At 51.6% G+C, this 57,671-nt stretch carries 49 protein-coding genes, 1 other RNA gene and 1 other annotated feature; of the genes, 24 read left to right on the plus strand and 26 right to left on the minus strand.

The genetic code is table 11. From position 1 onward, the window contains the following. Positions 1-932: 932 nt before the first annotated feature. The gene (locus AAEY27_RS05705; RefSeq protein ID WP_342323941.1) at positions 933-2,558 is read left to right on the plus strand and encodes a GMC family oxidoreductase; all 1,626 of its coding nucleotides are present in this window, start codon (positions 933-935) and stop codon (positions 2,556-2,558) included. A gap of 723 nt (positions 2,559-3,281) precedes the next feature. Here AAEY27_RS05705 and AAEY27_RS05710 read toward each other — a convergent pair. Genes AAEY27_RS05710 through AAEY27_RS05730 form a run of 5 tightly spaced genes read right to left on the minus strand, consistent with a single transcriptional unit; the run spans position 3,282 to position 5,116 of the window. Beyond that, positions 3,282-3,611, minus strand: a complete 330-nt coding sequence (locus AAEY27_RS05710; protein ID WP_342323942.1) for a TA system toxin CbtA family protein — start codon at positions 3,609-3,611, stop codon at positions 3,282-3,284. Between the two features lie 20 nt (positions 3,612-3,631). Next, entirely contained in the window at positions 3,632-3,949 is a 318-nt protein-coding gene (locus AAEY27_RS05715) for a type IV toxin-antitoxin system YeeU family antitoxin (protein ID WP_342323943.1), read from the minus strand. Positions 3,950-3,966: 17 nt separating this feature from the next. Further along, complete coding sequence (locus tag AAEY27_RS05720; protein WP_318243279.1) at positions 3,967-4,188, minus strand: DUF987 domain-containing protein; 222 nt, start codon at positions 4,186-4,188, stop codon at positions 3,967-3,969. Positions 4,189-4,196: 8 nt separating this feature from the next. Beyond that, complete coding sequence (gene radC, locus AAEY27_RS05725) at positions 4,197-4,679, minus strand: RadC family protein (protein WP_318243278.1); 483 nt, start codon at positions 4,677-4,679, stop codon at positions 4,197-4,199. A gap of 8 nt (positions 4,680-4,687) precedes the next feature. Continuing rightward, entirely contained in the window at positions 4,688-5,116 is a 429-nt protein-coding gene (locus AAEY27_RS05730; RefSeq protein WP_342325475.1) for an antirestriction protein, read from the minus strand. A gap of 408 nt (positions 5,117-5,524) precedes the next feature. On the opposite strand from AAEY27_RS05730, the gene AAEY27_RS05735 reads away from it, so the two are divergent. Then, entirely contained in the window at positions 5,525-6,508 is a 984-nt protein-coding gene (locus tag AAEY27_RS05735) for a DUF6896 domain-containing protein (protein ID WP_342323944.1), read from the plus strand. Positions 6,509-6,714: 206 nt separating this feature from the next. Here the strand turns inward: AAEY27_RS05735 and yfjT are convergent, their stop codons facing one another. From yfjT to AAEY27_RS05755, 4 genes are read right to left on the minus strand one after another with little or no spacing between them, the layout of a single operon-like run. Then, positions 6,715-7,182: a protein YfjT gene (gene yfjT, locus AAEY27_RS05740; protein WP_342323945.1), complete on the minus strand. Its 468-nt coding sequence runs from the start codon at positions 7,180-7,182 to the stop codon at positions 6,715-6,717. Between the two features lie 23 nt (positions 7,183-7,205). Further along, positions 7,206-7,649: a YfjS/YafY family lipoprotein gene (locus AAEY27_RS05745; RefSeq protein ID WP_342323946.1), complete on the minus strand. Its 444-nt coding sequence runs from the start codon at positions 7,647-7,649 to the stop codon at positions 7,206-7,208. Further along, the gene (ypjK, locus tag AAEY27_RS05750; protein ID WP_016243781.1) at positions 7,639-7,884 is read right to left on the minus strand and encodes a protein YpjK; all 246 of its coding nucleotides are present in this window, start codon (positions 7,882-7,884) and stop codon (positions 7,639-7,641) included. The genes AAEY27_RS05745 and ypjK overlap by 11 nt, the downstream gene beginning before the upstream one ends. 40 nt (positions 7,885-7,924) lie before the next feature. Then, the gene (locus AAEY27_RS05755; protein ID WP_318243273.1) at positions 7,925-8,626 is read right to left on the minus strand and encodes a WYL domain-containing protein; all 702 of its coding nucleotides are present in this window, start codon (positions 8,624-8,626) and stop codon (positions 7,925-7,927) included. A gap of 144 nt (positions 8,627-8,770) precedes the next feature. Between AAEY27_RS05755 and AAEY27_RS05760 the strand changes: the two genes are divergently transcribed. Next, positions 8,771-9,984, plus strand: a protein-coding gene (locus AAEY27_RS05760) for an IS3 family transposase (protein ID WP_342322006.1) whose coding sequence is annotated in 2 segments (ribosomal slippage) — positions 8,771-9,065 and positions 9,065-9,984 — 1,215 coding nt in all. Because the reading frame shifts where the segments join, the coding sequence is not laid out codon by codon here. Positions 9,985-10,104: 120 nt separating this feature from the next. Here the strand turns inward: AAEY27_RS05760 and AAEY27_RS05765 are convergent. Continuing rightward, entirely contained in the window at positions 10,105-10,926 is an 822-nt protein-coding gene (locus tag AAEY27_RS05765) for a DUF932 domain-containing protein (protein WP_342323947.1), read from the minus strand. Between the two features lie 91 nt (positions 10,927-11,017). Further along, a complete protein-coding gene (locus AAEY27_RS05770) occupies positions 11,018-11,881 on the minus strand; it encodes a GTPase family protein (RefSeq protein WP_342323948.1) in 864 nt (287 codons plus the stop codon). A gap of 388 nt (positions 11,882-12,269) precedes the next feature. Between AAEY27_RS05770 and AAEY27_RS05775 the strand changes: the two genes are divergently transcribed. From AAEY27_RS05775 to AAEY27_RS05785, 3 genes are read left to right on the plus strand one after another with little or no spacing between them, the layout of a single operon-like run. Next, positions 12,270-13,304, plus strand: coding sequence for a DNA-methyltransferase (locus tag AAEY27_RS05775; RefSeq protein ID WP_342323949.1), 1,035 nt, complete (start codon positions 12,270-12,272; stop codon positions 13,302-13,304). 9 nt (positions 13,305-13,313) lie between these two features. Further along, positions 13,314-14,291 (plus strand): DGQHR domain-containing protein, encoded by a 978-nt coding sequence (locus AAEY27_RS05780; protein ID WP_342323950.1) that lies wholly within the window; start codon positions 13,314-13,316, stop codon positions 14,289-14,291. A 13-nt stretch (positions 14,292-14,304) separates the two neighbouring features. Next, positions 14,305-15,276: a hypothetical protein gene (locus tag AAEY27_RS05785; protein ID WP_318243268.1), complete on the plus strand. Its 972-nt coding sequence runs from the start codon at positions 14,305-14,307 to the stop codon at positions 15,274-15,276. Between the two features lie 99 nt (positions 15,277-15,375). Here AAEY27_RS05785 and AAEY27_RS05790 read toward each other — a convergent pair whose 3' ends face one another. From AAEY27_RS05790 to AAEY27_RS05800, 3 genes are all read right to left on the minus strand, one after another. Further along, on the minus strand, positions 15,376-15,996 hold the full coding sequence (locus AAEY27_RS05790) for an inovirus Gp2 family protein (protein ID WP_318243267.1): 621 nt from the start codon (positions 15,994-15,996) through the stop codon (positions 15,376-15,378). A 242-nt stretch (positions 15,997-16,238) separates the two neighbouring features. Next, positions 16,239-17,636 (minus strand): YfjI family protein, encoded by a 1,398-nt coding sequence (locus tag AAEY27_RS05795; protein ID WP_342323951.1) that lies wholly within the window; start codon positions 17,634-17,636, stop codon positions 16,239-16,241. A 122-nt stretch (positions 17,637-17,758) separates the two neighbouring features. Next, positions 17,759-17,971 carry an AlpA family transcriptional regulator gene (locus AAEY27_RS05800; protein WP_342323952.1) on the minus strand — a complete coding sequence of 71 codons (213 nt, stop codon included), beginning with the start codon at positions 17,969-17,971 and terminating at the stop codon, positions 17,759-17,761. Positions 17,972-18,096: 125 nt separating this feature from the next. On the opposite strand from AAEY27_RS05800, the gene AAEY27_RS05805 reads away from it, so the two are divergent. Further along, positions 18,097-18,975 (plus strand): hypothetical protein, encoded by an 879-nt coding sequence (locus AAEY27_RS05805; RefSeq protein WP_342323953.1) that lies wholly within the window; start codon positions 18,097-18,099, stop codon positions 18,973-18,975. 58 nt (positions 18,976-19,033) lie between these two features. Here the strand turns inward: AAEY27_RS05805 and AAEY27_RS05810 are convergent, their stop codons facing one another. Together AAEY27_RS05810 and ssrA are read right to left on the minus strand one after the other, a co-directional pair. After that, on the minus strand, positions 19,034-20,275 hold the full coding sequence (locus AAEY27_RS05810; RefSeq protein WP_342323954.1) for an integrase: 1,242 nt from the start codon (positions 20,273-20,275) through the stop codon (positions 19,034-19,036). Between the two features lie 203 nt (positions 20,276-20,478). Then, positions 20,479-20,842, minus strand: a transfer-messenger RNA (tmRNA) gene (gene ssrA, locus AAEY27_RS05815). Positions 20,843-21,415: 573 nt separating this feature from the next. Here ssrA and AAEY27_RS05820 point away from each other — a divergent pair. The 4 genes from AAEY27_RS05820 (at position 21,416) to AAEY27_RS05835 (ending at position 38,387) form a co-directional block, all read left to right on the plus strand. Continuing rightward, positions 21,416-33,619 carry an Ig-like domain-containing protein gene (locus AAEY27_RS05820; protein WP_342323955.1) on the plus strand — a complete coding sequence of 4,068 codons (12,204 nt, stop codon included), beginning with the start codon at positions 21,416-21,418 and terminating at the stop codon, positions 33,617-33,619. 100 nt (positions 33,620-33,719) lie between these two features. Further along, positions 33,720-35,027 (plus strand): TolC family outer membrane protein, encoded by a 1,308-nt coding sequence (locus AAEY27_RS05825; protein WP_342325476.1) that lies wholly within the window; start codon positions 33,720-33,722, stop codon positions 35,025-35,027. A gap of 47 nt (positions 35,028-35,074) precedes the next feature. Next, positions 35,075-37,207: a type I secretion system permease/ATPase gene (locus AAEY27_RS05830; RefSeq protein WP_342323956.1), complete on the plus strand. Its 2,133-nt coding sequence runs from the start codon at positions 35,075-35,077 to the stop codon at positions 37,205-37,207. 10 nt (positions 37,208-37,217) lie between these two features. Then, positions 37,218-38,387: an HlyD family efflux transporter periplasmic adaptor subunit gene (locus tag AAEY27_RS05835; RefSeq protein WP_342323957.1), complete on the plus strand. Its 1,170-nt coding sequence runs from the start codon at positions 37,218-37,220 to the stop codon at positions 38,385-38,387. 49 nt (positions 38,388-38,436) lie between these two features. Here AAEY27_RS05835 and smpB read toward each other — a convergent pair whose 3' ends face one another. Continuing rightward, the gene (gene smpB, locus AAEY27_RS05840) at positions 38,437-38,919 is read right to left on the minus strand and encodes an SsrA-binding protein SmpB (RefSeq protein WP_342323958.1); all 483 of its coding nucleotides are present in this window, start codon (positions 38,917-38,919) and stop codon (positions 38,437-38,439) included. Positions 38,920-39,077: 158 nt separating this feature from the next. Between smpB and AAEY27_RS05845 the strand changes: the two genes are divergently transcribed. Both AAEY27_RS05845 and AAEY27_RS05850 read left to right on the plus strand, forming a co-directional pair. Next, entirely contained in the window at positions 39,078-39,515 is a 438-nt protein-coding gene (locus AAEY27_RS05845) for a type II toxin-antitoxin system RatA family toxin (protein ID WP_342323959.1), read from the plus strand. Continuing rightward, complete coding sequence (locus AAEY27_RS05850) at positions 39,505-39,798, plus strand: RnfH family protein (RefSeq protein WP_342323960.1); 294 nt, start codon at positions 39,505-39,507, stop codon at positions 39,796-39,798. The genes AAEY27_RS05845 and AAEY27_RS05850 overlap by 11 nt, the downstream gene beginning before the upstream one ends. Before the next feature lie 82 nt (positions 39,799-39,880). On the opposite strand, the gene bamE is transcribed toward AAEY27_RS05850, so the two are convergent. From bamE to nadK, 3 genes are all read right to left on the minus strand, one after another. Beyond that, the gene (gene bamE / locus AAEY27_RS05855; RefSeq protein WP_342323961.1) at positions 39,881-40,222 is read right to left on the minus strand and encodes an outer membrane protein assembly factor BamE; all 342 of its coding nucleotides are present in this window, start codon (positions 40,220-40,222) and stop codon (positions 39,881-39,883) included. 148 nt (positions 40,223-40,370) lie between these two features. Beyond that, positions 40,371-42,032 carry a DNA repair protein RecN gene (recN, locus tag AAEY27_RS05860; protein WP_342323962.1) on the minus strand — a complete coding sequence of 554 codons (1,662 nt, stop codon included), beginning with the start codon at positions 42,030-42,032 and terminating at the stop codon, positions 40,371-40,373. 86 nt (positions 42,033-42,118) lie between these two features. Continuing rightward, positions 42,119-42,997: an NAD(+) kinase gene (nadK, locus tag AAEY27_RS05865; RefSeq protein WP_342323963.1), complete on the minus strand. Its 879-nt coding sequence runs from the start codon at positions 42,995-42,997 to the stop codon at positions 42,119-42,121. 122 nt (positions 42,998-43,119) lie between these two features. Between nadK and grpE the strand changes: the two genes are divergently transcribed. Continuing rightward, complete coding sequence (grpE, locus tag AAEY27_RS05870; RefSeq protein ID WP_342323964.1) at positions 43,120-43,716, plus strand: nucleotide exchange factor GrpE; 597 nt, start codon at positions 43,120-43,122, stop codon at positions 43,714-43,716. A gap of 35 nt (positions 43,717-43,751) precedes the next feature. On the opposite strand, the gene AAEY27_RS05875 is transcribed toward grpE, so the two are convergent. Both AAEY27_RS05875 and AAEY27_RS05880 read right to left on the minus strand, forming a co-directional pair. Further along, entirely contained in the window at positions 43,752-45,038 is a 1,287-nt protein-coding gene (locus AAEY27_RS05875) for an HlyC/CorC family transporter (protein ID WP_342325477.1), read from the minus strand. A gap of 16 nt (positions 45,039-45,054) precedes the next feature. Then, on the minus strand, positions 45,055-45,843 hold the full coding sequence (locus AAEY27_RS05880; protein ID WP_342323965.1) for a cytochrome C assembly family protein: 789 nt from the start codon (positions 45,841-45,843) through the stop codon (positions 45,055-45,057). Between the two features lie 167 nt (positions 45,844-46,010). Between AAEY27_RS05880 and ffh the strand changes: the two genes are divergently transcribed. The 10 genes from ffh to AAEY27_RS05930 all read left to right on the plus strand — a co-directional run bounded on the left by ffh (position 46,011) and on the right by AAEY27_RS05930 (position 54,917). Next, a complete protein-coding gene (gene ffh, locus AAEY27_RS05885) occupies positions 46,011-47,372 on the plus strand; it encodes a signal recognition particle protein (protein WP_342323966.1) in 1,362 nt (453 codons plus the stop codon). Between the two features lie 249 nt (positions 47,373-47,621). Then, positions 47,622-47,870 carry a 30S ribosomal protein S16 gene (gene rpsP / locus AAEY27_RS05890; RefSeq protein ID WP_342323967.1) on the plus strand — a complete coding sequence of 83 codons (249 nt, stop codon included), beginning with the start codon at positions 47,622-47,624 and terminating at the stop codon, positions 47,868-47,870. A gap of 18 nt (positions 47,871-47,888) precedes the next feature. Then, positions 47,889-48,437, plus strand: coding sequence for a ribosome maturation factor RimM (rimM, locus tag AAEY27_RS05895; RefSeq protein ID WP_342323968.1), 549 nt, complete (start codon positions 47,889-47,891; stop codon positions 48,435-48,437). A 30-nt stretch (positions 48,438-48,467) separates the two neighbouring features. Next, positions 48,468-49,235 (plus strand): tRNA (guanosine(37)-N1)-methyltransferase TrmD, encoded by a 768-nt coding sequence (trmD, locus tag AAEY27_RS05900; protein ID WP_342323969.1) that lies wholly within the window; start codon positions 48,468-48,470, stop codon positions 49,233-49,235. A gap of 41 nt (positions 49,236-49,276) precedes the next feature. Further along, positions 49,277-49,624 carry a 50S ribosomal protein L19 gene (rplS, locus tag AAEY27_RS05905; protein ID WP_002914145.1) on the plus strand — a complete coding sequence of 116 codons (348 nt, stop codon included), beginning with the start codon at positions 49,277-49,279 and terminating at the stop codon, positions 49,622-49,624. A gap of 146 nt (positions 49,625-49,770) precedes the next feature. Further along, positions 49,771-50,181, plus strand: coding sequence for a DUF2946 domain-containing protein (locus tag AAEY27_RS05910; RefSeq protein WP_425294671.1), 411 nt, complete (start codon positions 49,771-49,773; stop codon positions 50,179-50,181). A 62-nt stretch (positions 50,182-50,243) separates the two neighbouring features. Continuing rightward, positions 50,244-51,596 carry a PepSY-associated TM helix domain-containing protein gene (locus tag AAEY27_RS05915; protein ID WP_342323971.1) on the plus strand — a complete coding sequence of 451 codons (1,353 nt, stop codon included), beginning with the start codon at positions 50,244-50,246 and terminating at the stop codon, positions 51,594-51,596. Between the two features lie 178 nt (positions 51,597-51,774). Beyond that, entirely contained in the window at positions 51,775-52,845 is a 1,071-nt protein-coding gene (aroF, locus tag AAEY27_RS05920; RefSeq protein ID WP_342323972.1) for a 3-deoxy-7-phosphoheptulonate synthase AroF, read from the plus strand. Between the two features lie 9 nt (positions 52,846-52,854). Then, positions 52,855-53,976: a bifunctional chorismate mutase/prephenate dehydrogenase gene (gene tyrA / locus AAEY27_RS05925; protein ID WP_342323973.1), complete on the plus strand. Its 1,122-nt coding sequence runs from the start codon at positions 52,855-52,857 to the stop codon at positions 53,974-53,976. A gap of 68 nt (positions 53,977-54,044) precedes the next feature. Further along, positions 54,045-54,917 carry an SMP-30/gluconolactonase/LRE family protein gene (locus AAEY27_RS05930; protein WP_342323974.1) on the plus strand — a complete coding sequence of 291 codons (873 nt, stop codon included), beginning with the start codon at positions 54,045-54,047 and terminating at the stop codon, positions 54,915-54,917. On the opposite strand, the gene pheA is transcribed toward AAEY27_RS05930, so the two are convergent. The 4 genes from pheA to bamD all read right to left on the minus strand — a co-directional run bounded on the left by pheA (position 54,914) and on the right by bamD (position 57,665). Next, positions 54,914-56,074 (minus strand): bifunctional chorismate mutase/prephenate dehydratase, encoded by a 1,161-nt coding sequence (gene pheA, locus AAEY27_RS05935; protein WP_342323975.1) that lies wholly within the window; start codon positions 56,072-56,074, stop codon positions 54,914-54,916. The genes AAEY27_RS05930 and pheA overlap by 4 nt on opposite strands. A gap of 22 nt (positions 56,075-56,096) precedes the next feature. Then, positions 56,097-56,222, minus strand: a sequence feature (Phe leader region). Beyond that, on the minus strand, positions 56,171-56,221 hold the full coding sequence (gene pheL, locus AAEY27_RS05940) for a pheA operon leader peptide PheL (protein WP_189660115.1): 51 nt from the start codon (positions 56,219-56,221) through the stop codon (positions 56,171-56,173). Its footprint overlaps the feature before it by 51 nt. Before the next feature lie 102 nt (positions 56,223-56,324). Further along, positions 56,325-56,660, minus strand: coding sequence for a ribosome-associated translation inhibitor RaiA (gene raiA, locus AAEY27_RS05945; RefSeq protein ID WP_342323976.1), 336 nt, complete (start codon positions 56,658-56,660; stop codon positions 56,325-56,327). A 267-nt stretch (positions 56,661-56,927) separates the two neighbouring features. Further along, positions 56,928-57,665: an outer membrane protein assembly factor BamD gene (bamD, locus tag AAEY27_RS05950; protein ID WP_342323977.1), complete on the minus strand. Its 738-nt coding sequence runs from the start codon at positions 57,663-57,665 to the stop codon at positions 56,928-56,930. Positions 57,666-57,671: the final 6 nt, after the last annotated feature.

Consider the following 57,671-nt stretch of genomic DNA (forward strand, 5'->3'; position numbering starts at 1 on the left):
AAAAACTGGCAATTAATGCGAGCTTTTACTATTATTTAACAAATAAATATGCGAGCAACCACGTTATTTCGATAAGGTTAAACTAATTAATAAAACAAACTTTACTCTATTATTTTGCAGGTGAAGATTTTTATTTCCCGCTTTAATTGTCTTTAGGTTGTTCCTGAAGACACGAATAAGCTTACACAACTGCCTTAATTCAAACAATCACGTAAATGCGGAAAAAACAGGTTATTCGTATGACCGGTTTTAGGTTTTTTATAAATCTTGATGTTTTTTAATGATTTAGGTTAAGTTTAAATGTGAGCGTAATTTTAATTACATAACTCGGCGGAAATAAATGAGAAAACGTCGCTTTCTCGTAACGCGCTTATCTTATTGAATTTATTCTGATGGTGATTAATTTTGTAATGTATTCTCATTATCAGGATAATAATGAGATAAATCGTAAGGGTAATTATTTACAGGTGATTATCTGCTTTTAAATCGGCGGTTCGCTCAGGCTCACACATCAAACTCCATTTCCCTAACAACAACGCTACAAATAACCCTCTTTTTACCCTGCCTGCTTGGGTTTACACCCTGCGACTTATAAGATAATCCTCAGTATTGTTTACAAATAGTACTATTCACATTGTTTATTGTTTCTGGTAGTTATTATCACAAGCGCTTAACAAGGTTGATTTTGGGTATCGTTTTATTTTGCATTCGCTGGTGGGTATCTATTTGAAATACTTTGGAAATTGGCGAAAGCGTAAAGCATTGCTTTTCATGCTTCCCTCATGCTGCCGCGTTGGCTGGCACGGACCGGGTAGTTGAACGATGTACGATCCTTCTCAGCACAGGTATGCAGTAAAGACGTTGTCAGGGAGCACGATCGCAATAGTTGTGATTGGAAGAACTCTTACTGTGAATATCTATGAGGACTAAAAATGAGCGTTGATTCTTACAGCCAGACAGGAGATACAAGCACTTCCGGTTCGCTTACCTTTGGGTTGAAATCGAACTATGACTTCATTGTGTGCGGTGCCGGCTCAGCCGGATGTGTGGTTGCTGCACGTTTATCCGAGTTGTTGGATGTTCAGGTCTTGCTGCTTGAAGCGGGGGACGATGATATCAGCCCAACCATTTACGACCCTGGCAGTTGGCCGTTGAATTTGGGTTCTAAATACGACTGGAACTTCGTCGGCGAACCGAATCCCCATCTCAATGATCGGCGGCTACCTTTAAATATGGGAAAGGGGCTGGGCGGGGGCTCAAGCATCAATGTGATGGTTTGGGCGCGCGGCCATAAAACCGACTGGGATTATTACGCGGAGGAAACGGGTGAAGCGAGTTGGGGATATGAGTCGATTCTCAGCTATTACCGGCGAATCGAGAACTGGCAGGGTGAACCCGATCCGCTACGTCGCGGCAACAGTGGGCCGGTGTATGTTGCGCCGCCCGTTGATCCTCAACCCTTGGCGCATGCCACCCTTGAAGCGGCCAGTGCGTTAGGCATTCCACGCTTTGACAGCCCGAACGGCAAGATGATGGAAGGCGCAGGCGGGGTGGCCTTCGCCGACTTGCGCATTCGCACGGGCCGACGTCAGTCGGTCTATCGCTCTTATGTCTACCCGCGTATGTATCAACCCAATCTAACGGTGGTGACCCATGCGCAGGTCACGCGATTGCTGTTTGAAGGCAAACAGGTGATTGGTGTTGAAGCGGTGATCAATGGCCAACTCTGCCGCATCGGCGCACTGTGCGAAGTGATTATGTCGATGGGCGCGATTCAGACGCCAAAAGTGTTGATGCAATCGGGGATTGGCCCGCAGCAAGCGCTGAGCGCGCATGGCATCAACGTCGTCGAAGATCTTCCGGGTGTCGGGCAAAATCATCAGGATCATGTCGCTTTTGGCTGCACGTGGGAATACCGCACGCCGCAACCTGTCAACGCGGGCGGCTGCGAGTCTACGCTGTACTGGAAGAGCGATACGCGCCTCGACGCGCCGGATCTGTTGCAGTGCCAGCTTGAATTCGCGGTGCCGTCGCCGCCCGAAGTGGGCACTGAACCGCCTGAGCATGGTTGGTCTATGTTCGCCGGGCTGGCACGACCGAAAAGCCGTGGAAGTGTGCGGCTGTCAGGCCCGAACCCTGACGATCCGCTATTGATTGATCCTAACGTGCTCAGTGAGCCGGAGGATCTGGACGCGGCTTTCGCGAGTGTTGAACTGTGCCGGGCGATTGGCAACCATCCGCATTTCGACAAGCTCATCAAGCGCGAAGTGACACCGTTGCCTCGCGAGCGTCGCCAGATGGAGCAATTCATCCGCAACTCGGCGGTGACGTTCTGGCACCAGGCCTGCACGGCGAAAATGGGGCGCGATGCGATGTCGGTGGTCGATGGGCAGCTGCGGGTCTACGGCATTAAGAACCTGCGTATCGCCGATGCGTCCGTTTTGCCGCGAATTCCCGTTGGCAACATAATGGCGCCATGTGTGGTTGTGGGTGAACGCGCCGCCGATCTCATCAAAACGACACACGGGTTGCACACCGTGGGATCGCACTATTTCTGAGGGTAAATTAGGGCAGGGGGAGATATCCCCTGCTTTACCTCGCTGCCTGTAATGAAATCACTCCCAGCTCTGGCTCGACATTATTAACGGATGTCGACTTCCCCGAAAAGAATCTCTTCAATCGCAGTTGCTCTTTTGCGAAAAGGATTCGACTTTAAAATCAACGCGCTAATACAGAGTGATTTTCCTTGTCACTTGTGGGGTTTTCTCAGTATTGCCCCGCCACGCCTGCAAAATCAGGCGTCGGGATTAGCCCCCTGAAACCTTAGTGGCGACATAAGTTTTATGTCGTAAGTTCGGTTATATCTCAATGGTGGGCTGGGCGGGAGCTGCAATGCAAAGCCCTTTTACATACGGTGAAGGGCTTTTGCTTTTCAAATTGCGCTATGCATGAGCAACTCAATACTTTGAATGGTAACGCTGTAATTTGACAATAAGCGCACAAAAAAGCCCGCCAAACTTGCGCTTAGCGGGCTTTCAGGACTTCGTTGACTGGCTCTGGTGACCATCAACCAAGAATTTTGGGCTGGCGGAGTCTGAATTGGTTATGTAACTTGTTGTTAAATAGATTGTAATATTCAATTCAATTTTCATTTTGGTCCTATTGTTGGTCCTAAAAGAAAATGTCAGGTTTTTTGCAGGGAAGGAGAGGGCAGAGTAGAAGTCTCTTCGTCTGTGAGATTAGCATTTTGATTTCACTTAGTCTGCTCTAAATTTAAGCGTTTATTTCACGTTAGTTTTTAGCAAGCCGGTAGAGCGCCTTGCTCGCAGAATATCTACTACGGATATATACGGGGTCTGCTCTTGCCATGAAAATCCCTTTCGGTCGATACGAACTAGTTCGTACTTATCCACCAGAAAGTTGACTGCATCGGCCAGGGTGATCCTTGCATCAATATGTTCCTTAATAACAGTTTCATCACTGAACGGCGTGTCGCTCAGTGTCAGGCCATAGTGCTGTTCCAGCAGACGTGTCAGTAACATTTGCCAGACAGCCACGGGCGACAGACAGGGCTTCGCTGCCTGCGAAATTTTAGCAGGTAGAGTTTTCATGCTTGCTCTCGTGAAATTAGTTAGCTTTGAGTGGGATAAACTGCGATGTATACGTAGCCGCAACTGCCAAGGGTGTCGGCTTCGCAGATAAAACCGTTGTGGTAAAGGGTGACGCAGTGGGCATGGCGAGGATTCATTTCACCAGTGGTCAGCATCGATTCCATCTGACTGATAAAATGCGGAAATGCCGCATCCAGCTTGAGACATTCGGCGTCACTAAACTTACCGGTGATACTGGCCCGGTCATCCAGATAGTGCAGCCGGTTGCCCTCCTGCACCAGACGTGCTCCCAGGCGCGGCGTGAAATCCCGCTGCAGGCCCCATGTAGTGTTGCTCATTTATAACCTCTTTATTGTCAGTTCAGGGTGATACTCATCAGACAGGTATAAGGTCCGTTGCGGTCCTGGCGGCGTTCGGCGTATATCGCCAGCACGCCGGGAATGTCAGGAACGGCCAGACCGGTGTAATGACAGACACTACCGTGCCACTGGTATCTGCCGGTGCAGTATCGAAAAATGCGGGAGGCCGGATGCTGGCGGTATATCGTCATTGCCCGGCGTTTACTGATAATTTTCATGTCATACCTCAAAGCAAACCGTGTTCAGCAAACGACAATATCTGCGTGCCACCGACAATGAGATGGTCAGGAACACGGATATCAACGAGCTGAAGCGCCTGCACCAGACGCTGCGTGATGGACTTATCTGCCTGGCTGGGTGTGGTGTCACCGGAGGGATGGTTATGCGCCACTATCACTGCTGCCGCATTGAAGTAAAGGGCACGTTTGACCACCTCACGGGGATGCACCTCGGTACTGCTAATAGAACCGGCAAAAAGGGTTTCGTGAGCAATCAACTGGTTCTGCTGGTTCAGGTACAGCACCATGAACTCTTCGCGTTCCAGCCCCGCCATTTTTAGCTTTAGCCAGTCACGGGCAGCTTGGGTGGAGGTGAATGCCACGTCTGTTTCGCGCATGTGTCGGTCAAGCAGCGTTAAGGCGCGTTTTACCGTGCGTTGTGCGGTTAGTGATAGTGCCGGAGCCAGGGGGATAAGCGACTGTTCCATCATAAGTATCCTTAATCAATAATGTGCAGAATGGCGCTGGATTCAGGGTGCTGCAGAGCGTAATCCCGCAGGCGGTAATAGTGTTCAGTCATGGCATCGTATTCGGTGCGACAAGCGTGATGGCTGTATTCAATCAGGCAGACAGCGATACCAGCGGCTTCCGCGCTCGTTTGCGCACTATTGACGTTCATGCCGTTGAGCAGATGCCATTTATCGTTACCGTCAGCACCACGGACCATAAACGCTCCACCATTGCTGAGCGTGTAAAAGGACCAGATACCACCGCTATACTCATCACATAAGCGGTCCATCCTGGCGAAAATACGAGGTTCCAGCGTTATCCATTGGGGGATGGACCCAAAGTGCTGCGGCCAGAAGCTGATACGCATTTCATCATGTATGACAGCGGCATAAAGTAAGTTGTCTTCGGTGGACTCCATCCAATTGAGATTAAGTTGATTATTTAGTTCTAACGTCTTGACGTTATACATAGTGCTTTTCCTTTTGGTGCATCGAAGGCCGAAGTTGCTCATAGATCTGAGGATCGTCAGATTTTTGCTAAACAGACTTTAGAGTGAAAAACAAAAGTCCCGCCATCCGATAAAGGAGACGGGGATTCACGGAGATAATCTCTTTCTGAAATTATTTGGAATATAAGCAGAAAATCTGTAGCAGCTTCCACCTTGGATGGACGCGCATGGTTGATCAGCAGCTATGTTCCAGAAGCTGAAATTGAGAATGTGCCACATGAAAATTGTTCATTAAGGGAGGTGTATTAATAATTTGACTATTATTTTTTGAAGGTTTTGAGATATTATTGTTTCAGTAATGAAATGTAGGCCACTGCGATGAATGAAAAATTAGCTTGTTTAGTTTTTGATTTTCAAGAAAAGATCCTGGTTGCGCTAAAAATAATGCATCGTTCTGGTATACCAATGCCATTGAGTTGTAATCATTGGATTGAATTAGATATACCAATTTCTGGTGAGCTAGATGGTGGTGTTAAATACCATAAACATGGTGCTGGTTGTTTGGTAAAGCTTAGCTCTGGGGATGTTAATTTTGATTTCGGTGCGCAGGGGGAGGTTGGCGGGTTTAATTTATGGTGGCTTATCCTGTTTGCAGGAGAGAATCTGAGTACCTATGGGTTCAATAGTAAGGATGAAGTTGCTGACTGTTTGAGTGAGGCCCTAGAGAAAGGAGAATTAGTTTGTCCTGATGGTGACCTTTACTATATTGCTAATACTCCATTTTTCTACGCTGTAGACATAGATAGCAGACACCCTGAAGATACACTCCCCAATCGGAATCAGGACCGTGTGCTGGTTCTTCTTACTCATTATTTCCAGTCTGCTGATCTTATGTTTAGGAATTACGAAAAGCTCAGACAAAAATCGCATATAAATGGTCAGCTGAATGAACGAGATGAAATAGATATAAGGATTTATCTTTCTACTTGGTTAGGTTTTCTAGGTGTGGTTTGCGAGGGGGTTCGCAAGCTAAATCTGAGGATCTTGCTTAATAATGAGCGTCCTGATAATTTTAAAGAGTTAATACCGATTTCAGATAGCATAGGCAAGTTAATGAAAGAACATGCAGATTCTCTCAGGATATTTAGAAATAATGTTTTCCATCTCAGGGAAAATGCGAGTTTTGTATATGATTTTTTTGATGTGAATTTTGAGCGCATTTCATGGGCACGTGAATTACACATGGCGCTTTCTTATTTTTTTACACAGTATAGAGTGCATTGTGAAGTGCATTACGTCATTAACGGACGTAAAGGTGAGAGTGATTTAATAAAGAAAAAGGCAGTGCGGCATAAAAGTTGATTTCGTTGTGGCGACCCGTTGGACTCACAGTTCATAACGGACCTTATTGAACTTGATTTTTGTTTGCTTCGCATTGTGAGTTCAATCTGTTGAAGCCATGTTGCTAATGTAATTAAATCTGGTCTGGACATTTCAGGATTCTGATAAAATAAAACCCCGGCAGCCTGGTGGCTGTCGGGGTTAGTTTGCGGAAGAAGATGCGGCTTTCAGTCGTTACCGCAGTCTCCGGGAGTAGGCAGGACTTTCTCAGCGTTCTTCAGGTCAGCAGTGAAAGTCCCCGCTTTGCGATCATTGACGTAGACACTGAACTGTCTGGCCTTACGGATACCCATGATGAAACTAAACCAGGCATTATCCCCGTTACGCCAACCAAGGGTTGAGGGAATGGCATATTGCTTATGGTCCATCACCACTGTGATGTCAGTACTGTCGTCATGCGAGCTCACTGTTTTATCCCCGGCGAGGGTAAGAAAAACCGAGTGCTGGTAAATACCGTTCTGGTCCGGATTTTCCGTGCAGTTGATGGTAAACATCTTTCCGCTGGCATCAGTCACGCTGTATTCCGCATTGCCCTGACCGTACCCCTGTTGCCAGAGTCCCGAGACCGCAGAGGCATTAAAGCTCGCGAGCAGTATACCGGCCAGCACAAACCGGCTTAGTGAACGTATTTTCATTTCTGTCTCCTTTATCGTTGTTTTTATTCCTGGTTCTCAGGGTTTGAGGGTATCAACAGTCGTCCCATCAGTTTGCCGTCATGGGAATATTCGAAGTATTTTTCCTTCGTGAAAGGGTCCGTAACCTCGTGGTATTCGAGTTTAATGTTGTCGGCAATACACAGCGCATTCATCAGCGGCTGAACGGTTTTTTCCTCCATATCTACGAGGTAGTAGTAACTGCCTCCCTCGCAGCCATCGGGCGACTGGCGGGTACGTAAGACCTGCAGGGTGAGACCGGATGAGAAGCCAACCTGGGACCATTCTTCGCTGACATCATCCTGACGGCTGACAACATCGCTGAAGCGCGGAGGCGTGAGGTCCTTAAATTTACTGATAGCTTTGAGGTCATTACTCCTGTCATCGCAGGCGCTCAGAAACAGAGTGGCGGCAACCAGCCCCAGCAGAGGTAGTGTTTTACGTTTCATTATTTTTTCCTGAAATCAGACGAACCACTTTGGCAAAGACATAAATCCCCACAAAAATACCCACCGGCACACCGACGAACGGCGTCAGTGCAACACTGGCAGCACCGGCTGCACCGCCGCCCGTCAGCAGAGCGGCAACGGTGGCAAGCGTCAGGGCGATGAGGCTGTCGGACACCCCGGTTTTGTTCAGAATGATGACGATGACAACAATGGCGATAATGGCAATAACGGGCATCGGGTTCCTCCCTGTTGCCGGGTTGATAACAACGCCTGCGCTATTCCGGTGGGCTGTCAGCCGGAACAAACGTAAGCAGTGACTGCTGGATAAAGCGAAAATGGGGTAAGGCCTGAATGAAAACCGGGTCTTCAGTCAGACGGCACAGACTGTCATTGCGGCGAAAAGTCTCCTGCAAAGGATGAATCAGATGGATTTCATCAAGTGTGAATACGGCGATATGCCCGTCGTGTTCAGCCACCAGATACCAGGTCTGCTGGTGGATGAGTAACCGGCAGGGAGCCAGGCGCTCACAGCGTCGCCCCTCCGCAATCAGCGTCACCCGCCTGCGCCCGGTAATGGCCTGAATCAGTCTCCAGAAAGACAATGCTCCTGAGGGCGAAGGAACCGGATTAGCTGGTGCTATCACGCAGGGAGACTCATCGCACATCAGCAGAGCGTTCACCAGACGGCGGTCAAGGCCTGGAAAAAGTCCGGCCAGCCCGCTGCGGTGAGCAAAGATAAGCACGTCGGGCACCATCTGCATTTCACTGCCAGCAGTACGTAAGCGGCAATATCCGGACTGATACTCCAGGTCCAGATACATCAGCCGCTCGCGAAAATCACGCCGCAGCGTGCGCACCGACACACCAAACTCAGCGGCCAGCTTACGCACACTCAGCGTTTCCCCCGCCACCAGACGGCTGATTATCAGTGACAGTCTGACAGCCAGCCGGTCATGGCGGCGTTCTGCCTGTGTCATGAGACGTTCTCCGTGGAAGTTAACTAACTGAAAATGATGTGATTACTTTAAATAAGGGGGCGGACAGGGTATGGACACCACAGAAACTATTTTTTATTTCTGCAAAAGTGTAGTGGCACAGTAAATTTGGCCACCTGATTAAAGGTGATATTCTCACCACAACATAAAACAGGTGACTTAATGAACAAGAAAACTAAGCGTACTTTCACCCCTGAGTTCAGGCTGGAATGTGCACAGCTGATTGTTGATAAGGGCTACTCATATCGACAAGCCAGTGAAGCGATGAATGTCGGTTCTACCACGCTTGAGAGCTGGGTGCGCCAGCTCAGGCGAGAGCGGCAGGGGATTACGCCCTCTGCAACTCCCATTACTGCAGAGCAGCAACGTATTCGCGAGCTGGAAAAGCAGGTTCGCCGCCTGGAGGAACAGAATACGATATTAAAAAAGGCTACCGCACTCTTGATGTCCGACTCACTGAACGGTTCACGATAGCCGCCAGACTGAGTGACAGCCACACGGTTGTCAGCCTTTGCTCCGCGCTGGAAATACACCGTAGCAGTTACCGGTACTGGCGAAAACGACGCGATACTGTCAATCCGGCGCGAGTCAGGTTGTACAGCGAAATACGCCGGGCGTGGAACCAGAGCCGGGGCTCAGCAGGCGCACGCACGCTTGCTGAAATGCTGGCTCAAAATGGCGTTCCGATGACCCGTTACCGTGCCGGGCGTCTGATGAAATACCTAAGCCTGAGCAGTTGCCAGCCCGGAAAACATCAGTACAAAAATGCCCGTCAGGAGCATACCTGCCTGCCGAATCTGCTCGAGCGTCAGTTCGCTGTACCGGAGCCAGACCGGGTATGGTGTGGAGATATTACGTATATCTGGGCTGGAAATCGCTGGTGCTATCTGGCGGTTGTTATGGATCTTTTTGCCCGCAGGGTTATCGGCTGGAGTCTGTCAGCGAATGCCGATACCGCACTGATAAGCAGTGCTCTGCGGATGGCCTATGAGACGCGTGGTCAACCGCGTGATGTCATGTTCCATAGCGACCAGGGAAGCCAGTATACAGGCCTTAAATATCAGCAAGTTCTCTGGCGTTACAGGATAAAGCAAAGCGTCAGTCGTCGGGGGAACTGCTGGGATAATAGCCCCATGGAACGCTTCTTCCGTAGTCTGAAAACAGAATGGGTGCCGACGAATGGTTACGCAGGTAAGGATGAGGCCCGGCGACAAATCGGCGGTTATATCCTGAATTACTACAATAGCGTCAGACCTCATCATTACAACGGGGGGCTAACGCCGGAAGAATCAGAGAACCGATACCGTTCTTACTGTAAAACCGTGGCCAGTATTACTTGACCACTACAAAAGCCAGATGTAGCGGGGGTTACAGGCCATCCCTCGGTGTGTGAGGACCGCCAGCACGTTGCAATGCGGACAGGTGGTGTCCGATATTAACAACGTGGCAACATGAAACGGTCACCGCAGTTGCGTGAACATCGCTTCCGCCATCACCCACAGTGCCCGGTTAAGTTTCACGTCCCCGTCAATACCGCGAACGGCACGGGTATGTGACCGCCCCCCTTTAGCATTACGCCCACTGAGACCGCCCTTAATCAGGTTCTCCTGAATACGCTGGTACGTGGTCCACAGGTCGTTACTCTCATCCTGCCAGCGGCGCGGAGAGAGTATTTGCGACTCAGTCACCGGCTGGTGGTCTTCACCAAAGCGGTATGTGAGAGCGGCTTTTGCCAGTGCCTGCTGTGCCGGGGGCGGCAACAGCAACGACTGCATGGCATCCCGTTTCTCCTCCACCCGGTCAAAAATCCCCAGTACCTCATACGCGCCTTCAATCACCTGACTCACCACGTCCCCCTTGTGCGGCACCCGCACCTCGCCAAACGACTCACCACAGACAAGGCCGTTCTGACAAACCGCACGAAATAGTCCCGGCAGCATCTGGTACGAACTGCTGCCATCGTGAGAGTTGAGCAGGATAATTTCCGGCACCTGCTTACCAGTTATCTGTCCCTCACGCCGCAGACGCAGCATATGCTTGGTGTGTTCTCGACGATCCGGATCACGCACACGGGTCTGACAGGCAAAGAATGGCTGGAAGCCTTCTCGCTGCAGGCTGTCCAGCAAGGAGATGGTGGGTATATAGGTGTAGCGTTCACTACGGGACTCGTGTTTGTCCTCGCTGAACACGCTGGGCACGACGCGAAACAGCTCTTCACGGGTTAACGGACGGTCACGACGGATAAGATTTGCAGCGCCAAAGCGCGAGGCCAAACGGGTCATAAGCAGACTCCTCATAATGGGAAAACAAATAAAAGAAAACCCCGTCGCATTGGCGACAAGGTTAGGGAAATAACAGGGATGGGTTAAATACTTAAAAGAAGAAATCCCACACAGCACGGGCAACGGACACCACGGTGTTACGGACGGCCTGTATTACGGCCCGCACCGGAGCGGGAATAAGGGGGAAAGCACTGACGGTATCAAGTACCGCACCTACGGTTTCACCGAAATCGTCACGTGCCTGCTCTCTGACTACCGTTGTGCGAAAGGGCCGCTGCAGTTGCGACACCACCGGACTGCTGGCCTCGCGTGGCAGACATTTAATCATCCGCTCTGCCATCACCCGCAATCCCCACTGCAGACGAACCGACACAGCACACACTGGATGCACGGGCTGGAACAACTCATGCAACAGGCAGATTTTGCGGCTGATGTTTTGCTTCTGCTCCGTGGACAGGGTGTTTCCACCGCTTGTGGGTTCAGCTTTGTCTGACTGGCTGATAACAAACAGCACCTTATGCCGGTATGCCTCACCAATCACCTGCCTATAAAAATGCTCATCCACCGCCAGTGCCCGATCATCAGCCTTAATCAGCCACAGTACCAGATCAAGCCGGGGAAGCTGTTCACGGTACAACCCTGCATACTCAGTATCGCGGGCACTACTTTCACCCACTCCGGGCAGGTCCACGATGGTCATAAACCGCTCACCGACTTGCAGGCGAAATCGCAAAGGTTCACGGGTGCAGGCCGCGACATCGCTGACAGGCGATATTTCGCCGACAAACAAGTCATTACAAAGACTACTTTTTCCTGAGCCGGTTTTACCCATAATTCCAATTACTGGTTCGTAATTGGAGAGAAGACGAATTTGCTGCATGGCCTGTTCTGAGATCCATGTAGGCAAGCCATTAAGTGAATCTTGCAGAGTCTGCAAGCTTTCTTGAATTTTCATGAAATCTCCTGAGAAAAAGAAAAAACGGCGAACCTGTATGTGTTCGGCGCAGTAATGCTATATACAATTTAATTATATCTATCTGAAATTAAATGGGATTTCATGTTGGTTCATGTAACGTTTATCTGAAACGAACATAGAGCTTTTTATGGGGTTTGGGTACTAAAAGAGTTAAGGAGTTGATGGGGAAGTAATTTTCTTAAACATGAAATGAGCAGAATTTTAAGTATTAAAAAAATAAAAGTCCTGCCTTTGTATTTAAATAATTGATTTTTAATGTTTTTTAGTTGGAGAGATAGGTTGAGAAATCTTCGTACGATGTGCATAATATCTCTCTAGGATGCACATGAAATGTTGAGTTAACCCGTTGAAAAAAAATGCAAAAAAAATGATCGAAGAATATATTAATGGCACTCAAAAGCATCCATTGTTTGTGCAGGGCGATGCTCTATCTGTCCTTAAATCAATGCCCGATGAGTCAGTAAACTGTGTGATAACCTCACCACCATACTGGCTACAAAGAGAATATGAAAATGGTGGGCTTGGCCAAGAGAAGAAAAAAGAAGATTATATAAATAATCTTTTACAGATATTTAGTCAAGTGAAGAGAATACTTACAAGCGATGGTTCTTTCTGGCTTAATATTAATGATACTTACTATAAAAAGAGTTTGGCTGGTATTCCATGGCGTATAGCTATAGCGATGATGGATGAGCAAAATTGGGTTTTGAGAAATGATGTGATATGGAATAAATTAAAAGGTGGAATGGACAGTTCTCGGGATAGGCTTAATAATTTGCACGAGAATATTTTTCACTTCGTTAAGGGCGGTAAATATTATTATAACATTGACGCTATACGAACTACGTCACGAAAATCATATATAAAGAATGGTGCGGTAGTTTCAGCCACAGGCGTTACAGGTGTTAACTATAGAAGAAGAATCGAACTATCAACAGCGTTGAGTGATGAGGAAAAAAAAATTGCTTTCGGCGCTTTGGATAGTGTGTTATTGGAAATTGCCAATAATAAAATATCAGATTTTAGAATGGTGATAAGAGGGCAGCACCGAACTACTCACTCTGATAGAGTAAAAATATCAGGTCGAGCCAGAGAGTTGCAGGAGAAGGGGTTCTATTTCTTAAAATATCATCCGAAGGGAAGTAAGCCGAGTGATGTATGGGAAATACCGCCAGAAGATGCACATAAAAGGGGAGCTCATTTTGCGCCTTATCCAGAAGAAATTTGCATGATTCCAATACTTGCAACCTGCCCTGAGGGTGGAATAGTGTTAGATCCATTTGTTGGCACAGGAACAACTACTACTGTCGCTAATAGATTAGGTTTTAGATCAATAGGTATAGACCTTTCCGAACACTACTTGAAAATCGCTGAAAAACGTATTGAGAAAAAAAAATTATAGGAGTTTAGAATGTCTGATAATGATTACGATGTTAATAGCTACACTTTTAGTTTGATCACCCAAGGACGGCATAAATTCTATTCCTTAACACTGTATTCTGATATATTAGCTGATACTTGTTTTGTTACAACGAGATATGACGACCCTTTAGAAGGTTTCCAACGACGCTTAGATGAAAAACGTGCTCAAGAAATTGCAGACTACATTGATAGCGGATTTGGAACAATACCTAATGCAGTCGTATTATCGGCACAGCCTGAAGCTGAACTTACAGTTAAAAAAGGGGGGCGAGCTCTTACGATAAAAATGCACCCTAAGGCTTTTTTAGTGTTAGATGGTCAACATCGGGTTTGGGGATATAAATTAGCAAAAAGTAAACTGCGCATCCCTGTTGTGATATATACAGGCTTGACTAAGGCTGAAGAAACAAGGCTTTTTATTGATATAAATACGAAACAGAGACCAGTTCCAAGTGAGTTGCTTCTCGATATTAAGCAACTTGCTGAATTGGAAGGGGACGTTGAAAGTCTTCTGCGTGATTTATTTAATCAATTTCAAAAAGATAAGTTTAGCGTATTAACTGGATTATTAAGTCCTAATGAAAAAGTTAAAGGTAAAATTAGTAGAACAACATTTAACACAAGTTTCTCAAATATAATTGGCGTTCTTGGCAATAAGAACACGGATGAGTTGTATGAAATATTTAACTCTTATCTCGGAGCTATTGTAGATGTATTTGAAAAGGCAGGGTTTAAGAGTGAAATAACAACACCAAATATTTTTAAAGGAATAATCGCATTCTTCCCAGAAGTTGCTTCTAGAGTTAAATATAAATTTAATTCTGAATACAGTAATGAAAATTTTGCTGAAATTATACAGCCAGTGCCTTTATCTTTAAATAAGGCTCTGATTTTAAAGTCTAAAAGATCCTATAAGACGTTGACTGAAGCCTTAAATAACTCATTGACAAAAAGTTTCCAGCTATGAGGGAATGAAATTTATGTCAATAGCATCAGATGTTTTAAGGCCTTATTTTGTCGATGGATTAACCGATGTGAGTGGTGTTACTGACACCACTTTCAAGCAATGGATAGAATCCGAGCCTCAAGTTCTAGATAGTTATAATGTTACAAGTAAACAGTTTAATTTTTATATCAGCAATAAGGAAACATTTTTAAGAGCCTTAGCTTTTGATATTTCTAGGATGACAATTGCGACATTTGAGTCAATTTATGATATTTCTGCCGAGTATGAAATTCCTCGCTCAACTGCTTGGCCGCTGATACGCTCTTATTACTCTGCGTTTTTTGCAGCACATACGTTATTGAGAATTTTAGGTTATGGAGTTATACAACTAGAAAGAAATCAATCGGAAAAGCTTACTGCAGCTTTGAAATATCATGCTAATCCTCCTGGTGTTAATATAAGTGATGGGTTGCATTTGGTTATTTATCATAAGGATTTATCCTCCTTTTCAATTCAAAAACTAAACAATGGTTCTCATGAGGATACATGGTCTGTACTAGCAGAATTGCTGTCTAAAATTTCCGCTGAATTTTTACTTGATAAAAACCCAGTAAGTCAACAAAAGAAGCAGTTCTTATTTAGCCAATTGGACGATTTAGTCAAGGTAATGAAATCACATCCCTGCCATGTTCGTGCAAATTGGTTATCTAGATTACGCAACGAAATAAATTATCAACACAAACATGGAGCTTGGTATCCACACGAAAAATCGAAAAATTTTCGTACAGTTGTGTACAACAACTTAAGCTCGTGGAATAAAGAGCCTATCTTGAAAATTACTGATAAAGCTCATTACCTTGATAAATATACTCAAGTATGTACTTTCCTAGTTTCCTTGGTACGGGAGTTGACTTATGACATTGCGAGTAGGAATCCTAATGATGAATCATTTCTAAAAGTAACAGCAATAAAAGCTTTAAAACAATCAGAAAAAGGAAGAGGGTGATCTTTTATACTAATGTCTTAAATTTGATGTGTTATCGTCACAGTTGCATGAATTACCTATCATCGGCCTTTGCGTGTAATGTAAAGGCCTTCTGAAAGATTAGTTTCTACTGCATCCGAAATTTCTGTCACCATCACCGTAGAGCTTAGTATCTAATTTGGCTAAGTAATCCAGTCGGTTAAGAAGCTTTTTGTATTCATCCTCAAAGTTAAAGTCATTCACATCTAATATATATCGGCAATTTTTAGGGAAATGGACTAGTCCTGCGTAATCATCCAACTCCAGATCCAATGCGCTATACCATGCCCGTATAATCATCATCCGTAAGTTGCTTTCAGTCTCATAATCGCCTAAATGATAATAAGCATCCTTATTAAAAAAAAGACCGAGATGAAAGTGGCATTTTCCCTCTTCAGAAAATTCCCTTACCCATACATGTCTCGTTCGATTACGATATATTCTTTTCCCTTCAGTTGCTCTCATTTTTTCATTTGCATCTAATATAGCATTTAGAGAATTGCGAAATCGAGATATCACTCCAGGCTCTAGGTTTGGGAAACAACATACAGTATCACCTCTGTCAAGGATAGGTGGGTAATGCACATCAACACGCAATGCCATTGTTCTTGAAAATTCACCGATAGCATTTTGGACTACATCTTCAATATTTTTTCTATAGGCGATTACATGCTCACCATGGGAACCATTGTATAATTTCATGATTTATTTCTCGTATGATTTTAGGAGTTGTTTATATTAATAGATCACGTATGTGTTACTCGTTGTAGAAATATGGTTTTTAAGTTGTATCTAATTGTATAGATAAGTCTGAGTGATATCACTGTTATGATTCTGTATATGTTAGTATATATTACCTATCCAACATAAAAACACTTTCAAATTAACTTAAAGCCAAGTGTTACATCATTTCATAATGAAAAAACAACTCTGCAATTATTTGCCTATTGTACTGATTGTATATAGAGAGTTTTACCGAAATGTGTTACTACTATTCTTTGGTTAATAAGTAAGATATTAAGCAGTTCATCCATTTTGATTTTATTTCTGAATCGATAAGGTCCGTATTGAAGAATCTTCGTTTTACTTATATGTGGTGGGAAAGTACTAGCGCAATAATTTTTTATCCAGGAGTATAGTTCGTCACTTTCATTATTAACAAGAGTAAATCCTGAAGCTTTAGAGAACAATCTTTTGTACTCATCAACATACCAGGCACTTATCTGAATTGCAGCTTCCACAGCTTTAATTGATATATCTTCGTTACGACCTTCGAAATAATGGAGTAATGCAGCAATTCTTGCCATATTCTCTGCCATTTTTGAAGCATAATCCTTCATGTTGGATAAATAACCAATTTCGCTCATTTCCGATTCAGTTCTGTTATAAAATGAGATCCATAGTTGCTCCGCCTGCGGAGAGAGTCGTAGGATCATTCGCTCACCTTTGCCATTTCTTATAATGCTATCATTAACTATCTCAAGCAGTCGGCTATGAAATACTGGTAAGTGTTCACTGGATATCACTGGACTTGTAATCTGCCGGAATCCTTGTCTTGAATCGGGCTGGCAAATCAAGCAACGGGCAAAAAAACCAATCCCTTTAGCCATCTCACCTTTACGCTCAATATACTTATGAAATACTGTAGGTTGTATCATCATAGATAATGTCATTCTGGCGTCATGAATTAAACGTTCAGGAGAGTTTTTTCTATCAACGGAAAAATTTGAACCATCCCACATCTTGTTTATGAAAGGAAGTTCATTCAATGTATGCCCATTAAATATGGTCCCTGCTTCATCCGACATAATACCCACGGACTTCCATTCTCCACAAAGATAATCTTTAATTGCGGCTGGCGTTGCATCATTAAACATCAGCCTATATCTAACAGGTTCTTTAGGTTTGGTTTCAAATAGAAACCTCAATTGTTCATTCGTTATACTGCAATCTTTATTACGACGAGTATCAGATTTTAGTTTTGACTCCAGTGCTTTTGTTTTGATAATAAAAGCTGCTTTGTCATTCATCCATAATTGTAAATCTTGGCTATGTTTTTCAAACCAAATTTTTTCCTGTTGATACAGCGGTTTCATGAAAATCTTATCAACAGTACTTTTTCTTTCTCCTGATTCAGCAAGCGTCAGCAAAAAAAGTGAAACGGGGCTACATAGACCATTTAGCCTACAAACGTCAATTCTGTTTTGGCACACTAATGAAATTGCTCCAAGCGCCGATGCTGATATCAACGATAGAGGAGCTTGTGTTTGTCGCTCTACTTCATAAATTGCATTTCTGATTAGCGACGGAAAAACATGGACAGGAAATGGATGGGTGCTCAACTTTAAATCCTCTAAATTTTTTTGGGGAATATCGCTAACTGCTATTTTTGCTACAAATAGCAAAAATAGCAGTGTATTATTAGTTTTGTACGCATTTAGTGTGTACTCATGGATCTGTATATTCAGATAAGTTTGCTACGCCGTGTTAACCATTCATCAATCTCTGCTTCAACCCATCCAACCGATTTAACTCCGAGCATTCGCTTTTTGGGAAAAGTTGAGTCGTAACGCGGTGATTTGGGGTTCAACCAGTCATAAATTGTGGCTCGTGCCATACCAGTTTTTTGGATAACCGCAGGTAAGCGGAGTATCCTAATGGTTGATGGATTGTTCATGCTTGATTGCCTCTCATTAGTTCATTTTGGTTGTAGAAAGATTAGCGGCAAGTACTAATGCAAAAAATACGCGTACCAAAAAAACATTTTTTACAACACTTAACTAATTGATATTTGGTGTTTTTATGTTGACAGCGATTGAGTTTTGCGAAGAAATTAGTCAAAAATCGGTTTGGCTTTCTGGGCAGATGGTTGAATGTGATTGGGACATATACGTTGATGTGCTCAGCGAAAGTTATCCCGTGATACGAAAGGAACTAAGCGAGATGCGAGATCAATTCTGGAATTCTGATAAGGTAGGAACTCGTGTGATTTTGTACAGTGATCCATCTCGTAAGGAGTATAAATATTGTACTGTTGACGGAGTGGAGCAATTAAAAGAGGAATATACAGAATTATATGATCCAGCTCAGGAATGCTGGAAACAGTTAAAATCACGTATTTTCAGGGAAACATTTGTTCATCTTATTCAGGATCCTTTTTTAATTAACGATGTGTTTAAATCACATCTATTTTTTGCCTCAATGTCTTATCAATGGGGAAAGTCAGTTATGTCGGAGAATGAATGTATTGCTATTAAAGCGTTCATTAAGTCAGCTGAATTATTTGATAGATGTATTGGTATGTCATGGTTTCATGTTTCTGTATGTACCCAAAAAAAATTATCACATGTTAGAGCTAAAGCCGGAAAAGAAGGTGGGAACAGTAAATCAGAAGTGTATCGAATAATTCAGGATAAGCTTGTTTATTTGATCAATAGCTCCGTACCTGAAGGTGGGTGGAAAAGTAAAGCAGCTGCGGTGAATGACCTTATTGATCCCTTATGGAAATTTGTCGAAGAGTCAAATTTTGAAATTAATAATCAAAGTAAAAAATACCGGATATCAACAATGAGCCCTGATGCGTTGGCAGATACCATTATAAAAAACTGGTCAAGAAATATTGAAAGTATCAAATTGGCTTTAGATAATACGGTTACTAGAAAAAAGAAAACCAAAGGGTAAAATTCCGTACTACCTATAGGCGAGTTATCAGCACCCATAATGGGTGCTGATAAAGGATTCATCCTACAAGACGTATTCCCCTAACTCCACTATTCACAATGCTGCCGCTATCTGCTGCTTTAACAAAATCAGCCCACCACTGCATCATCGGTCGTCGTTGCTCAAGATAGTCACTTCGATTGTAAGCGCGACGAACCTCATTCTTATCCACATGAGCAAGTGCAGCCTCAATAACATCAGGCGGAAATCCTTCCTCATTGAGTGCCGTACTAGCGATAGAACGTAAGCCGTGTGAAACGAGTACGCCTCCTAAGCCAGCACGCTTAAGTGCGGCATTAACTGTTTGGCTGTTCATTGGCTGGGTTGGTTTGATGCGACTGGGAAAGATAAACTCTCGGCCACTACTGAGTGACTTCATCATTTCCAGAATAGAAAGAGCCTCATCCGATAGTGGAACCGTATGGTCTCGGTTCATCTTCATACGAGCTGCTGGAATTTTCCATTCTTTAGCACTGAAATCGATCTCATCCCATCGTGCCTCAGCGGCTTCGGCAGGGCGGGTAATGGTGAGAAGCTGCCACATGAACAAGCACCGCGTTGACATACTGATACTTGCTGTACGCATTGTTTGCATTAACTGTGGAAGCTGATCCGGACGGATACTCGGCATGTTTTTCTTTTGCGGTTTCTCGAACGCTTTTCCGATATTTACACTGGGAACTGCATCAATCAGGCCTGTGTTCTGCGCATAAATCATGACTTCGTTAATACGCTGACAAAGGCGTCGGACTGTCTCTAATGCACCTCTGGCCTGAACCGGCTGCACTGCTTTAACCAGAGTATGAGCCTTAATCTCAGTGACACTGATATCACCGATTGCTGGGAAAACATCTCTCTCAAGCGAGCGCCAGATATCGTCGGCATAGTCCTCTGTTACGCTGGTTTTCTTCACATTCCACCAACGCTCGGCAACTAACAGGAAAGTGTTGGTTTTAGCCTCTTGAGAATTTCTTACCTGTTCTTTCTGATGATCCTGCGGATCAATGTCTTTCGCCAACAAAACTCGAGATTCAGCTCTGAGTTTACGCGCATCAGAAAGGGAGACAGCAGGGTAGGCACCGAAGCTCTGTTTGGTTCGCTGTTTTGTCAGCGGTCGATAGTAACGGAACTGCCAGAGCTTACTACCACTGGACTTGATTAATAGAGTAAGCCCGTCCCCATCATACAGCTGGTAATCGGCATCTTTAGGTTTGGCGGCTTTGATTTCCGTATCGGTTAACGGCTTGGTTTTTCTTGCCATGGGGAATCTCCATGCGTTTAGGCCCAACGAAAACAATAGAGCTTTTCGTTGGGCCTATCAATGGGCCTAAAAGGTTCGGATTTAATTAGTTCTCTTCGGACTTCGCGGGACAAATTGAGGGCACAAAAAAGCCCGCAGGGCTTGCGCCGTGCGGGCTCTTAGGACTTCATCGGATGACTCTGGTAATCACCGATGGAGAATTTTGGTGGAGCTGGCGGGAGTTGAACCCGCGTCCGAAATTCCTACATCCTCGGTACTACATGCTTAGTCCAATCTTTACATTCGCTTGCCAGCTGCGGATGGACACGCCACTAACAAACTAGCCTGATTAGTTTTAACGCTTCAACCCCAGGCAGGGTCTCCACGCGATCTCTTTTGGGTTTGACCTCTCTTGATCCCCGTCCTAAGAGCGGAGGCTAGGGAGAGAGGGCTCTGAGCAGGTTATTAAGCTGCTAAAGCGTAGTTTTCGTCGTTTGCGACTATTTTTTTGCGGCTTTTTACGAGGCCAACCGCCCCTCGGCATGCACCTTGGGTTTCGCGAATCCCGTCGAATCCAGAATCAGCCCCAAAATGTGACGTCGAGTATAGCAGGTTTTCGACACGGCATGCCAGTCCATATCGCTACTGAATTTGGTTTCCCTGTGGCGCTTATTCTTTGAACAACGAAACTCACCTTCTATTTGTATAGTTATTCAACTATTCGCTACGCTAATAATATTCCACCCCAAATAGAAGGGAATTGGCGAGTAAATCGCAATATATTATACATTGTAAAGAAATTTACATTTATCAGGATGAATACTGGCGTTTCATTTAATTATCTCATCAAGCAGCTTAAGCAAGACTTAACTTAAGTGTATACAAACAGAATATATTCTGTATTTTCAAAATTAATATTAATTTGTGATGTCAGTATTTGCCTAAATACGTAACGTTGTTTATATCTTTTCTTATTGTAAGATTTTACTCATTGACAGCGAAATGGATATTTTAATGAAAAAACATCAATTTATATAATTATTGACTCATGCATAGCACAATCATTGAATATCGCCAAATTTTTATTTGGCCCGCCTCCCTCTGCGCGTAAATAAATGTCGGCAGTGGCTATGAATATTGTTTTTGCTTCGAGGTAAATATATGGCCCCGCAAAATAGCCTTCCTGGTTCAGTCGATGTAATAAATCAAAAAACCGGTGACGTTGTTGCGCAATATACAAGCGGCAGCGATCGCGTTGTTAATCTCACTGAGACCAGTATTGTCCGCGTTAATGCTTCGCAAGAGACGGTAAATTTCTACGAGCGAGAAGGAAACGACCTGATTGTCCATATGAAAGATGGCTCAACAGTGCGTTACAACAGCTTTTTTAATCTTGATGGCGACGGCCTGCACAGCGAACTGATTTTCGAAGATCAATACGGCACGCATCACGCGGTATTCCCATACGCCGCCGAAGCAGGCCCGGCCGCTGCAGAAGCTATCGTGCCTGCGTACAGTGAAGTAGCGTTCGACTCGCTGATCGGCGCTAGCGGTATCTCTGCCCTTGCGGTACTGGGCGGCATCGCCGCTGTCGGCGGGCTGGTGGGCGTAGCCGCCGCTGCGGGCGGTGGTGGCGGAGGCGGCCACAGCAACGACGGTGGCAACAACGGCGGCGGGGATAATGGTGGAGGCGATAACGGCGGAGGTGATAATGGCGGAGGCGACAATGGCGGCGGCGATAACGGCGGCGGTGAAACCCCTGACACGCCCACGCTGAACGTCAACACCTTCGCAGCCGATAACATTGTCAACTTAGCAGAATCCACGGAAGCACAGCGACTGAGCGGCTGGACGGAGGCCGAAAACGCGGGCAGCACCATTACGATTAGCGCCAATGGCGAAACCTGGACCACCACCGTCGCCAGCGACGGGAGCTGGGGGGTTTGGGTGTCACCCGCCAGCCTGAGCACGTTTTCTCAGGGGCTGAGCCGGATACGCGTCGCCATCGTCACGCCGCGCGGCGGTACCGCCAGTACCGATACCTGGGTAACGGTCAGTACCACGCCGCCCGTGCTGGAGTTAACGCAGTTTGCACCGGGCAATATCGTCGACCAGGAGCAGCATGTCGCGGACAAAATCGTCCGTGGTTATGTCGGCGAGGAAGATGCCGGCAGCACCATTTTTGTCATCCTCAATGACCGCACCTACACCGCCATCGCGGATGAAAACGGCCAATGGCAACTGGTGATCCCTAAAGCGGATATGGCCCTGTTACAGGATGGTCAAAGCTACACCATCATTTATCGCGCCATTGACGCTGCCGGGAACATCACTGAAGAACAGCGCGATTTCAGCACCAACTTCACCGCGCCGGATGTCACTGTCGATCCCGTCGCCAGCGACAACATCATCAACAGCGCGGAGATCCTCGTTAGCCAAACCGTCTCCGGGCAGACTTTCAACATTCCAGCCGGGCAGGTGGTGACCATTACCCTGAACGGCAAAACCTACTACGCCGAAGTCATGGGTGATGGCACCTGGAAAGCGGTGATACCCGCTGGCGATCTCGGCGCACTTGGCCAGGGCAACAACAACCTGACGGTGTCGGTCAACGACGCCGATGGCAACACCATCACCAAAACGATACCGATCGATGTCGATACCAGCCAGCAGGGCATCGCCATTGCTATTCTCTCCACCGATGATTATCTCAACGCCAGCGAAGCGCAAAGCCCGCTCGAAGTGCGTGGTGTCACGACTGTCATTGGCCCGGGCGTATCAATTATTGTCACGGTGAATGGCGTTAATTATCAGGTCACCAACATTGACGCGGCGGGCAACTGGAGCGTCACCATACCCTCCAACGACTTGCTGCGCCTGAGCGACGGGCCAAATGTCATCACCGCGACGGTGGTTCAGGGCAATCAAAATGCGCAGGATTCACACACGCTGAACGTGCAGGTCCACCACTTGCCACAACCGGTTATCGACACGCCGTTTGGTGATGGTTACCTCAACGCGGCGGAAAAAGCCGTCGATCAGGTGCTGAGCGGTAACAGCGGCGTCACCAGCATTGGGCAAAAAGTGACGGTGCAGGTCGGGGATAAAACCTACCAGGCGACAGTCGATAACGACGGAACCTGGAAAGTGACCGTTCCCGCTGGCGATTTGCAAAATCTGCCGGATGGTCTGGTGACCGTGACGGTCAATGCCAGCGATGCATCGGGCAACACCACGCCGCTGACGCAAACCGCGGTGGTGGATACGGTCATGCCGCCGCTGGCGGTGCTGCCGTTAACGGCGGATGGCAAACTGAACGGCGCGGAGTTGGGGCAAACCCAGACGCTGAGCGGCATCAGCGGCGTCAGCGAGCAAGGGCAAACAGTGGTGGTAACCCTGAATGGCAAAACCTACACCACAGTGGTCGGCAGCGACGGCAACTGGCAACTGGCGCTGCCTGCGGGGGATCTCGGGCAGTTACAAACCGGGAGTTATCCGCTCACGGTGACGCTGACCGACGCCGCGGGCAACAGCACCACCGTGACGCGCCCCATTGATGTGAAAACCACCGCGCTGCAAGTGGGCGTGCTGGAACTCTCCGACGGTAACTCGCTGGATGCGGCGGAAATCAAAGTCGACCAAATCCTGCATGGCACCTCAAACGCCGAAGCAGGCAGCATCGTGACTGTCACCTTAGGGGGTCTCACCTATCAGGGCGTGACGGATGTGCAGGGCAACTGGCAGGTCACACTGCCTGCGGTTGAGCTGCAAAAGCTGAGCGATGGCACCCAGAACCTGACCGTCAGCGTGACCGACGGTTACGGGCAAAGCACCACCATTAATTCCAGTTTCGATGTCGATACCACCAGCGATGCCGTGGCGATCAGCATCATCTCCAGCGATGACTATCTGAATGCCACCGAATCCGCGGCTGGGTTAACCATTCAGGGCAGCAGTGCAGGCTTGCCGGCCGGGACGATTGTTACCATTTCGCTGAATGGCACCAATTACCTCGGCATTATCCAGGCAGACGGTACCTGGCAAACCTTTATCAACGCCACGGCTCTGGATGCACTGGCCGACGGCACGCAAACCGTCACAGCAACAGTGCTGACAGCCAATGGCACCGTGATCGACAGCCACAACTTCACGGTGGCAATCCACACGTTACCGACCGTTACGCTGGATCCGGCGTTTGTCGATAACGTGGTGAGCCTGGCGGAATCCACCCAAAGCCAGACCATCACCGGCAACACCGGCATCCTCGGCGCAGGGCAAACAGTCGTTGCGACGCTTAACGGTCAGCAATACACCGGCGTCGTTAACGCCGATGGCAGTTGGTCAGTCATGTTGCCGCAGGGCGCGATGGAAACCCTGACAGAAGGCCCCGGTAGCATTAACGTGGTGGCGACCGATGTCGCCGGCAATAGCGCCAACAACACCATTAACTTCTCTGTCGATAAAACGCCGCCGACCCTGAGTATCACGCCGCTGAACGGCAACGATGTGCTGAATGGCAATAACGTCACCAACGGGGTGACGCTGAACGGCACGACCTCGACGGATGCCGCATCGGTGGTGGTGACCATCAACGGCAATACCTACACCGCGACGGTCAGCAACGGGAGCTGGAGCGTCGCGCTCGGCAGCGGCGTGCTTAGCGCTCTGCCGTCGGGAAGCAGTTCCTACACCGTTACCGCGACCGACGCCGCCGGGAACGTCACCTCGACAATTCGCACGGTCAACGTTGATACCACCGCCCCAAATGTGGTGATGGATCCGGTCGCGCGCGACAACGTGATCAATGCCGCTGAACAGAATACTGGCTTCAGCCTGACCGGCAGAACCGTGCCGACCGAGCCTGGAGCGACTATTACCGTTAATCTGAATGGTGAAACGCTGACCGGCGTCGTGGGCGCAGACGGTAGCTGGTCCATTCCTGTTGCGCCGAGTGTATTGAGCGGCCTGACCAACGGCACCTACGCGATTTCAGTGACGGTCACCGACAGCGCGGGTAACGCCTCGCAGCCGATTTCCAGCACCTTCACGGTCGATACCACCGCCAGCGCGATCGCCATTAACCCGATTGAGTCCGATAACAAAATCAGCGCCGCGGATATTGCCGATGGCCTGACCATCAACGGCACTTCGCAGCGTATCCCGGAAGGGGGAACCGTCACCATTACGCTTAACGGCGTGCAATACACAACGACCGTCAACGCGAGCGGTTTCTGGCAGCTTACTGTGCCGAATGCCGCCGCCGCCGCGATTGCCGATGGCACCGCCACCCTGACGGTGACGGCAACCGATGTCGATAACGTGGTTATTTCCGGTGAGCATCAGTTCACCATCATCACCCATACTCTGCCGCAGCCGACCATTAACGCCCCGTTCGGCGATGGCGTAGTGAATGCGCAGGAAGCTGCCGCGGGCGGTAACCTGACGGGCAACACCGGTGTTGTCGGCGCGGGCCAGGTGGTGACCGTTAAACTGGACAACGGCGCGCAGCTTACCGCCACGGTGGATGCGAACGGCAACTGGACCCTGCCGATGACCCCAACGCAATTGGGCGCGCTCGGGCAGGGCAGCCACACGGTCACCGTTACGGCGACGGACGCGGCGGGTAACCAGACCGCCATCACTACGCCAATGACCGTTGATACCGTCGCGCCGACCGCCACCATTGATGCGGTCACCAGCGACAATATCGTCAACAGCGCGGAAGCGGCCGGTGCCGTTACGGTAAGCGGTACGGGGGTTTACGATCCGCTGCACACGCAGACCATCGTGGTACTGGTCAATGGTCAGAACTATGACGCCATTTTGCAGCCCAGCGGTGTCTGGAGCATTGTATTGCCTGCCGGAGCGCTGGCCGACGTGCCGGACGGCCCGGTAGCGGTAAAAGTGACGATTACGGATTACGCGGGCAACAGTACCACGCAGATCACCAGCTTTACGCTTGATGCTTCGGCGGCTAACGCGCCGCAGGTGCAAATCAATAAAGTCGGCGGCGATGACTTTATCAACCAGTCTGAAGCGCAGTCGCTGGTGCAAATCAGCGGTACCTCGACCAACCTTGAAAGCGGCCAGCCGCTGACCGTCACCTTGAACGGCAAAACCTATGACACCACGGTGAATGCCGATGGCACTTGGTCGGTAAACGTACTGCCGGCGGATCTGGCGGTGGTGCAGGACGGCACACAGATAATCACTGTGACCGCGAGCGATGCCGCCGGGAACAGCGCGTCGGCGAACCACAGCGTGACCTTCGCCGCGCAACCGGCGTCGCAACCGACCATCACCATCAATACCGTGGCGCAGGACGATGTCATCAACGCCATCGAACATAACCAGGCGCTGGATATTACCGGCTCGTCGACCCATCTGGCGGCGGGCACGGTGATTACGGTGCTGTTTAATGGCAACACCTACACCGCCAGCGTCAACAGTAGCGGCAACTGGACCATCACCGTGCCGCAGGCGGATGTGCAGGCATTGAGCGATACGCCAGCAAATGCGCCGTATGTGATTACGGCTTCGGCGAGTGATGCGGCGCAGAACCCGGCCAGTGGTACGCACAGCGTGACGGTGGATACCACCGCGCCAACGCTGGTGGTCGATCTCGCCAATTCGTTCCTCAGTGACAGCCGCGTCAACATCGCCGAAGCGGCGGTCGATCAGCAGGTGAGTGGCACCGGTACCGCGGGCGAAACCGTGCAGTTGACCATCAATGGCAAAACCCTGTCGGCGGTGGTCGATCAGCAGGGGCAGTGGACGATGGATATCTCTGCGACCGACCTGAAAGCGTTGCCGCAGGGCAGTTCGCAACTGACCTTCACCAGCACCGATGCGCAGGGCAACGCCAGCCAGCAGCAGGTTGGCATTAACGTCAAAACCACCGGCGGGCCAACCATCACGCTGAACACCATGTTTGGCGACAACGTTGTCAGCATCAATGAGGCCACCAACGGCACCACGCTGACCGGTACCGTGAGCGGCCTGACTGCCGGCACGGTTGTCGTGGTGACCATCAATGGGCAGAACTTTAACGGTACGGTAAGCGGTAATACCTGGTCGGTGGCCATTCCAGGCGGCGAACTGGATACCAGCGGGCAATACACCGTCACGGTCACCGCGCAGGACGCCTGGGGTAACCCGGCGACGGTCAACGGCAATCTCGATATTGTGCTGAACCGACCCACCGCCGCATTAACCGGGCCGCTGTTTGGCGATGACAATATCTTAAGCCAGGCGGAAGCCAACGCCGGGGTACAACTGACCGGTTCGACCGGGCAAGCAGGCCCAGGGCAGACGGTTAAAATCATCCTCGATAATTTGCAGGAATACACCGGCACGGTGGATGTCAACGGCAACTGGACGGTGTCGTTAACGCCGCAGCAGATGAACGCCATTACCGACGGCACGCACACCGTGCAGGTGTCGGTGACTGACCGCGCGGGCAACACTGCGGTTTCCACAGGAACCAGCGTCGAAGTGCGCACCGATCCGTTAACGCCGCCGACGCTGTCGCAGCCGTTTGGTGACGGGATACTGAGCGCTGCCGAAGCCGGTGCGACGCAAACCATTGGCGGTCAGCTCAATATGGACTCGTCGCTGGTCGGCTCGGTGACAGTCAGCATCAACAACGGCACGCCTATACAGGCGACCGTCAATGCAGACGGTACCTGGTCGCTGGATGTCGATAGCGGAACTTTGCAGGCGCTGCCGGATGGCACCTTGCCGATCACCATTACCGTGACGGATACGGCGGGCAACCAGGTCTCCGGGCAGGGCAGCTTTGAAGCAATCGTCAACAATCTGCCGGTGGCGAACTACGTGACGCCGTTTGGTGATTCGGTCATTAGCTATGTTGAAACCCAAAGCGCGCAGCAGATTACCGGCAACACCGGCGTGACCGGCGCCGGGCAAACAGTCAGTGTGGTGCTCGGCACCAATACCTACACCGGGACGGTGGATGACAACGGTGACTGGACGATCACCGTACCGCAGGCGGATTTGGCAGCGCTGGCGAATAACGCCTCGCTGGCGTTCGGTGTGACGGTAACCGACCGCGCCGGTAACTCGGTCAGCACCGATCCCGCCACCACGCCAAATGTCACGGTACACACCAGCCTGCCTGCGCCTTCGGTTAGCAATCCGTTTGGTGACAACATTATCAACAGCACAGAAGCGGCGGGTGAAGCGACCCTGACGGGGAGCACTGGCGCAACCGGGGCGAACCAATATGTGACGGTGAAAATCGATGTTAACGGTGTCACCTACACCGCCGACGTCGATGCCAGCGGGAACTGGTCGGTGACCTTACCGGCAGGCTCGTTGCAATCGCTCTCTGCCGGGACGCATCAGATTACGGTCTACGCGCAGGATCAATACGGCAACACCAACACCAGCATCACGGATTATACGGTGGCGTTGACGCCGCCAGCGGTGACCATTACCAGCCCGATATTTGGCGATGGCTACGTCAGTGCGGCGGAAGCCACCGCAGGCACGACGCTGCGCGGGACGTTCTCAACAACGTATCCAAATGGCACAACCGTTAAAGTCACCATTGGCGATCAAACGTTTGACGCTACCGTTAACGGTACGCAATGGACGTTAGCCATGGACGCGGCGGATTGGGCGACCATCGCCGCGCGCGGTCAGCAGAGCGTGACGGTGACGGTGGTCGATGGCGCGGGCAACACCAATACCGCCACCACCACGGCAACCTTGTTGCTGGATGCGCCGACGGTGGCGATCAATACGCCATTTGCCGGGGATAACGTCCTCGATTACGCGGAAAGCCAGACTAACCAGTCCATCACCGGGACCTCCACCGGCTTAGCCACAGGCGATACCGTTCGCGTCACCTTTACCGGCGGCAGCGTCTACACCACCACCGTGCAGGCGGATGGCAGCTGGTCGCTGGTGTTAACGCCGACGCAGATGGCCACCTTGCAGGCCGGGCAGATAACCGTTCAGGGGGTTGATAAAGCGGGTAACGTTGCCGGCACCGCAGGTAACGGCGGCACGCTGACCCTCGATCTGACGCCGCCGACTTACTCAGTCAATATGGATTTAGTGGCCGGAGACAATTACGTCAACGCCGGGGAATTCACCAATGGAAATCTGCAACTTTCCGGCCACGCTTTTAACCTCAACGGCACGACGCTGACCATTCTTAGCGGTGCGACTCCGCTTGGCACCGCGACGGTCGCGGCCGACGGAAGTTGGACATTTAATGTGCCGCGCGCGTCGCTGCCGGACGGTAATTACACCTTCACGGTGCAGAGCAACAGCCAGCCGGGCACCACGCCTGCCACGCAAACTGTGGTGGTCGATACCCTTGCGCCAACCTTGAGCCTCGGACAGTTTGCCGGTGACAACGTGGTGAACAGTACCGAGAAAGGCGCCGCGCAAACCATCAGCGGGCTGTCGGATGCGAATGGCAGCCAGGTCACGGTGACGCTGAACGGTAAAACCTACACCGCTGTGGTGGCTAACGGCGCCTGGTCTGTGAATGTGCCGCAGGCGGATATGGCGGCGCTCAACGATGGTTCCTATACCATTAATGCCTCTATTCGCGATGCGGCGGGCAACCAAACCAACGCGACGCAAAACGTTACCGTAGACGCCGGTTCACCGCTGCTGCAAGTCGATGCGCTGGGTGTGCCAGCGGTGCTGAACACCGTCAATGCAACGACGGGTGTGCTGCTGCAAGGCCAGGGCGAACCGGGCAATACCGTGACCATTCGCCTGGGGCCGTTAAGCTGGAGCGGCACGGTTGATTCGCAAGGCCACTGGAGCCACACCTTCCCACAGCTCGATCTCTCCACGCTGACCGATGGCGCGCAGGTGATCAACATCACCTCGACGGATGCGGCAGGCAACACTTCAAGTAACAACATTTCGCTGAACGTTGCGCTGAACAAAGGGCTTGGCGTGGCCATCGATCAGGTGTTTAACGATGGCATCCTGAACGTGGCGGAATCGCTGGTAACGCAAGTGCTTACCGGGAAAGTGGCGGGTGATTATCGCGGCGCGAAGGTGTCGCTGACCGTGATTGGCGCGAACTTCACCATTAACGATCTGGCGGTGGCGTCTGATGGGTCGTACTCCTTCACGCTGCCGCCGTCTATCTGGGTCGGTCTGGTCACCAATACCTTGCAGTTGCGCGTCGATGTGGTCGATGCCAACGGCAACACCACTTACAAAACCATTGATGTCGGCCTTGCGCTGACCGATTTGCCGGTGGTGAGCGATGTGCTGGTGGCGGGCGATAACGTCGTCAACCTGGTGGAGAGCGGTCTTGCGCAGACCATTTCCGGTACCGTCAGCAATGTCGCCAATGTCTCCAGTGTGGTGGTGAATTTCGCCGGGCAAGCCATTACCGCCACCGTCGATGCGCTCGGACGTTGGACGGCTAACCTTCCGGCTGCGGTGCTGAGCACCCTGCCAGATGGCACGGTCTCGGTCGGCGTGGTGGTGTCTGATAAATCCGGCAACGTTATCAATACCAATGCCAGCTTCAACGTGGTCAGCCACAACTTGCCCGCTATCTCCCTGGATCCGCTGTTTGGCGATGGCGTACTGAGTATTCCTGAACTGGCGAGCGGGTTGCTGAGCGGCACGGCGACAAACCTTGCCGGGCGCACGCTGACTATCCAAATCGGCAACGCAACGGCCTTTACCACCAACGTGGATAATACCGGGCGCTGGTCGGTGAACTTGCCGGATGCGGTGAAATCGGTGTTGCAGGGGCTGGGCAGTGGCAATCAATCGGTGACCATTACCGCGACCGATCAGTACGGCAACCAGGCGACACAAACCGGCTCCATCAAAGTCGATTTGGTTGCACCGGTGCTTAATAGCGTGGCGGTGTTTGGCGATGGCTTGCTGAACGTCGCGGATTCGCTGCTCACCCAGACCATTAGCGGTGTGGCAAGCGGCGCGCCGCTCGGTTCTACGGTGGAAGTCACACTCGGCGCGAAAGTGTTTACTGGTGTGGTCAATGCCAGCGGCGCCTTCTCAATTGCGTTGACGCCAGCGGTTCTTGCAACGCTTACAGACGGTATCTTTACGCCATCGATCAAAATCACCACCCCGGATGGCAACACCTCCACTACGGCGGGCGGGCAGGTGACGGTTGGCCTGAAAAATCTGCCAACGGTGGCGATCACCTCGCTGTTTGGCAACGATGGTTACCTCAACCATACGGAAGCCGTGGCAGCACAAACCATTTCTGGTACGGTGACCGGCCTGACGTCTGGCTCGGTGACGGTCACCGTTGGCGGCACAACGTATCAGGCACCGATTGGCAGTAACGGCACCTGGTCGCTGGCGCTTTCCGCTGGCACGCTGGCGTCCATCGCCGACGGCACCCTGAGCGTCACCGCGTCGGTCACCGATGCGGTGGGCAACACCGTCACTGGCAACCAACTGGTGAATGCGATCGTGCAGGCCGTGCCATCGCTGGGTCTCAATACGTTGTTTGGCAACGGTATCCTCGATCTGAACGATCTGTTGACCAACCCGATCCTCTCCGGGACCAGCAGCAACCTGGCGGTGGGCACGCAGATCACCGTGAAAGTGGGTCTGCTCTCTTTCAACACCACCGTGGGCGCGAACGGGCAATGGCAGCTCACGGTTCCGGCGCTCTCGCTGCAAGGCTTGCAGGATGGCACCAATATCTTGCAGGTGTCGGCGACCGCAACGGATGTGGCCGGTAACGTCGCCAATATCGTGCAGAACGCCAGTGTCGCCATTCAGGCGCTGCCGACGGTGGCCATTACCTCGCTGTTTGGCGATGGCGCGCTGAGCCTGGCGGATATCAGTACCGCGCAGACGATTTCCGGAACCAGCCAGAATGCGGTGGGGTCAACGCTGACCGTTTCCGTCGGTGGCAAGAGCTACCTCGCCACGGTCGCCGCGAACGGCAGTTGGAGTGTCAGTGTACCGAAAGTGGATCTCAGCGCCCTGACGGATGGCTCGCAAGCCGTTAGCGTCGCGGTCACCAACGCCGCTGGTAAAGTGGCGAGCGTGGCGAGCGCGGTGGATGTGATTACCCACAACCTGCCGACGGTTTCACTCACGTCGCTGTTCGGTAACGATGGTTACCTGAATATCAGTGAAGCGGCCAGCGGCCAGGTGATCAGCGGCAAAATTGGCGGCGTGGCCAGCGGTTCGACCGTGGTGGTGACCCTTGGCGGTACGCAACTGAATGCCACAGTGGACGCCAACGGCAACTGGACGGCGGCGGTGAATAACACGTTGCTGCAAAGCCTGGCGAATGGCACCACCAAAGTGGGCGTTTCGGTGACGGACCGGGTGGGCAACACCACGGCGACAGAAGCTGATGTGCAGGTGAAATTCACCCAGCCAACGATCACCACTAACCCGCTGACCAACCTGGTCGGCTTGTTGACCAACGTCCTGCTAGGGTTAGTCGGGTCGGTAAAACTGACGATCAGCGGTTCCTCAACTAATCTTGGTCAGGGCTCTATTGTTCATCTGAATTTGTTGAACCTGGCGGCGTCGACGGCGGTTGTCGGGTCGGATGGCAAATGGACGGCCCAGCTTGATGTCGGGCTGGATCTGGCGAAGATCCTCTCGCTGAGCACCATCATTAACCTGTATGCCGCCGATGCGGCGGGTAACATCGGTTACCTGAACGTCGGTTTGGGCGGCGGTAACGCCACCACCACGCCACCTGCCGGAGTCGGCACGTTATCGGCAGAAGCGAGTTCCTTCTCACTGCTGGCGGCCAGTTCCACGGAAGGGTCGGAGTCGGCAGCCAATACGGACAGCACCACCACGCACACCGCAGCAACCGCCACCACCGAGAGTTCAACAGACTCGGCGGCAACGACCGATGCCAGTTACACCATCGGCGGTGTGAGTATCGATCTGGCGGACGGCACCAGTCAGAGCGGGGATAGCGTGCAGGGCAGCACCGGTAACGACACTATTCACCTGTCGACGCTCGGCTTTACCGAGATTGACGGGGGAGCGGGGACCGATACGCTGGTGCTTGATGGCGCGAACCTCGTGCTGAACCTGATCGATCTCGGGACGAAAGTACACAACATCGAAGTAATTGACCTCGGCAAATCCGGGACCAACAGCGTCACGCTGGATGTCAACGAAGCGCTGAGCATTACCGATAAACCGGAAGATGACTTGCTGATTAAGGGCAGTATCGGCGACCAGATCAACCTGAAGCACGGGGCTGCCGATACCTGGGCCATCAGCGGGCAGCGCGAAGTGGATGGAGTCCAGTTCGATGTTTATCACAACAGTTCGCAAGTCAACACACTCAGCGATGTGCTGATCCAGCAGGGCTTGCACGTCAATATGGTTTAAGGGGTAAACGCCTCAGGGATGAGGCGGGAAAGCGAAAAATTATTACGGGCTATCCAAAGGTCGATGTATGAAAAGAGCCATAGGTCTGTTGTTATTGGTCATGCCCGTTACGAGTGTATTCGCGGCTCCCGGCGATGAAGACAATTATCGCTGGCAGTCGGCCCCGAGCGAACAGCTTCGGGCGCAGCTAACTATTAAAGAGGCGATCCTTCGCGCTTTTGCCCGTAACCCGAAAATCGCCCAGGCGGCAGCGCAAATCCGCGTGGGTAAAGCGAACCTCACTGAAGCAGAAAGCGCCTGGTTTCCGCAGGTTTCCTTGCAAGGGAATCTTGGGCGTTCACACCGTACGGATTCCGCCGGATCGTTGAACAACAATGGTTCTGGCGGCGTTACCTTAAAACAGTTGCTGTACGATTTTGGCAAAACTGGCGGCAGTATCGATGAGCAACACAATCTCTCTGACGCCTGGCGTTACGATCTTTACAGCACGCTCAATGATGTTGGCATGCAAACACTGCAAGCCTATTTGCAGGTCAAGCGCTACCAGGCGCTGGCCCAGGCGGCGCGGGCCAATATTCACTCGCTGCAAAGCGTGCTGGAAATGGCGGATTTACGCTCAGAAGCCGGGTTAAGCTCCGAGTCCGACGGCCTGCAAGCCCAGTCGCGCATTGCGGGGATGAACGCCTCACTTGCGCAGTATGAAGCGCAGATGCACTCCGCGCAGGCTGCACTCAGTGTATTAACTGGCGTGAAATCTGAAACCTTGCCCGACCTTCCTGAAGACCTGCTCAAACAGAATATCTCTATTGAGTCGCTGCCCTATGATCGCAACAACGCCGTACTGAGCGCGCAATCTAAACAGCAAGCGGCGGAACAGCGTATTCGCCAGGCGCAGGCGCAACATTGGCCGACCATTTCGGTGCAGGCGGGGCGCACCCGCTATGAAAATGATCAGAGCAGCTATTGGGATGATCAGGTGCAATTAGTGGTGGATGCGCCGCTGTATCAGGGCGGGGCGGTCAGCGCCCGCGTGGATGCCGCGCAGGGCGATCGTGCCAATGCGCAAGCGGAAGTGGAGGCCAGCAAACTGGATATCAACCAGCGTGCCGCCACCGCGTGGGCGGATTTTACCGGCGCGCAATTGCGCCAAAAAGCCGGGGATGCGCAGGCGATGAGCGCCGGGCGGGCCCGGGGCGTTTACCGCGATGAGTACCGGTTGAGCAAGCGCAGCCTGAACGATCTTCTGAGCATTGAACAGGATGTTTTCCAGGCCGATACCGCCTCGATTACCGCGCGTTATGACGCCTGGGATGCCGCCGTGCGCTATGCCGCCGCCGCCGACAACTTGCTCGATATGCTGGGGATTGAACGTAGTCGTACCGTGGGCGATGACTTGCCCGCACTGTAGGCGCATAAATGCACGCGCGCGGTAAGCGCAAAAGAGCAGGAGTGGTAATGCAAGAGCCTGATACCGAAAGCTGGATTAATGTGATGGTGCGCGCGGCGGGGCGTTTTGGCCTGCCCGCCGATGCCCCCGCTGTACGACAACAGATGCGCTGGTTTGAATCGCTGCCGCTCAACGCGCGGCTGGAAAGATTAAGCGGCTTGATGGGCTTGCAAGTGCGTACCGTGCCGCTCGACCGTATGCGCTGGAATTCGCAAAACTTGCCGGTCATCGTGCAGCTTGATACTGGCGAGCTGATGCTACTGGAGGCGCTGGACGCCGATAAGCAGGTCACCTACTGGCTGAACAACGGTGGCGACCTGGTGCGTGAAGAGCCGCTGGAAACGTTGTTAACCCGCGCGAAGCCCGAAGTGGTGATGCTCGGTATCGCCGCGCGTGGCCGTGATGCGCGCATTGATGATTTTACGCGCCCGTGGGAAGCGCACTGGTTCTGGCGTCACTTTCGCCACAGTGGGCGCAAGCTAACGGAAATCGCGCTGGCCTCGGTGGTCGGGAACGTACTGGCCTTGGCGGGTATTCTCTTTTCCATGCAGGTTTACGACCGGGTTATCCCGGCGCAGTCAATGCCAACGCTGTGGGTGCTGTTTTTCGGCGTCCTGCTGGCGGCAGCACTGGAGTTCTTTATCCGCCTCGCGCGAACGCATGTTTCGGACATCATGGGGAAACATATCGACCTGGATGTCTCGGCGCTGTTCTTTGCCCGTGCGATGGCGATCAAAAACGACGCGCGGCCGAAATCCACCGGTTCGTTTATCTCGCAGTTGCGCGAGCTGGATCAGGTGCGCGAACTGTTGACCTCAACCACCGTTGGCGCGGCGATGGACATTCCGTTTGTGCTGCTGTTTCTCGGCATTATGGCGCTGGTCGGCGGCCCGCTGGTGATCATTCCCTTAATTGCTATTCCGCTGATTATCATTCCAGGGCTGATGGTGCAGTGGCCGATGGCGAAGCTGGCGAAAGAAGGGATGCGCGAAAGCGCCATACGTAACGCGGTGCTGGTCGAATCCATCGAAGGGGTGGAAGACATCAAAGCATTGCAGGCGGAACCCTACTTTCAGCGCCAATGGGAAAACACCCACGCGGTGGGGGCCAACGTCGGGATGAAACAGCGCGTATGGGGCGCGCGGCTTAGCGGCTGGGCGTCGACGGTTCAGCAAATCACCTATGCCGGGATGCTGGTTTTCGGCTGCTTTCTCGTCATTGATGGCACGATCACTACCGGTACGCTGGTGGCCTGTAGCCTGCTGTCGTCGCGCACGATTGCGCCGCTGATGCAACTGACCATGGTTTTCTCCCGCTGGCAGCATGCGAAATCCGCCATGACGGGCTTGAACGAGCTACTGAAAAAACCGCTCGATAAAGAGGCCGACAAAAAAATGGCGCACTGCCCGGTGCTGGCGGGCCACTTCCAGGTGCAACAGATGCAGTACAGCTACGATGTCGAAAAAGGCGATCTGGCGCTAAATGTCAGCGAGCTGGAGATCAAGCCAGGCGAACGTGTGGCGATCCTCGGTAAAACCGGGGCCGGGAAATCAACGTTGCTGAAATTGCTCTCCGGGCAGGCGCAGGCCAGTAAAGGCAAAGTGATCATCGACGGTGTGGATATGGCGCATATCGATCCGACCGACGTGCGCCGCCAGGTGGGGTACTTGTCGCAGGATTCTCGGCTGTTCTTTGGCACGTTACGGCAAAACCTGATGCTTGGTCATCCGCATGCCACCGAAGCGGAGTTGATTCAGGCGCTGCGCATTAGCGGGGCGATCAACCTGGTTCAGCAGGACGCCGCGAGTCTCGACCGCTTGATCAATGAAGGCGGGCGCGGGCTGTCCGGCGGACAGCGGCAGATGGTGCTGCTCAGCCGGTTGATTGTGCGTAACCCGCAAATCGTGTTGCTGGATGAGCCGACGGCGTCGATGGATGAGCAACTGGAAGCTTGGGTTATTCGCCAGCTTCAACAGTGGCTGACCGGACGCACGCTGGTGCTAGTGACGCACCGCCCGGCGCTGCTCAACCTGGTGGACCGCATCATTGTGATGGAGAACGGCAAAGTGGTTGCCGATGGTCCGCGCGATACCCTGCTCAAACAGGCGACGCGCAACAGCAACGTGGCGTCAATCGCCTGAGGAGGGGGAAATGAGTCAACTCTCAATGCAGGACGATCTGGCGCGTCAGGGGCGGATTTATTCGTCCGTCATTTGGCTGACGTTGATTGGCCTGGTGATGTTTGTCGGCTGGTCGGCGTGGGCCATTCTTGATGAGGTGACGGTCGGTACTGGTAAAATCACCCCGTCGACGCATGCGCAGGTGATTGAAAGCCTTGATGGCGGGATCGTTAGCGCGCTGATGGTGAAAGAGGGCGATATTGTCGAGCGCGGACAGATGCTGGCGCGCCTTGATCCGACGCGTTTTCAGTCCAACTATGGTGAAGCAGCGGCGCGTGTCAGGGCGTTGCGGGCATCGAGCGAACGCTTACGTTCCGAACTGACCGGTGAACCGCTGCGTTTTAGCGCCGAATCGATGCGTGAGCCGGATCTGGTGGCGCGTGAACGGCAGCTTTACGAATCACGTCGGCGTAACCTCAATGAAACCGTGGCGAACCTGCAACAAACCTATCAACTGGTGATGGCAGAGTTACGCATGACGCAGCCGCTGGTGGCGAAAGGCGCGGCGAGCAATGTGGAAGTGATCCGTTTGCAACGCCAGGCGACAGAACTGAAGGGCAAAATCGACGAGGTGCGGAACCAGTTCGCGGTGCGTGCGCGGGAAGAGCAGGTAAAAAACAACGCCGACCTGGACGCGCAATTGCAGGTGATGGCCGGTAAAGCGGATCAGCTGGATCGGGCGGTGATTAACTCGCCGGTGCGCGGGATTGTCAAAGACATTCAGGTCAATACGGTTGGCGGCGTGTTGCAACCCGGCGGTAAGCTGATGGAGATCGTCCCGCTGGAGGATCAGTTGTTGGTCGAGACGCGCATTAACCCGCGCGATATCGCCTATATTCGCCCTGGTTTGCCGGCGACAGTAAAAGTGACCGCTTACGATTCGTCGATTTACGGTGACCTGAAAGGCACGGTAGAAGTGGTGTCGCCGGATACGTTGCAGGATGAAGTGCGCCGCGATCAGTTCTATTACCGCGTCTATGTGCGTACGCAAAGTGCGGAGCTGAAAAACCGTAACGGCAAAAGTTTCCCAATCCTGCCGGGGATGATCGCGAATGTCGAAATCAAGACCGGGCAAAAATCGGTGATGGATTATCTGATTAAACCGCTGAACAAATTGAATGAGGCGCTGAGGGAGCGTTAAGAGGGAGATTCGATGCCCTCTCCCGGTGTGAGAGGGCAATGCGGGGAAATTAACGCCCCGCGTTTTTCATGATGCGCGCTTTATCTAGCTGCCATTCACGTTCTTTCAAATCGGTGCGTTTGTCGTGCTGTTTCTTCCCTTTCGCAACGCCGATTTTCACTTTGCACCAGGCATTTTTCCAGTACAGCGAGAGCGCCACCACGGTGTAACCTTCACGGTTGATGCGGCCGTATAAAGAGTCCAACTCGCGCTGGTTAAGCAGCAGTTTACGGGTGCGGGTAGGGTCGCAAACATAGTGGCTGGAAGCCACGGTCAGTGGCGTAAAGTTCGCGCCGAACAGAAAAGCTTCGCCGTCTTTCAAAATAACGTAGCTGTCGCCAATGTTTGCTTTACCGGCGCGTAAGGATTTTACTTCCCAGCCCTGTAGAGAAAGCCCGGCCTCAAATTCTTCTTCAATAAAGTATTCATGGCGGGCGCGCTTGTTCATCGCGATGGTGGCTGAGCCAGGTTTATATGCTTTTTTCTTCGTCATAGTATCGTGAAGCCATCCGGTAATCTGATATCTGAAACTGACCTCATTGCGTCCTGTGAGGCTGAACGCGTTATCTTAGCATGAGTTAGGGCATAGCGTTTTCCTTTCAACCTGGGGAGATGGTATTATTTGGCGATTGTGTGAACGCGGAAAACCTTATGCCTCAGATTAGCCGTACTGCGCTGGTGCCTTACAGCGCGGAACAAATGTATCAGTTAGTGAACGATGTGAAATCCTACCCGCAGTTTATTCCAGGTTGCACCGGCAGCCGGGTTCTGGAATCCGGGCCGTCGCAAATGACGGCGGCGGTGGATGTTTCTAAGGCCGGGATCAGTAAGACGTTTACCACACGCAACACGCTGGATGCCAACCAACGCATTATGATGCATTTGGTGGATGGCCCGTTTAAGTCCCTGATGGGTGGATGGAAATTTACGCCATTGAGCGCTGATGCTTGCCGCATTGAGTTTCAGCTGGATTTTGAATTTACCAACAAGCTGATTGAACTGGCATTTGGCCGCATCTTCAAAGAGCTGGCCTCAAACATGGTGCAGGCTTTCACCCATCGCGCGAAAGAGGTTTATCGTGTCGGGTAAAATTGCCGTTGAAGTGGCGTATGCGCTGCCTGAAAAGCAGTATTTGCAGCGGGTGAAGTTGGATGAAGGCGCAACTGTTGAGGAGGCGATTCGTGCTTCGGGTCTGCTGGAACTGCGTAGTGATATCGATTTGACTGTTAATAAGGTCGGTATTTTTAGTCGCCCGGTGAAATTGCACGATAGCGTTAACGATGGTGACCGTGTGGAGATTTACCGCCCGCTGATTGCCGACCCGAAAGAGCTGCGTCGCCAGCGCGCTGAGAGAGCGGCGAATAAGCCTTAACGTCGCAGCGTTGGAAACAAACGAAACAAAAGTCGGAAACAAAAAAGGTGCTCATTGAGCACCTTTTTGCATTTCCGCGACCTTAGTTTTTGGTCAGCGCAGGTTTGTTATCAATATTGGTTAGCACGCCACTGCTATTGAAGGTCAGCGTCAGTGTTTGCTGAGAGACATCTTCATGGCCTGGTTGCTGGCGGAAGACGTAGAACCACGTGTTGGTGCCAAACGGGTCAGTCATCATCGGAGTACCCAGTGCATAAGCAACCTGTTGTTGCGTCATACCTGTGCGGATTTTAGATACATCGTTTGGTGTCAGGTAGTTCCCCTGGTTGATATCAGGGCGGTAAACCACGCGTTCTACAGTAGAGCAACCAGCGGTCAACATCAGGAGAACCGCTGCGGCAGCAGTCAGCATTTTACAGCGCATAGTGATTTGATTCCTTTTCGGGCCCGAACAGTACGTGGCTCATATGTAATATGCCGATAATAATAGACCTTTCGCCAGTTTAAAACCTTTGCGGCCGGGTCTGTTGTTGATTTTGTCGAGAACTCAGACCGTCATATTACAGAAAAGTTTACGCGGCCAGCAGCTCTTTGGCGTTCGCCAGCGCGTTGCGCGTCACTTCGCTGCCGCCCAGCAAGCGCGCAAGTTCCTGCAAGCGAGCACGTTTATCCAACGGCTGCATATGGGTTTCAGTCATTGCGCCATCGGTCTCTTTGCTGACGTAGAAGTGATGGTGCCCACAACCGGCAACCTGCGGCAGGTGCGTTACGCACATTACCTGAGTGGATTCGCCCAGTTGACGCAGCAGTTTGCCGACAACGGCGGCGGTTGGCCCGCTGATACCGACGTCCACTTCATCGAAAATCAGCGCCGGTGTTTCCATTTTCCGTGCGGTAATCACCTGAATTGCCAGTGCGATACGTGACAGCTCACCGCCAGAAGCGACTTTAGCGATTGCTTGCAGCGGCTGCCCAGGGTTGGTTGTTACGCGGAACTCAATGCGGTCCGCACCATCCGCCGTCAATGAGTTCGCATCAAACGCGACATCAATTTCAAACACGCCGTGCGGCATGGAAAGCGAGTGCATGCTTTCAGTAATCAGCTGGCTCAATTCCTGCGCATACTTCGCGCGCTGATCGTGCAGCTGCTGTGCGCTTGCCACCGCCAACTGATGATGTTGAGTGACTGCCAGCGCCAGGGTTTCCTGCGAATCAGCCTGATCGTCAAGCAACTGCTGTTCATCAAGCAGTGACTGGTAGAACTGCGGTAATTCTTCTGGGCTGATGTGGTGCTTGCGCGCTAGCGAAATCTGCCGGGAAATGCGCTGTTCCAGTTCGTAAAGGCGGTTTGGATCGAGATCTAAACGGTCGCAGTAGTGGCGCAGCTCATCGCTGGCTTCGCTAATCTGAATGGCGGCCTCTTCCAGCATCTCCAGCACGCTGGAAAGGCGCGTGTCCATACCAGCCAATTCTGTCAGCAACTGACGTGCGGTATATAACTGGCTTTGCAGATTCACGTCTTCACCATCTGCCAGTACATTCAATGCGTGTTGACTGGTGGAGAGCAATTGTCCGCTGTTCGCGAGGCGTTTGTACTCTTCATCAATTTGTTCGTATTCGCCGGGCTGTGGATTAAATTCGTTCAGCTCTTTTAGTTGATAATGCAACAGTTCCGCACGAGCGGCGCGCTCCTGGCTTTGCTGCTGGTGCTGAGCCAGCTCTCGGCAGCTTTGGTGCCAGGCGTGGTAGCGTTCAGCCATTTGCAGAGTGAGCGCATACTCACCGGCATAGCCATCAAGCAGGTTTTTTTGATGTTCGGGTTTAATCAGCAACTGATGCGCGTGCTGACCGTGGATCTGGATTAATAACTGGCCCAGCTCGCGTAATTGGGAAAGGGGAACGGCGGTACCGTTGATGAAACCACGGGAACGCCCGTCGCTGCTGATCACGCGGCGAAGTAAACACTCACGTCCATCTTCGAGTTGATTCTCTTCGAGCCAGCGCTGAGCGGCAGGGGTGTCTTTCAAAGCGAAGCGGGCGCAGAGATCGGCGCGAGGCGCACCTGCGCGTACCATGTCGGCTTCAGCACGACCGCCCAGGCACAGCCCAAGCGCGTCGATAGCAATAGATTTACCCGCGCCGGTTTCGCCGGTAATCGCCGTCATCCCGCTGTGAAAATCGATTTCAAGCTCACGAACGATAGCAAAATTACTGATAGTGAGTTGTGCCAACATGGTTGCTTTCCTGTATGAAAAACCATAACTGTATTTTCATACAGTATAGACTGGTTTTATATACAGTAAAGCCCTGGTGGCGGTTTTCAGAACAATTTTTTTGACCAGCCGAGCTTTGAGCTTAACGTATTGAAATAGCTGTAATCTTTGGGATGGATAAGATTGAGGTGATAGTCACAGCGGCGAATCAGCACATCTTCGCCTTCCTGAATGGGTAATGCGATTTGGCTGTCGCAGCTGATTTCAAGATCGCTGCGACGATGGGAAAAGCGCAGACGAATGGTGCTGCTACTGTTGATAACCAGCGGACGCGCTGACAACGTGTGCGGGAACATCGGCACCAGAGTAATGGCGTCCAGCGATGGCGTCAGAATCGGCCCGCCCGCGGAAAGGGAATACGCCGTGGAACCGGTTGGCGTGGAGATGATTAAACCGTCTGAGCGCTGTGAGAAAGCAAAAATTTCATCGATATACACTTCGAATTCGATCATATGCGCGACTTTGCCCGGATGCAGCACCACTTCGTTAATGGCGGTGCTGATCCGCTTCTGGCAATCCTGCTGGCAGACCTGAACTTCCAGCAGAAAGCGCTTTTCGGCGATATAATGACCTTCCAGTACATCGGCCAATTGCTGTTGTGCATTATCCGGGTCGAGATCGGTAAGAAAGCCGAGATTGCCACGGTTAATCCCAATAACTTTAATGTCATAGCGCGCCAGAGTACGCGCAGCGCCAAGCATATTGCCGTCGCCGCCGACTACCACTGCCAGGTCAGCCTGTTGACCAATTTCAGCCAGTGTGCCGGTTTTTACGTTATTGAGTTGCAGTTCTTGAGCAATTTGTTGTTCAACAATGACGTCATAGCCTTTAGCGCACAGCCAGCGATAGAGCATTTCATGTGTGGTCAGTGCGGTAGGGTGTCGTGGATGCCCGACAATACCAATACACTTGAAATGTTGAGTCATTTTCTGCTGGTCCTTGTGGCGAATGAATGATGACAATCTGACTCGTTCCCTTGAATCTCGGAAACGGATCCCCATAATAATGCAGGTTAGCGAGATGAGTGCAAAAAAACGCGGAGAAATTCATGAGTAGTAAAGAACAGAAAACGCCTGACGGGCAAGCCCCGGAAGAAATTATCATGGAACAGCACGACGAAGTTGAGGCAGTTGTTGAGTCTGACGATTCTGCTGAGCAGGTGGATCCGCGCGATGAGAAAATTGCGAACCTTGAAGCGCAGTTAGCTGAAGCGGAAAACCGCGAGCGCGAAGCTGTGTTACGCATTAAAGCGGAAATGGAAAACCTGCGTCGTCGTACCGAACTGGATATCGAAAAAGCGCACAAATTCGCGCTAGAGAAGTTCATCAACGAACTGCTGCCGGTAATCGATAGCCTGGATCGCGCGCTGGAAGTGGCGGACAAAAACAACGCCGAGATGGCTCCGATGGTTGAAGGCATCGAGTTGACGCTGAAAAACATGTTGGATGTGGTGAAGAAATTCGGTGTGGACGTGATTGCTGACACCGACGTTCCGCTGGATCCGAATGTTCATCAGGCCATTGCGATGGTCGAGTCTGAAGACGTTGCCGCTGGCAAAGTGCTGGGCGTGATGCAAAAAGGTTTTACCCTCAACGGTCGTACTATTCGCGCTGCGATGGTCACCGTCGCGAAAGCGAAGGGCTAAAGCCAAAAACCCTCTCCGCTGGAGAGGGTTTTCATTTATTCGGTAATGCTTTCCCGCAGCGTTTTCACCGGAATCACTTTCACCTGCTTAATCATATTGTCCTGCACATCGAGAATATCGATGTCGTACTGCTCAATACGCACGCGCGTACCTGCCGCAGGTATCTCTTCCAGTTCTTCCAGCAGCATGCCGTTAATCGTGCGGGCTTCCTCTTCGGGTAACCGCCAGTTAAAGGCTTTGTTCAACTCGCGTACGCTGGCGCTGCCGTCAATAATCACCGAGCCGTCGTTCAACGGCGTAGCTTCATCTGCCAGCGCCGGGGACATAGAAGTGGTGAAATCACCGACGATCTCTTCGAGAATATCCTCGACCGTCACCAGCCCGCGAATATCGCCGTATTCATCAACCACCAAACCGACTTTCTTTTTATTACGTTGGAATTTCACCAATTGCACGCTGAGCGGTGTACCTTCGGGCACGTAATAAATTTCATCGGCGGCGCGCAGTAGCACCTCTTTGGTGAACTCGTTTTTCTCGGTCATCAGACGGTAGGCTTCGCGTACGCGCAGCATGCTGATGGCGTCGTCCAGCGAATCGCGATACAGCACAATGCGGCCGTGCGGCGAGTGGGTAAGCTGGCGGACAATCGCTTTCCAGTCATCATTAATATCGATACCGACAATCTCATTGCGCGGCACCATGATGTCGTCAACGCTGACTTTTTCCAGGTCGAGAATCGACAGCAACATATCCTGATTGCGACGGGAGATTTGCGAGCGGGACTCGTTAACGATGGTGCGCAGCTCGTCTTTGCTGAGCGCGCTACTGATCACCACATCCGCTTTAATTCCTACCATGCGCATCAACACGCGCGTCACACTGTTAAGTAACCACACCAGCGGCAACATAATGATCTGGAGCGGAACGAGCAGAAAACTGCTGGGGAAGGCGACCTTTTCCGGGTAAAGCGCGGCGATAGTTTTCGGCAGCACTTCGGCGAACACCAGCACGACAAAGGTCAGTACGCCGGTGGCGATGGCAACACCGGCATTGCCATACAGGCGCATGCCGACAATGGTGCCAATGGCTGAGGCGAGAATATTGACGAGGTTATTACCAATTAGCACCAGGCTTATCAGGCGATCTGGCTTACGTAGCAGCTTTTCGACACGTTTAGCCGCGCGGTTGCCCTGCTTCGCCAGGTGACGCAGGCGATAGCGGTTGAGCGTCATCATCCCGGTTTCGGAACCAGAAAAATACGCTGAAACCACGACCATAATGATCAGCGTGATGATCAGCGTCGTGGTAGAGATGTGTTCCAGGGGGTACTCCTTTGCTTTAGCTCACGATTTGTTGCAGAACGCGACTGCCGAAATAGGCTAGCGTCAAAATCCCTGCGCCCGCAACGTTGAACCAGACGACTCGGCGACCGCGCCAGCCTTCATGGTAATGCCCCCACAGCAGAACGATGTAGACAAACCAGGCAATGATAGAAAGCACTGCTTTGTCGATATTCTCCATGCTGAACAGGTTTTTCATATAGAACAGACCGGTACACAGCGTCAGCGTCAGTAACACCACGCCCACCTGCGTAATGTGGAACATCTTGCGTTCAATCACCATCAGCGGCGGCATTTCACTACTAAACGCCAGCCGTTTATTTTTCAACTGGTAATCGATCCAGGCTAACTGTAATGCGTACATGGCCGCAATAATCAATGTGGCATAAGCAAACAGCGACAGGCCAATATGCACCATCATGCCGGGGGTGGCTTCCAGATGTGTAATATAGGCATTGGGCACAAAGATGGCGAAAGCGAGATTAATCAGCGCGAAGGTATACACAATCGGCAACAGCAGCCAGCCGCGATTTTTAGAGGCGACAATGGTCATCACCGTACAAATCATCAGGCTGACCAGCGAACCGACATTCAACAGGCTAAGGTTTTGTCCGCCATCATCCGGGAAAATGCGTTCTTTTAAGCCGAATCCGTGAAAAATAAGCGCGAGCACCGCCGAAAAAATGGCCATTTTGCGCCAGCCGCTGTTTTTCTGTAACAAACTGGGAACGATCAGCGCGATGCTGGTTGAGTAAGCAACAAGAGCAATCAGGGCAAAAACGGGCATATGAGTGTCGGCAGTTGACTAAGGGAGAAAGGAAAGCAGTATAACGTTACGTGACCCAGCCTCCAACAGTTGCATCACATACAGAGCAATGTCTTCATGTTATACTCCGGCAAATTTCTGTTTTGCGTCGCCCTGGCGGCCAATCGTATCACCTCAGGCGAGAGACAATGTTTGATAATTTAACCGATCGTTTGTCGCGCACCCTGCGCAATATCAGTGGCCGTGGACGCCTCACTGAAGAGAACGTCAAAGAAACCCTGCGCGAAGTGCGTATGGCGCTGCTGGAAGCAGACGTTGCGCTGCCGGTAGTGCGTGACTTTATCAACCGCGTGAAAGAAAAAGCGGTAGGCCATGAAGTCAATAAAAGCCTGACTCCGGGTCAGGAGTTCGTCAAAATCGTGCGTAACGAACTGGTTGCGGCGATGGGCGAAGAGAACCAGAGCCTGAACCTCGCTGCGCAACCGCCAGCGGTGGTGCTGATGGCGGGCCTGCAAGGTGCGGGTAAAACCACCAGCGTCGGTAAGCTTGGTAAGTTTCTGCGCGAAAAGCACAAGAAAAAAGTGATGGTCGTTTCCGCCGACGTTTATCGCCCGGCGGCGATCAAACAGTTGGAAACACTGGCGCAGCAGGTTGAGGTGGATTTCTTCCCCTCTGACGTCGCGCAAAAACCGGTGGATATCGTTAACGCGGCGCTGAAAGAAGCGAAGCTGAAGTTTTACGACGTGCTGCTGGTGGATACCGCCGGTCGTTTGCACGTTGATGAAGCAATGATGGACGAAATCAAACAGGTTCACGCGGCGATCAAGCCAGTGGAAACCCTGTTTGTTGTCGATGCCATGACCGGTCAGGACGCTGCGAACACCGCGAAAGCCTTTAATGAAGCGCTGCCGCTCACCGGCGTGGTGCTGACCAAAGTGGACGGCGATGCCCGCGGCGGTGCGGCGCTTTCTATTCGCCATATCACGGGTAAACCGATTAAATTCCTCGGCGTTGGCGAGAAAACCGAAGCGCTGGAGCCGTTCCATCCGGACCGTATCGCTTCCCGTATCCTCGGCATGGGCGATGTACTGTCGCTTATCGAAGATATCGAAAGCAAAGTTGACCGCGCGCAGGCTGAAAAGCTGGCGAATAAACTGAAGAAAGGCGACGGCTTCGATCTGACCGATTTCCTTGAGCAACTGCGCCAGATGAAAAACATGGGCGGCATGGCGAGCCTGATGGGCAAACTGCCGGGCATGGGTCAGATTCCGGACAACGTAAAAGCGCAAATGGATGACAAAGTGCTGGTGCGCATGGAAGCCATCATTAATTCCATGACCTTCAAAGAGCGCGCCAACCCGGACATTATCAAAGGCTCCCGTAAACGCCGCATCGCTGCGGGCTGCGGCCTGCAAGTTCAGGACGTGAACCGTCTGCTCAAACAATTCGACGACATGCAGCGCATGATGAAGAAGATGAAGAAGGGTGGGATGGCGAAGATGATGCGCGGGATGAAGGGGATGATGCCGCCAGGCTTCCCTGGGCGTTAATCTGGCCTGGCTTATTTGCCATATTGGCGCCAGGGTGTGCTCAAAATGCTCACGTGCTATTTGTACGCTCCGCTTTTTGTGCGTACGCCGGTGCCAAACTGGCTGCAACGCCGACGGCCTCACGTCTCACAGTTTCGTAACTGTCGATTGCTTTTTAGCAAAAAATGAGTAAAATTTTCGGGCTTTTAATATGACACCGGGCTCCGTTCCTCGATGGGGCCTGGTGTTTTATTCACACAAGAGGATGTTATGGTAACTATTCGTTTAGCTCGTCACGGCGCTAAAAAGCGTCCGTTCTACCAGGTTGTTGTCACCGACAGCCGTAATGCACGCAACGGTCGCTTCATCGAGCGCGTTGGTTTCTTCAACCCGATCGCTTCCGAGAAAGAAGAAGGCACTCGCCTGGATCTGGATCGCATCGAGCATTGGGTTGGCCAGGGCGCTACCGTTTCTGATCGCGTTTCCGCGCTGATCAAAGAAGCAAAAAAAGCAGCTTAATCTGTCACGGTGGTCATGATGAGCAAGCAACAAACCGCATCGGTCCCTGTTGAGCCAATCGTTGTTGGCAAACTGGGTTCTTCTTACGGAATTCGTGGTTGGCTCAGAGTGTTTTCCTCCACCGAAGACGCCGAAAGCATTTTTGACTATCAGCCCTGGTTTATCCAGAAAGCGGGTCAGTGGCAGTGCATTGAGCTGGAAAGCTGGCGCTACCACAGTCAGGACATCGTCATCAAACTGAAAGGTGTTGATGATCGCGATGCAGCGAATCTACTGACGAATTGCGAAATTCTCGTTGATTCTGCGCAGTTGCCGGAACTGGAAGAGGGTGACTACTACTGGAAAGACCTTATGGGTTGCCAGGTAGTGACTACTGAAGGTTACAGCCTCGGTAAAGTCGTCGATATGATGGAAACCGGGTCAAATGACGTTCTCGTCATCAAGGCAAACCTGAAAGATGCATTTGGTATCAAGGAGCGGTTGGTTCCGTTCCTCGATGGGCAGGTTATCAAGAAAGTCGATCTCGCTACTCAAACCATTGAAGTAGATTGGGATCCTGGTTTTTAAACCTCCGGATATACGGTAAAAGACGGCGCTATGTGGATTGGCATAATTAGCCTGTTTCCTGAAATGTTCCGCGCGATTACCGACTACGGGGTAACTGGCCGGGCAGTAAAAAATGGCCTGCTGAGCATCCAGAGCTGGAGTCCACGTGATTTCGCTCATGACCGGCACCGTACCGTGGACGATCGTCCTTACGGCGGCGGACCGGGGATGTTAATGATGGTGAATCCTTTGCGGGACGCCATTCATGCAGCAAAAGCCGCGGCAGGTGAAGGCGCTAAAGTGATTTATCTGTCACCTCAGGGGCGCAAGCTTGATCAAGCGGGCGTCAGCGAACTGGCAACCAATCAAAAATTGATTCTGGTGTGCGGTCGCTACGAAGGGATAGATGAGCGCGTAATTCAAACCGAGATTGACGAAGAATGGTCTATCGGTGATTACGTTCTCAGCGGTGGTGAGTTACCAGCGATGACGCTGATTGACTCGGTTTCCCGGTTTATTCCGGGTGTACTGGGCCATGAAGCTTCAGCAACGGAAGATTCCTTTGCTGATGGATTGCTGGACTGTCCACACTATACTCGACCTGAAGTGTTAGAAGGGATGGAAGTACCGGCGGTGTTACTGTCGGGAAATCATGCCGAGATTCGTCGCTGGCGTTTGAAACAGTCGCTGGGCCGTACCTGGCTTAGAAGACCTGAACTTCTGGAAAACCTGGCTCTGACTGAAGAGCAAGCAAGGTTGCTGGCGGAGTTCAAAAGCGAACACGCGCAACAGCAACACAAACATGATGGGTTGGCATAAGCCACCCGAATATCAGTTTACCCAGGATAAGAGATTAAATTATGAGCAACATTATTAAGCAACTTGAACAAGAGCAGATGAAGCAGGACGTACCTTCCTTCCGTCCGGGTGACACCGTGGAAGTGAAAGTATGGGTTGTTGAAGGTTCCAAAAAACGTCTGCAGGCATTCGAGGGCGTGGTTATCGCTATTCGTAACCGCGGTCTGCACTCTGCATTCACTGTTCGTAAAATTTCCAACGGCGAAGGCGTTGAGCGTGTCTTCCAGACTCACTCTCCGGTAGTTGACAGCATTGCTGTTAAACGTCGTGGTGCTGTTCGTAAAGCTAAACTGTACTACCTGCGTGAGCGTACCGGTAAGTCTGCTCGTATCAAAGAGCGTCTTAACTAATAAAACGCACACGCTACATCCAAAGCGTGTTATAGAACAAGGGGTTAGCGTAATGCTAACCCCTTTTTTTGTGGTCGTTTAAGCAAAAAAATTAACCTTCTTGTGATGATTAATTTACAATGCCGCTTCAACCCGGAGGAGATGCGGTGAAGAACGTTTTTCATCACAGTGCAGCGCAACGTACAGCCACATGGCTGGCGCTCTTTGCGATCCTGCTGATCCTCATCGCACCTCTCATCTCGGCTGCCTTGCAAAAAGATCCCATGAGCGCGATGCCCGGTATGCATCATGAAATGAATATGCCGATGCCCGAACATCACGGCATGAGCCATCATGAAAACGCGCCGCAGAGCATACCTGTTGACCATGCGGAAGCTTGCGGCTACTGCGTATTATTGGCGCATGTTCCCGGTCTGATTTTCCTGGTGGTTTTACTGCTGCTGGGCCGTGTGTTGCGGGTCAGCAAACCTCCCGCGCGGCAGAAAATCACACACTGGCACTTTTTCCCCTGGCTTTATCCTGACACCCGCGCGCCGCCGCGCTTCTGCTTTTCCTGACATAAAAAACAGTTCGTTCGCCTAAGCGTAACGGCACACTTTTACTATTCCTGAGGAAAAGTATGACTTCCTGCACTCCGCGAGCGGCGTGGCTTAACCTGCTACGACGTCTGCATTTTTACATCGGCCTGTTCGTCGGCCCCTTTATCTTTATCGCTGCGCTCAGCGGCACGTTATATGTGGCGACGCCACAACTGGAAAACTGGCTCTATAAAGAGGCGTTATTTGGTGTAGCAAGTGGCGAGAGGCAACCACTGGCAGAACAAATCGCCACTGCCGAGCAGGTGACCGGTGGCCACTTGCGTCTGCATGCCGTGCGCCCGGGGCTAAGTGGCGATAACACCACGCGCGTGATGTTCGCCGACCCGCAACTGGGAATATCGGAAAACCGCGCTATTTTCATCGACCCGGTGACCCTGCAAGTGAAAGGAGATATGACGGTGTACGGCACTAGCGGGATTTTGCCGCTGCGCCAGTGGATCGATTATCTCCATCGCTCATTGCTTCTGGGTGACATCGGTCGTAACTACAGCGAACTGGCGGCGTCATGGATGTGGATAGCGGCGCTGGGCGGCATCGTGCTGTGGTTTTTGACCCGGCCAAAACGGCGCATCAATAACCGTGTGCAAAATCATCGTCGCTTGCACGTTACACTCGGCTGGATCTTGCTCGCCGGAATGCTGCTGTTTTCGGCCACCGGTCTGACCTGGTCGCAATGGGCGGGCGGGAATGTCGATCGCCTGCGCGCGGCGTTCGACTGGATGACGCCACAAGTGAATACCCAGCTTCATGGCGCAGCGCCTGCCAATGACCCTCACGCAGAACATCACAGGCATCATGACGGCATGGTAATGCCGGATAGCACGCAGGATGTGTCGCAATTCGACGCAGTTCTTTTGACTGCGCAACATGCCGGGATTTCCGCCAGCAAAGTTGAGATCCGCCCGCCGCGCAGTGCGGATCAAGCCTGGACCGTGACGGAAATCGATCGCGGCTGGCCCACCCGTGTGGATGCTGTGGCGATTGATGGCAGCAACATGGCGGTGGTTGATCGCACCCGCTTTGCTGATTTCCCGTTAATGGCCAAACTGACACGTTGGGGAGTCGACTTCCATATGGGCATTTTATTTGGCGTCGTGAACCAATTGCTGCTGGTCGCTTTCGGCTGCGCGTTATGCGTCATGATCATCGTCGGCTACCGCTTATGGTGGATCCGCCGCCCGGCGTCGGCGGGCGATACGCTGTTGCACTGCTGGTTACGCCTCGGTATTGCCGGGCGAGTATTGACCGCATTTTTTGCGCTGCTTTTGGGGTTGGCAATGCCGGTGATGGGCGGCAGTTTGCTGTTGTTCGTGCTGATTGACGCGTTGCGCTGGGAACGCCACCCGCAGCGGTCAGTAATGGCGAGGGACTAATCAAATACGGCGGAGTGTAAAATTATCATTACGCTCCGCAGTGCTTCCTTGGCCGATAAAATAACAACTGTAAATAAATCGGTACGAAATGTGGATTGAAATCTTTACCAGATATGGTAAGGTGGCATTTCCTCGCCCGAGGAAATCCTATCGCACACGAGCTATACAGGAAGCCATCATGCAAAAAGACGCGCTGAACAACGTTCACATCACCGACGAACAAGTTCTTATCACTCCGGATCAATTAAAAGCAGCTTTTCCGCTGACGATTGAACAAGAAGCGCAAATCGCGCAATCCCGCCAGACCATTTCCAACATCATTGCCGGTCGCGATCCGCGCCTGCTGGTGGTTTGCGGCCCTTGTTCGATCCACGATCCAGAAGCAGCGATTGAATATGCTCGTCGATTTAAAGCACTTGCGGCAGAGGTCAGCGATAGCCTCTATCTGGTGATGCGCGTCTATTTTGAAAAACCCCGTACCACAGTTGGCTGGAAGGGGCTGATTAACGATCCGCACATGGATGGCTCGTTTGATGTGGAAGCTGGCCTGAAGATTGCGCGTCGTCTGCTGGTGGAACTGGTGAACATGGGGCTGCCGCTGGCGACTGAAGCGCTGGATCCGAACAGCCCGCAGTTCCTCGGCGACCTGTTTAGCTGGTCGGCGATTGGCGCGCGCACTACCGAATCTCAGACGCACCGCGAAATGGCTTCCGGTTTATCAATGCCGGTCGGTTTCAAAAACGGCACCGATGGCAGCCTGGCGACCGCGATCAATGCGATGCGCGCCGCAGCTATGCCGCACCGCTTTGTCGGCATCAACCAGGCGGGCCAGGTTTGCCTGTTGCAAACCCAGGGCAACCCGGATGGGCATGTGATTTTACGTGGCGGCAAAGCACCGAACTACAGCCCGGCGGACGTCGCGCAGTGTGAAAAAGAGATGCAGCAGGCGGGACTGAAACCGTCGCTGATGGTAGATTGCAGCCATGGTAATTCCAATAAAGATTACCGTCGCCAGCCTGCCGTCGCGGAATCTGTGGTGGCACAGATCAAAGATGGCAACCGCTCGATCACCGGCTTGATGATTGAAAGCAACATTCATGAAGGTAATCAATCTTCCGAACAACCGCGCAGCGCAATGAAATACGGCGTTTCCGTGACCGATGCCTGTATCAGTTGGGAATCGACCGAAGCGCTGCTGCGTGAAATCGATAACGATCTGCGCAACAGCCTGGCGGCGCGTCTTGCATAAGAGGGTGTTATGGTTGCTGAACTGACCGCGCTGCGCGATCAAATCGATGAAGTAGATAAGGCGCTGCTGGACTTACTGGCGCGCCGCCTTGAACTGGTGGCGGAAGTCGGCGAAGTCAAAAGCAAATATGGCTTGCCGATTTACGTTCCGGAGCGTGAAGCGTCGATGCTGGCTTCACGTCGCAAAGAAGCCGAGTCGCTTGGCGTCCCGCCGGATCTTATTGAAGATGTGCTTCGCCGCGTGATGCGCGAGTCTTATTCCAGCGAAAACGATAAAGGTTTCAAAACCCTTTGCCCTGAACTGCGCCCGGTAGTGATTGTTGGCGGCGCGGGCCAGATGGGGCAGCTGTTCGCCAAAATGCTGACGCTGTCCGGTTATCAAGTACGCACGCTGGAAAAAGAGGACTGGGCGCAAGCGAGCGAACTGGTGTCTGATGCGGGCATGGTGATTGTCAGTGTGCCGATCCATGTCACTGAGCAGGTGATTGCCAAACTGCCGCCGTTGCCGGAAGACTGCATTCTCGTCGATCTCGCGTCGGTGAAAAGCGGCCCATTACAGGCGATGCTGTCGGCGCATAAAGGGCCGGTGTTGGGGTTACACCCGATGTTTGGTCCGGACACCGGAAGCCTCGCCAAGCAGGTGGTGGTCTGGTGCGATGGTCGCCAGCCGGAAGCGTACCAATGGTTTTTGGAGCAGATTCAGGTGTGGGGCGCGCGTTTGCATCGCATTAGCGCAGTCGAACACGATCAAAACATGGCATTCATCCAGGCGCTGCGCCACTTTGCGACCTTCGCATATGGGTTGCACTTGGCGGAAGAGAATGTGCAGCTTGAGCAGTTGCTGGCGCTCTCTTCACCGATTTACCGCCTGGAACTGGCGATGGTGGGGCGCTTGTTTGCGCAGGATCCGCAGCTTTATGCCGACATTATTATGTCCTCGTCTAGCAATCTGGCGCTGATCAAACGCTACTACAAGCGTTTCGGTGAAGCGATTGGCCTGCTGGAGCAGGGCGACAAACAGGCGTTTATCGACAGTTTCCGCAAAGTAGAACACTGGTTCGGTGATTATGCCCAGCGTTTCCAGAGCGAAAGCCGTGTGCTGTTGCGCCAGGCGAACGACAGCCGCCCGTAAGCGAAAAAGCCGTTTATACTGAAAAGCCAGTGGTTATCCGCTGGCTTTTTTCATTTAAGGGATGCGCAATGGCTGAACTGCAAACGCTGTTTGATTATACCGGGCATTTGCCGGAATGCCCGACCTGGAGCGAGACGGAGCAGGCGCTCTACTGGGCTGATATTCTGCAAGGCGAAATTCATCGTTACCGGCTGGCTTCTGGCGAGCATTCGGTGCTCTCGTTTCCCGAAGAAGTGGGATGCTTTGCGCTGCGCGAAAAGGGCGGGTTTATCGTCGCTATGCGTCAGGCGATTTGGCTAACCGATGAGCGGGGTTTGCTGCGACAAAAAGTGTGCGATAACCCGTCGAACCCGCAACTGGCGCGTTTTAACGACGGCGGTACCGATCAACTTGGCCGCTTTTACGCGGGCACATTTTGGGATCCGGGTGATTACAACGGTGCGCTGCTGATGCGTGTGGATAACGACTTAACGCCAAAAGTGGTGCAGTGCGATATTCACGGCGCGAATGGCCTGGCGTTCAGTCGCGATAAACAATGGATGTTTACTTCCGATACGCCAAACGGCGTGATTTACCGAACGCCATTAGATGAGCAAGGGGAGCCAGGCCGCCGAGAAATTTTCCGTCAGTTTAAGGCCGGGGAAGGCAGCCCGGACGGTGCGGCGATGGATGTGGAAGGCTGTTACTGGAGCGCGATGTTTGATGGCTGGCGTATCGCCCGTTTTTCACCGCAGGGCGAGCAACTGGAGGAACATCGCTTGCCGGTGCGTTGCCCGACAATGGTCTGCTTTGGTGGCGATGATATGAAAACGCTGTTTATCACCACGACGCGGGAAAATATGGACGCCGAAGAAATCGCGCAATACCCGCTATCCGGAGCCATCTTCACCCTGCCTGTTGCGGTGGCAGGGGTGAAGAAGCCGCTATTTAAGGAGCGTTAAACCGGGTCCACCGGCACGACATTTTCGCTTGGGTAGCAACCGAGGACTTTTAAGGATCGGGTGATGCTGGCAAGCTCGCGCAGCGCTTTTTGCATGCCAGTGGATTGCAGGTTGGCCTGAATATCGAGATAAAACATCTCTTCCCATGGGTTGCCATGAATCGGGCGCGACTCCAGTTTGGTCATAATCAGATTGTGATTACGCAACACCAGTAACGCTTCAACCAGCGCACCCGCCTGTTGGCCTGTCGCCATCAGCAAGGTTGTTTTCGCCGGCACCTGTTCGGAAACATCAATCGCTTTGCGCGCCAGCACGATAAAACGCGTGATGTTTTGCGTCTGGTTCGCCAGGTTGCGCTCCAGCACTTGCAAACCGTACAGCGCGCCACCGGCTTCATTGCCTAATGCTGCCACATGCGGCGAATTCTCCTGCGCTACTTTTTCCATCGCTGCGGAGGTGCTTTCGCAATACTCAATTTTCCACTGTGGGTAGCGGTTCAGAAACTGGCTGCACTGCTGGAATGGCTGCGGATGGCTGTAAACCGTCTTGATCTGATCAAGGCTCGTCGTACCGGAGACCAGCACGCAGTGATCGATAGGCACAGTCAGTTCGCCCACGATCGACAAACTGGTGTGCTGAAGCAAATCGTAAACGTCGTTAATCGCCCCGGAACTGGTGTTTTCCAGCGGCACGACGGCGTAATCGGCCAGCCCTGTTTCCACCTGATTAAAAATGTCATGGAATTTCGGGCAGCCGCTCTCGATAAATTGCTCAAAATGGCGTGCGGCATACTGACGGGCCGCCAGATGTGAATAGGAACCTTTTGGGCCGAGGAAGGCGATGCGCGCAGAGTGAGGATTGGTTTTGTTCAGATGCTGCTGGAGCAGGGCTTGCTGGGTAAGGACGGAATCTTCAATGATGAGCTGAAACAGGCGGGTAATGTAATGCGCATCCAGATGATGTGCTTTGCCCAGCTGAATCAGGTTCTCCAGCAAATCGCGTTCGCGATCGATATCGCGCACTGGACGGTGGGAATCCAGCTTGGCTTTGCCTACTTCAACGGAAAGCTGGCGCCGCTCGGCCAGCAGCGTCAGCAACTGTTCGTCCAGTGCACTGATCTTTACGCGTAAATCCAGTAAGGGGTTTTCAGCCGTCATGTTGTTGCCTTTCATTGTTATCAATAAAAAAGCCTCCCGGAGTGGGAGGCCTTATTGTTCGTCTTCGCATTCTTTATCTCAAAACGAATCGCCTCCCTAATTGGGGAAGGTAAAAAAGAATGCGAAGAAAAACGGGACAAGTTTCATGGAATTTTCCTGTGAGTGACCGAAGTACAGTACCTGCACTGTTTTCGCTCTGTCAATAAAAAACGCGCCCGAAGGCGCGTTGGGATTGGACTCAATGTAGAGACTACTCTTCTTCTTCAACGAAGCTTGTGTCTTTCACTGATGTTGCGGCGCGACGTGCTTCACCTTTGTGCTGCACTTTATTGAGCTGCCGTTCCAGCTTGTTAATCAAATCATTGATTGCTATGTACATATCGTCATGTTTTGCGCTAGCGACCAGATGTCCGTTCGGCGTGTTAATCGTCGCATCAGCGATAAAGCCCTGAGGGTCTTTTGAGAGGATGATATGCGGGTTAATCAGTTGAGTTTGCCATTTATCCAGTTTGGCGAGACGGTCTGCGACATGCTGGCGGATTGCCGGAGTAATTTCCATTTGTTTACTGGTAATGTTCATTGTCATAAATTTTACCTCTTGTCTTTCCGTCTAAGTAATTTCAGCATACCGTGCCTAATGTCAAAATGCGTGATTTAAATCACATTTTTTTGTCACTTTTTGTCAAAGAAAAGGTTTTGTGAGGCAGGACAGGAAGAGGGGAAATATACCTTGTCGAAGTCGACATTAGCGGTCATAGTTGTCTGGATGTATTGCGGCTAAACCGGTTCAGCCAGCGATGCGATGGATAAAAAAACGGCAGCCCTGAGGCTGCCGTTTTGCATTTCATCGAACTTAAGAATCGCGGTTGTTGGCGGCGATAATTTTCGCCACTTTGTCGGCCTGCGTATTCATTTGCAGTTCGCGGTAGGCTCTTTCCATCAGCGGTAGCGCATCATGCGTTGCTTTGGTATCCGGGAAGTCGCGCAGCATGCCTTCGACACGATTGGTCACCGCAACCCACGCACCACGTGCGGTATAGTATTCCGCAACCGAATATTCGTACTTGGACAGACGATCTTTCAGGTACACCAGACGTTTGCTGGCATCGGTCACGTACTGGCTTTGCGGATAACCGCGCACCAGTTTGGAGAAATCGTTGAATGCGTCACGCGCATGCGCCGGATCGCGATCGCTACGATCTACGCCAAAGAAGCCCTGCAACGCGCTGTCATCCAGCGCCATATTGGTCAGCCCACGCATATACATCACATAATCAATGTTCGGATGGGTCGGGTTCAGGCGGATGAAGCGGTCAATTGCGGCTTGCGCCAGCGGAAGATCGGCATTTTTGTAGTAAGCGTAAATCAGATCCAACTGCACTTGCTGTGAGTAAGGACCAAACGGATAACGATTATCCAGTGCTTCCAGTTGCGTTATTGCCGCCTTCCAGTTACCGTCTTGCAGCTTTTGCTGGGCAGTCGCGTAGATTTCATTTGGTGGATTATCAGGCACCTCTTCCTTTGAACCAGAGCAACCTGCCAAAGCCAGACTCAACGTGGCGGCTGCCACCAGATATTTCAAGCGCGTCATAACGTT

Origin of the sequence: Kosakonia sp. BYX6, assembly GCF_038449125.1 — a bacterium.
Lineage (GTDB): Bacteria > Pseudomonadota > Gammaproteobacteria > Enterobacterales > Enterobacteriaceae > Kosakonia > Kosakonia calanthes.

Coding starts and splice junctions, on each gene's coding strand:
- AAEY27_RS05705 (WP_342323941.1), top strand. CDS start 933: ATGAGCGTTGATTCTTACAGCCAGACAGGAGATACAAGCACTTCCGGT.
- AAEY27_RS05710 (WP_342323942.1), bottom strand. CDS start 3,611: ATGAAAACTCTACCTGCTAAAATTTCGCAGGCAGCGAAGCCCTGTCTG.
- AAEY27_RS05715 (WP_342323943.1), bottom strand. CDS start 3,949: ATGAGCAACACTACATGGGGCCTGCAGCGGGATTTCACGCCGCGCCTG.
- AAEY27_RS05720 (WP_318243279.1), bottom strand. CDS start 4,188: ATGAAAATTATCAGTAAACGCCGGGCAATGACGATATACCGCCAGCAT.
- radC (WP_318243278.1), bottom strand. CDS start 4,679: ATGATGGAACAGTCGCTTATCCCCCTGGCTCCGGCACTATCACTAACC.
- AAEY27_RS05730 (WP_342325475.1), bottom strand. CDS start 5,116: ATGGAGTCCACCGAAGACAACTTACTTTATGCCGCTGTCATACATGAT.
- AAEY27_RS05735 (WP_342323944.1), top strand. CDS start 5,525: ATGAATGAAAAATTAGCTTGTTTAGTTTTTGATTTTCAAGAAAAGATC.
- yfjT (WP_342323945.1), bottom strand. CDS start 7,182: ATGAAAATACGTTCACTAAGCCGGTTTGTGCTGGCCGGTATACTGCTC.
- AAEY27_RS05745 (WP_342323946.1), bottom strand. CDS start 7,649: ATGAAACGTAAAACACTACCTCTGCTGGGGCTGGTTGCCGCCACTCTG.
- ypjK (WP_016243781.1), bottom strand. CDS start 7,884: ATGCCCGTTATTGCCATTATCGCCATTGTTGTCATCGTCATCATTCTG.
- AAEY27_RS05755 (WP_318243273.1), bottom strand. CDS start 8,626: ATGACACAGGCAGAACGCCGCCATGACCGGCTGGCTGTCAGACTGTCA.
- AAEY27_RS05765 (WP_342323947.1), bottom strand. CDS start 10,926: ATGACCCGTTTGGCCTCGCGCTTTGGCGCTGCAAATCTTATCCGTCGT.
- AAEY27_RS05770 (WP_342323948.1), bottom strand. CDS start 11,881: ATGAAAATTCAAGAAAGCTTGCAGACTCTGCAAGATTCACTTAATGGC.
- AAEY27_RS05775 (WP_342323949.1), top strand. CDS start 12,270: ATGATCGAAGAATATATTAATGGCACTCAAAAGCATCCATTGTTTGTG.
- AAEY27_RS05780 (WP_342323950.1), top strand. CDS start 13,314: ATGTCTGATAATGATTACGATGTTAATAGCTACACTTTTAGTTTGATC.
- AAEY27_RS05785 (WP_318243268.1), top strand. CDS start 14,305: ATGTCAATAGCATCAGATGTTTTAAGGCCTTATTTTGTCGATGGATTA.
- AAEY27_RS05790 (WP_318243267.1), bottom strand. CDS start 15,996: ATGAAATTATACAATGGTTCCCATGGTGAGCATGTAATCGCCTATAGA.
- AAEY27_RS05800 (WP_342323952.1), bottom strand. CDS start 17,971: ATGAACAATCCATCAACCATTAGGATACTCCGCTTACCTGCGGTTATC.
- AAEY27_RS05805 (WP_342323953.1), top strand. CDS start 18,097: ATGTTGACAGCGATTGAGTTTTGCGAAGAAATTAGTCAAAAATCGGTT.
- AAEY27_RS05810 (WP_342323954.1), bottom strand. CDS start 20,275: ATGGCAAGAAAAACCAAGCCGTTAACCGATACGGAAATCAAAGCCGCC.
- AAEY27_RS05820 (WP_342323955.1), top strand. CDS start 21,416: ATGGCCCCGCAAAATAGCCTTCCTGGTTCAGTCGATGTAATAAATCAA.
- AAEY27_RS05825 (WP_342325476.1), top strand. CDS start 33,720: ATGCCCGTTACGAGTGTATTCGCGGCTCCCGGCGATGAAGACAATTAT.
- AAEY27_RS05830 (WP_342323956.1), top strand. CDS start 35,075: ATGCAAGAGCCTGATACCGAAAGCTGGATTAATGTGATGGTGCGCGCG.
- AAEY27_RS05835 (WP_342323957.1), top strand. CDS start 37,218: ATGAGTCAACTCTCAATGCAGGACGATCTGGCGCGTCAGGGGCGGATT.
- smpB (WP_342323958.1), bottom strand. CDS start 38,919: ATGACGAAGAAAAAAGCATATAAACCTGGCTCAGCCACCATCGCGATG.
- AAEY27_RS05845 (WP_342323959.1), top strand. CDS start 39,078: ATGCCTCAGATTAGCCGTACTGCGCTGGTGCCTTACAGCGCGGAACAA.
- bamE (WP_342323961.1), bottom strand. CDS start 40,222: ATGCGCTGTAAAATGCTGACTGCTGCCGCAGCGGTTCTCCTGATGTTG.
- recN (WP_342323962.1), bottom strand. CDS start 42,032: ATGTTGGCACAACTCACTATCAGTAATTTTGCTATCGTTCGTGAGCTT.
- nadK (WP_342323963.1), bottom strand. CDS start 42,997: ATGACTCAACATTTCAAGTGTATTGGTATTGTCGGGCATCCACGACAC.
- grpE (WP_342323964.1), top strand. CDS start 43,120: ATGAGTAGTAAAGAACAGAAAACGCCTGACGGGCAAGCCCCGGAAGAA.
- AAEY27_RS05880 (WP_342323965.1), bottom strand. CDS start 45,843: ATGCCCGTTTTTGCCCTGATTGCTCTTGTTGCTTACTCAACCAGCATC.
- ffh (WP_342323966.1), top strand. CDS start 46,011: ATGTTTGATAATTTAACCGATCGTTTGTCGCGCACCCTGCGCAATATC.
- rpsP (WP_342323967.1), top strand. CDS start 47,622: ATGGTAACTATTCGTTTAGCTCGTCACGGCGCTAAAAAGCGTCCGTTC.
- rimM (WP_342323968.1), top strand. CDS start 47,889: ATGAGCAAGCAACAAACCGCATCGGTCCCTGTTGAGCCAATCGTTGTT.
- trmD (WP_342323969.1), top strand. CDS start 48,468: ATGTGGATTGGCATAATTAGCCTGTTTCCTGAAATGTTCCGCGCGATT.
- rplS (WP_002914145.1), top strand. CDS start 49,277: ATGAGCAACATTATTAAGCAACTTGAACAAGAGCAGATGAAGCAGGAC.
- AAEY27_RS05915 (WP_342323971.1), top strand. CDS start 50,244: ATGACTTCCTGCACTCCGCGAGCGGCGTGGCTTAACCTGCTACGACGT.
- aroF (WP_342323972.1), top strand. CDS start 51,775: ATGCAAAAAGACGCGCTGAACAACGTTCACATCACCGACGAACAAGTT.
- tyrA (WP_342323973.1), top strand. CDS start 52,855: ATGGTTGCTGAACTGACCGCGCTGCGCGATCAAATCGATGAAGTAGAT.
- AAEY27_RS05930 (WP_342323974.1), top strand. CDS start 54,045: ATGGCTGAACTGCAAACGCTGTTTGATTATACCGGGCATTTGCCGGAA.
- pheA (WP_342323975.1), bottom strand. CDS start 56,074: ATGACGGCTGAAAACCCCTTACTGGATTTACGCGTAAAGATCAGTGCA.
- raiA (WP_342323976.1), bottom strand. CDS start 56,660: ATGACAATGAACATTACCAGTAAACAAATGGAAATTACTCCGGCAATC.
- bamD (WP_342323977.1), bottom strand. CDS start 57,665: ATGACGCGCTTGAAATATCTGGTGGCAGCCGCCACGTTGAGTCTGGCT.